Raw genomic sequence first — 57,671 nt, 5'->3', positions numbered from 1 at the left:
AGACCTTATCCCATTCACACATCTTGTGAACTCCTCCGAAATCTCAGGCGCCTTGGCCCGTTCAACTGTCCCAGCAAATGCGCCATAAGCCTTATGTGCTTCTCCTAGACTTCCAAATACAAGACTTAGCAACAATACAACTCTGATCTTTTGACTACCTGCTTTGAGTTTCACTAAGGCCATTTTTATTGATTCCTTTCATGTTTTGTGCGTGGCTTTATTTAAAGGCTTATTTTAATAAGATGATGAAATAGTCTTGTTATAATTAGATACGTGTAGGATAATATTTTTATTGAGAAAGTCGTTAAGACAGAACTGAATATATAAGGTTAATCTGATGTCTGATACAGGATCTTCTACAACAGAATGGATTGGCACAAACGGAGGGGAATGGAATGACCCCGATAACTGGACAAATGGCCTTCCGACCTCCGGCATTACTGCCATCATTAACTCAAATACCCCCCTATCTATCAATCTTGATGGAAACACCTACAGCTCCGGTGATTTGGCTGTTATGGGGGGTAGCTCTGTTACGCTCATTGACGGCACACTGAATATGTCCAAGGAAACCGTCACTGTCGCTCAAGATACAACACTCGCTCTCGATAACGCGACAGTTGACACGAGTTGGGATGTTCACGACCTCAACGGCACTGGGGCAGTAACAGGCGGCACAATCCTCATTTCTAACAATTCCTCACTTATCTGCAACTACACAACCTCCAACATCTCGTTTAGCGGCCCCGGAAACGAAATTTACCAACACTTCAGTGGTTATGTCATTCCCCAGATCACCAACCTTTCCCCTGATGATCGTTTGAGATTTGCATCTGACGATTGGAATGGCTGTTCATGGGGCGAAAATTCTAACGGCACTTTCACCCTGTATGGCGCACATAATAACGTGCTTGTTTCCAGCATCACAATGGCACCAGGAGTAACTCCGGGGGATTTCCGGTGGGATTATATGGATGCTGGCTTAATCTGCTTTCTCCCAGGCTCTATGATCCGCACTATGTCTGGTGATATCGCCGTGGAAGATCTGGCTATTGGCGATCAAGTCACTGTTGTCGGCCAAGACCGCCAAACTTCGACAATCAAGTGGATTGGTAAGTCCCGCGCCACGGCTAAGGTCGGAATGCCGCTAGATATGTCTGACTATCCAGTTCGCATTCTTGCGAACGCTATCGCCGATGGTGTCCCCTACAAGGATATGCTCATCACGCCTGAACATTGCCTGTTTTTTGAAGGTAAGTTCATTCCTGCACGGATGCTGGTGAATGGGGCTACGATCTTCTTTGATACCAGTATCAAAGAATACGATTACTATCATGTCGAAACCGAACGACACTCTGTCATTATTGCTGACGGCATGACGACTGAGTCCTATCTCGATACTGGCAACCGTAAAATGTTCACAAGTATCGGTGATGAAGGTGAACCAACATCTTGGGAAGAAGGGGCATTTGCTCCACCTGGGACATCTCCTGACTTTGTTAGGCCGATCTATCAGGCAATTTTTGCAAGAAAGAATAGCCTGAACATCGTTTCTAATTCATCAGTCACTAACAATCAGGCCAATCTCAATCACTCTGACCTTCGTCTTATCCTTGATAATGGGAAAGTAATTCGTCCGGTTCGCAAGGTAGGGAATAGAGTCCACTTCCTTCTGCCGGAGGATGTGCGAAATGCCAAAATTGCTTCTAACGCTTCCCGCCCATCAGACACTATTGGCCCATTTTATGATGATCGGCGATACATGGGGGTATCCGTAGGATCCATTCATATTGTTTCAGCCAACAAACTTACGCCTGTCACTTCCCACTTACAGCAGGAAAATCTGTCAGGATGGCATTGCCTTGACGGGACACAGTCTCGCTGCACGAATGGGTATGCTCACCTGCCTCTACCACAAAATGACACTATGACAGGTAAAATTCTTTCCTTGGAAATCACTTCATCAGGCACGCAGTCTATCGCGGCCTGATGCAACTCCCTATCCCCTACTAGAATGGGAGAAGCCCTCTAAGCTTCTCCCATGTCGTTGGTGGTGGCTTGGGACGCCTCTTAACAGTTTTTGCTTTAGCTGGAATCTTCTTTGTATCTGATGAATTTTGTTTCCGTGCAGGCTTCTGCATATCCCTTGGAATAGATACGGTTGTATTTCGCTCGGCATAACTTGAGGGTGATCGACCACCATCGCGTGCCATAATCTCAAGCCGATTCTGCTGCTGTTCTATTTCACTACTAAGCAGATGAAACTTATTCTCCCTGATAATGCTGGCCACTGCTTCAGTATTTTCCAGACAGACAATATGCGGTCTGCCGTTGATCAACGTCTGATGAATGGCTCCGACAAGCCCCTGCGAAAGCTGTACCCAAGCCATATTCCCTATCAATTCTGATGCACTCTGCCCCATAAACATAAGACCATCATCAACGCTGGATGCGTGGCCAGTCGATATTGTAAGATGCCCAGATGTGGAGGCCCTAAGAAGCATTTTTACACATGGCGCATTTCGGAATTCAGATGCGTAAACAACGTCAGGACGAGAGCGAAGGGCATCCTTCATTGCGGGCTCCCAGCCGTCATCGTCATCTATTTCTCTCTGGCATACCTCTGCCGATTTGTAATTATCAGCATCAAATTCAAATTCCATCGGATCTTCGGCACTATACATATAGCCACCATGATCCGACAAAAAGTCATCAATCATAGACGTACAGGTGGTTGACTTCCCATGCCCTGTAGCCCCGAACACGAATACTCCCCCCTTACGGTTCATCCACCTACGGAGGAGGATAAGAACTTCAGGACTGATATTTAGTTCATTGAGTTTATGAACATTCCGATCAAGGCTTCGTAGGGCAGTTCTCCAACGCCCTTGCTCATCAAAATAAGTGACTGTTCTAATGCGAAGGTTCGGGGTTGCCTGAAAGGCGAAGTTTTTCTTATTACGCCCACGATAGGCTTGCAAAACCTGCCCTGTCAGGGTTTCCATAGCCGCCATATATTGATCCGGTATAGGAAAAACCCCCGCCACATCAGGCTCGCCAAGCTTTGGTTTTGGCTTGTACCTGATTACCGGTGGCCCGACCTCAAATGGGTTCCCCGGAGGGAATTTCATGTAAATATCTTGAAATCGAAGGTCTTCTAATGGTGACGTAATCGGGGATGACATCTCAGATTACCTCACCAGTCAGTTCACAGAAACTTCGCGAAGCCAAGAATGTTCGCCACGTTTGACAAGGCTCTCTTTCATCAGGGCAATATCTGTTAGCCTTACTGGGAGGCCTATTGCGGCAACGGCAGAAAGATTGGCAGCCTCAGCTCTCCAGTCCGAATGCCGTTCAAGAGTGAGATCCATTGAATAAGTATGGTGGTTGGGCGATTTGCTTAATATAGATGCCGGAATTTGGCCCATTCTTGGAACAAGAGTACGACTTATCCCAATCATTGCCCGAGGATGAGTGCCATCATCGACCATCGAAGATAAAATGACAGGATATTTTTGGAAATGTATATCAGCATAAATAGCCTTAAACGCAGCACTTACCTGCGAAGGCCTCTGCGAAACCGCATCCAACTCATATAAAGAACACCAGTTTGGTGTAATTCGGATTTGAGATCTGGGGCAGAATAGGTCTTGTGTTCTCTGAAGAGAAGCCAATAGACCCTCAAAATCTGGATCTACACCCGGTTTTGGTACAAATGGAATTGCAAATAATTCTGCACATTCGATGTTGCCATAATGCTTCCATTGCCATGACAATTGTGAAGAAAACCTTACGGCACATGTCGCGAAAGGTATGGCTGTAAAATCACGGCGAGCTATATGCGAAACAGCTTCTGCCGCCAATGCATCTGCATCAATAGCTGATGCGATTTCACTACTCATATCAATTACAAACTGATCTACCCCCTGACGAAAATATGCTTCGACAGCCCTCCCCAGGTTCTCGACCAAATTCTGCGACTTCTTCGGCGGTGCAGATATTGCAAAAGAATACATATTTATCGATCACCTGGCGATTGCGATATGCAAGTTAAATTAACTTTGCATCAGACAAGGATAACAAAGCAAATCGCTTGCTCAAGGACTTTAACGAAAGACCAGATAAGGTTAGAATAAAGGAATATCTTTCTAAGCAAGGTTAAATTGGTCTTTCAATGAATCTCTTTGCCGAGGCAAAAAAACTTTACGCCTTTTGCGGCTTCGTTTCAGCAATTGGATTATGCGCAGGGGCTTCTCCTTCGGCCCATGCGGAAGGATTTGATGCATGCAGAGACCATTTCTATGCCGGCCAGTCGCCTGAAATTGATAATCCGGGAATGAACCGGAACACTTTCCCTCTTTGCTATGAAGGTTTTGCTGTCCTTTATTCAGGCATCAGCTTCACAGGACTTTGGTCTGCCGAGCATCTAACATCCGACCATATCGAAGATGCGATGGATATGAAGAGGGTGAATGCCTTCCATCCTGACTCGAATATCCCAGATGCATTCAGATCCGAACTCTCAGACTACTCTCACACAGGTTATGATAGAGGTCATCTCACACCATCAGGAGATGAATGGGATAGCCAGTCACAGCAAGAAACATTTACTCTGGCCAATATGATCCCACAAAACCCGGATAATAATAGAAATCTGTGGGAAGGCATAGAAAGCGTTACAAGACAGCTTGCTGAGGATGATGGTGAGATTTATGTCGTAACAGGACCTATCTTCACAAAGAAACTGAAGGTTGGGCGACTTCTAGTCCCTACAATGATATTCAAGGCTATCTACGATCCATCCAAGCATAAAGCAGCGGCCTATATAGTTGCCAATGGCCCAGGAAACAGGTGGACTCAGGTACCAATTCCATACTTGATCGAATTTACAAGAATAAACCCATTCCCCGGGCTTTCTGATTCAGAAATAAAAGAAGAACTCCCCCTACCTTGGCCACGACCACATGACCAGAATAGAGGTATTCCACCCGGCACCGTTTCTCCAGATGACGGAGGTGTGCCAGGTTCGTTAGGATCACATCATAAAGCTCAGGAAGCAGAAGGATCTGCAATTCAAGGCACTTCAGAAAATCAGGGTGAAAGCGGAAAGGAAGAAATGTATGGAGCAATTTTCGCCCTGGAAGAATTCATCGGCAGTGAGGTTAAAAAAGAAGCGATCTCCCATTACAACGACCTCAAGAAAAAATTCATGGGTTACCTAAAAAGCAATGCCTCACCCAAACTGAATGATCGAAAAGAACAGGAATTTCAGAGCAATGAATAGAACACGGGCCGATCATTCTTTGTCTGGCTAAAAGATGCTAATATTCAGAAAAATGAAGGGAATTTAAGTAAATGATCGATCTGAAAAGCAACGGTATACCGAACACCATCCTTGATGCGATTAATCAGTTCGCCCCCTATAAGGATGATGGGGTATCCATCTCGTTACCGCCTCTTACCATTGAGAATGCTTCAGACAGGGTAAGCATAACCCTCAATGGAGAAAATCTCGATATTACTTGCGACAGAGAAGGGCTAACCCGAGCAAAAAACCTTGCTTCCAACGATTGCCCGGCCCTCTCAGGCTGTCCAACACAGATAAGGGTGTGCCTAAATCATATTCTGCAATCATGCATTCACAGCCTCGAAAACACACCAGACCTGCCGCAAAAAGTATCTATCCGTCCAACGATAGAATTGCCTGGTGATCCGTTTTCCTAATTCTATCGCCTCTTCGACAAAAGAATTTTTCCTCTCAGAAGGAATACAAGTCGATCAGACTTCCCGCGATCCCCGTTCATCTGAACGGGGATGCACCTGGAGGGTTCGAAAAACCCTTTGGCTCTGAGCTGTTCTGTGTGATTCCATTTCTTCGGCGTTGATTGGGGATGGTGGAAGATGAAGCAGCCTGGTTTCTTTGATGTTGAAGAGCGCCTTGCTCGGCTGAGCGGGCTTGGCGATCAGCTGGAGGCCTTTTCCCGGACTGTGGATTTTGAGGTGTTCCGCCCTGATCTGGAGCTGGCTCTAGCCTATTCGGACGGAAGTAAAGGCGGACGTCCGCCGTTTGATCCGGTGCTGATGTTCAAAATTCTGGTCATCCAGACGTTGAACAATTTGTCTGATGAACGGACAGAGTATCTGATCAACGACCGCCTGTCGTTCATGCGCTTTCTGGGATTGGGGCTGTCGGACCGCGTGCCGGATGCCAAAACGGTCTGGCTGTGTCAAAAGCGTTTGACACAGGCGGGTGCCATTGAAAGGCTGTTTGACCGATTTGACGCGACCCTGCGGAACGCCGGTTATCTCCCGATGTCTGGTCAGATCCTGGATGCAACACTGGTGGCTGCTCCAAAGCAGCGCAATACGAACGCTGAGAAAGCGGATCTCCGGGCAGGACGTATTCCAGAAGACTGGCAGGACAAGCCCGCAAAGATGTCGCACAAGGATCGTCATGCACGATGGACACTTAAGTTCACGAAGGCGAAGCGGCAGGACGATGGAACCATACCGTCGAGCGATCTCGCCATCCCGTTCTTTGGTTACAAATCCCACGTCTCCATCGACCGGAAGTTTCGGTTCATTCGAAAATGGAAGACGACGGATGCCGCCGCCAGTGATGGTGCGCGATTGAGAGAGGGGCTGTTAGATAAAACCAATACGGCCTCAAGCGTTTGGGCTGATACAGCTTATCGCTCGAAAGCGAATGAGGACTTCATGGACAAAGAGGGTTTTGTCTCAAAGGTTCACAGAAAAAAGCCGCATCTCAAGCCTATGCCCCGACATATCCAGAAATCGAATGCTGGAAAGTCCGTGATCCGATCGCGCGTCGAGCACGTCTTTGCCGACCAGAAATCACAGACGGGATTGTTCATCCGAACTGTCGGTATCACCCGGGCCACCATGAGGATCGGGTTGGCCAATATCGTCTACAACATGCGCCGCTTCCTCTTCCTCGAAAGATTGAACGCGAGCGCATAGTCATCCAGCGGGAGAGCAGTTCCCGATCTGCTCAAAACGCAGATCAAAAGCTCCCCCAAAACCGTCAATCAAATCGCCAAAAGCCTGAAATCACGAGCCAGGCGCATCAACCAACGGTTCTTCGATCCCTCCAGGTGGAAATAATATCTGACCTGATGGCTCAAGCTTGTAGAAAGCTTGAGCCCCCCTCCCTTCCTGAGCAATAAAATCCCATCGAAAGAGAGTAACGGAGGTGCCTACAGCCTCTCAGAGGCTTCCAGGGAGAGACGGAATTGGCATAGGGCCAGGGTCATGCTCAGGAGACACTGGTGAAGGCGATGAGCCAGGTTCAGGCTTCTGCGGACTATGATCAACTGCATTTTCATAATCTGGCCCGACTTCCCTGACTGAGGCCTCTGCAAGGCATGGAATGCCATCTATAGCTAAAAGACGCTCAACGTCTGATGTCTCGGGAATAGGCCCCTCGGCTATATTAAAACCGAACAAAGGATAATGGTGAGCCATCAACAGGTCCTCTCATCATGCGTAAACATCTAACTTTGTCTTAGTTTTGCAACTTATACTGCTAAGATTAGTAACTACAGTCAGACACCTGAACCATATAAAGATCGGTCGATGCCCAATCCTCAGCCAACTTTATCCGACTTACAACTTGATATAACAAGTATCGGCGAGTGGATGTCTTCTAAACCGGCCCTTTTGAGAGCATTCCTCGCTTCAGGTCAACCAATGGATTCCTCACTGTGCCTTGAACTTACAAAAAAAATTTCAGGGCATTCTGAAGGTCAAAACAATATAAACGATCTTATCCATATGCTTTGTGGTGATGAAAGTGGCGTCCGCGGCCTAGGAAGACCCGGAAGATTTAGAATAATGGCATGGTTAGCTGATAACGAACGAAACATAGTAGGTCGTGATTTAATGCTTCCAGTTCTAGTCGGCGACATCGCAAAAGATGAAATGGTTGTCCCTCCTTCAATTTCAAAGCTTTTTCATGATGACCTTCTAAGATTTGCCTCTGAGGTTATTGCCCCTCAATCAGAACTAACCCTGAATGACCCCACCCTTTCTCAGGCAATTGAAATGGGTCTTGCAAACTTTACGCAGGAAGTTGAGATCGAACCATCTTCTCCTGTTCCTGGCTAGGTCGGATAACTCAAATGAACCTTAGATATTGCTCTAAAATCTAAAAAAGTGCTGCTAGAGGATTTGAACGATGCGTAAGTATCTACTGTTGGCCTCATTTATCTCTGGTCTTGGTCTAACTTTTTTTGGCGTAGTTGAGGAAGGATCTGCATACGCAGAAACAACGTCCACCAGTTACTGGGGGGATGGGAAATCATCCGCCGCTATGGCTACTGCCACAGACTGTCCTCCAGAAGTAGCGAGCCTAATGAATGCACGATCTCGCCAATCAATTGATGCTTATGGGAATTTGGCACAAAATTTATATACACCTTTAGAAGAAGGAGGCTATCAAACCATTTCGTGTCTCAAGCAATTACTAAACACCGTACCATTTATTAACGGTCTCCAATTTACGTCAATTTCTCAATTATTAGAACAATTGGGAAATTCTGTGTGTAATGCCCTTCAAACAAAAGTAAGTGATGCAGAAGGCGAAATAACCTCAAACATGTCCAATGCGATGAGTGGCGCCAGCGGTGGTTATCAACTGATGCCAGGAGTAAATATCAGCGGGGTAAGTGGGAATCTTTCATTCTCAGAAGGCGGGACAAGTGAACAAAATGACGCAATATCTGGGATCATAAGTTCTGATACAAATGGCTCACTATTTTCCAATACTGCGCGCTACCCCATACAAAGCTTCAACAACGCTTTCAGCACAAACTCATACTGATAAATGGCGGCTATAGAAATGCAGATCAAGAAAACGAAAATATCCCTCTTACTTACGGCATTTTTGGCACTTCAAATAAGTTTCACCAGTACCGCGCATTCTGAGACCGGGCAAAACAAAGACCAGCAACTAGCTCAAAAATTATTCTCTACATACCTTGCGAAACATAAAAATGTTCAAGTTGACACTGCCAGGCTCATATTAGCTCCAGCACAAAGCAAAACCACACCGGCCCTTCTTGTACGCTTTGCTTCACCGCAAACGTGTCGAAACAATGCATGTATGACTACGATCTTGATGCCTGACAATGGCAATTGGAAAGTAGTGCTAGAAAAGCATGCAAAAGAAATACGAATTCAAAAAAAAGTCGGTCCTAACGGCCTCTATAATCTCGACATTGATGGAGAAGTTTGGGAATGGACCGGAGGTCCGACTTTTTATCCCAAAGTATCTTCTCTAGGAGAGGATTTTGATGCCACTAAAACCAAAGCACCAAACCGTATTGCAAGAGTTATGGAGGAAATTCTCACGTCTCCTGAATGGTTAAAAATTCACCACTATAGCCATAACGACAATTTTAATTTCAATGGAACCCGCATCTTCCCTAACAATAATGCTTCCGTATGGTTTGTATATGCATATGCCGGAGGAGAGTGCAGTCTTTCTGGCTGTCCATCTGCTGTGATCCTAGATGCACCATCTGGTCAAAAGCCACTATGGGTTGGTCTATCGGATGGATCTGGCTCTGTGAGTAAATCTAGTCTAAAACAAAATGGGTGGTCGGACATTCTTATAATTAGAAGACTTGGTTTCGATACTTTAAGTTATAACGGTCAATATTACAAATTATCGGGCACAAGCTATCCTTCAAAAATCACGCCTGCCCCTTAATAGGTATTCTATTAGATCTGCGAGATCTCAATTTCGTCCTAAGGTTTGCATCCCCATCCGCTATATTTAACCTTGTGAATAATTTCTGCTTACAAGGTTAACACGGGGTGGGGCATGTCCATTATTAGGGGTATTAAAATAAGATGCCGATCAAAGATCGCTCTTATCTTAATTTCATCTACATGCTTACTTCATACGACCCCAAGCAATGTTAGGGCTGACGGGACATCTTCTTCCGCTACAAGCGGCACATACCAAATGTCGTCATACCAGTCTGCGTTGATCCCTTTAGAAGGTGGCTCAAAAGGTTTCGCCGCATCTGGTTCTAACGGTAAGTACCTTGGAGCATTTCAACTTTCTAGTGCCGCATTACAGGATGCCGGATTCGAAAATTCAGATGGATCTTGGACAAGTAAAGCTCAATCATACGGAGTAGATAGTTCCAGCGACTTCCTGAACAATCCACAAGCTCAAATTGCCGCAGATAATTCCTATAATGCTAAAAATCTTTCCTACCTTCAAAGTGATTTAGGCTCTTCTTATAGCTCCTATTTGAACTCTACTGATAAATATTCTGGCGCCACACTCACGACCGGCGCCCTTGCGTATTGCAGTGAATCTTTAGGTCACTCCGACTGTGCTTCTTATTTGGAAACCGGTGAGATACCAGCCGATGATCTTGCAGCTAATCCATCATGGCAAAACGGAGGGTGGCAAAAAAATCTCGAAGAAATGTCGAATACCAATCTAGGTGACAGTGTTGATACATCAGTTTCCACATCTACAACTACAGATGCCAATGGGAACACATCTAGTGCCACATCAGTTTCGACAATGTACTGCGCCCCAGAAGTGAAAACTGCGATGCAATCAGCGTCAGCAAACATGCTCAACAAATGGGCAAAACTCGCTGAGATGCCTGGGACGGGCTATACGCTTGTAAATGGGATGAGCGTTTTACAGGCCGGAGGCGGTCTCTCCAGTTCTGATCCAGGCTACGTCAGTACCGAAGGTGATATGTATAACGCCGGGTACGCATCAGTTTCTTGCCTTAAAAATTTATTAAGCACCCGACCGATGATTAGCTCATTCATTCCCTCCCTTTCGGACATCCTTAATCAAATATCTTCTGCAGTGTGTAACGCGATGCAGTCAGGGTTTTCGCAACTGACCCAACCTTTAGATCAGTCTCTTTATCAAAGCATTGATATGGATGGCGTAGTCCCCGGCCTTTATCCAGGAAGCATCAATTTCGGGCTTTCAACTGGATATACTGAAGGTAGTAGCTCGGATAGCGGCATAGGTTCCGATGACATCGCCAGAGCAGCAAATTCATGGAACTTTTATAACTAAAACATCCTGGATGATGGGCCTTTGATATGAAAATGTTTGGCAGAAAATTCCTCATTCCTTGCGCAACACTAGCTATAACGTTGAGTGTTTTTCCAAATGCTGCAAAGGCAGGGATGCCTGTGACAGTTGATCATGATCCTGTTGCAATAATGAATTCGCTCAAAAATATTGCTCAACAAAAATTAAGCACCCAAACACTTTCGGACTTCATAAACAATCAGACCGATCAAGTCACAACAGACTTGACCAACCTACTTCAGCAGGGGGTTCTGAACGACGACACCAACCTCCAAGCCCAGTCACAGATGATGGATGCACAGGATAAGCGACAAGTGATGTTGCGTGTTGAGGATGAAAAACTTCATGCGACAGAACAGTCAGCTCAAGGCCCCGCAGGATGCAATATTATTACCGAGGTAGTTGGAGACGCCCAGGTCGGAGCAGCGCGTTCACAATGGCGGGCTGAAATTGCCAATGGCGCTCTAGATTATTATTCAGAAATTGATACCACAGGAAAAGACAGATCTCCTGAAAAGGTAATTCAGGCTACTCTTACCTCTCACTGCGAAAAAAGTGCTGGCGCTCTTGATGTCAGCTCTGGGATGTGTGGCAACAAAACACAATCCTCACTTACCACAGACACAGGAACATCCATTAGCCCTCAAACGGGGCATGATCTTAATATTCAGCTTTTGAGCCATCCTCGTTCCGACACTCTGGATCATAACGAGATACAGCAGGTAAATAGCCTCATCCGCACCGCGATCCTCGCTTCTCCCCCTCCCCCTCCCCCCAACAATTCTGGATCTTCTGCAGCCAACCGCGCCGCGTATTTAAAACGTATGTCCATCATTGCCCAGAACTCTCAAGCAATTGATGTACTTTCCCGCTTGGCGGCAGACGAAGCCCCACTTCCGGGAAGTGATCCCACAGGCAGTGATTTCGATGACAGCGACACTTCTCTGCACACATGGGCAGAAAGAACTGCAGCAAGCGTAGCAGGATATCTTCCTAGCAATAACTTTCCACACGGTGTGAGTTACTCCGCAGCGCAAAAATTGCGGAGCAAATCCTGGTATATGAACCCTCAATTCACACTTGCTGAATCATCTGCAAATGAAGCGCAAAATGTGAAAGACCTGACCATGATGACCGCATGGCATGTAATGCAAAGTCAGGAAATATTAGAAACTCTACAACAAATAAGTCTGTCCCTTGCATTCATATTGGCGGACAAACAGGAAGATAGAATGAATTCAATGTAACCGAACATTGATAAAAACAACGCCACGGGGTGGAGAAAATGTCAGACGGCAAGGCATCAATGGGGCTAAAGCGCAGAACGGGATCTATTGAAGAGCAGGATATGGAAGAGGCATATCTTGATGAACTGTCTGATGACGAACCGTCCATCTCTTCTGCAGAACCAAAGACCGATGCACATTCTGCGCCAGAAAGCGATCTGACTGAAACAGCACCACACGCTGAACATCAAAGCCATGAAGGGCCTGAGGAAAGTTCCGAGGTGGATATGCTTCTTCCTGACCCTCCTGAAGACCTTAGTTCGGCAGTAATGGATACTCCACGTGTTCCCAGTGAGAACACCGCCCTAGATAGTGCTATTGTTGCTCCCCCCGTTGGCGATACAGCAAATCAACCCATCCAACCTCTTGAAGATGTTCCCGCAGATGGTGTTCTCACTGAGAACACACAAAAAGAACCGGATCTCATTATTGGGTCTTCTGGAATGTCATGGCCATCTCCCCCAGCCACACAAAAAGTGACCGGAGTATCACGCTCAAAAAAAATGGCATTTGATCATGAGCCAATCGATGTTGGCCCGGATCAAGAGCACGATGACGCTGCGCCTACTACCCAAAAAATTGACAGTCAGGGCTGGCCCACCCCACTCGCATCAACACAGGGGCTTGGAACACAGCCCATGCCGGATGGGTCACAAACCATAGGTGTTCCCACTGAGAACACCTATGCCCAAGAATGGCCTAACCCAGAAAATATCTCTGTTCAATTTTATGTGCCATCACCATCAGGTGGAATGACGTCAGATTTAGTAAGTTACATAAAAAATGCTGATGGTACATACATAATCGATCCATCTGAAATCGATAATGACAACGTCAAAACCTATATATCAAAGGGAATTATTACCCCGCGCCTAGGTGTTCGCACTCCCGACGGTGAATATCATGTTGTCGTGGCTGGCACGAAAACGGCAGATGATTTCATGAAAGTTCAAATGGAATATATCACCGCAGGTGCCAATTCCAACTTCGGCCCCTCCCCTTTCCTTGACCCGGAATACATTTCACCTAAACAGGCGCCCCCTTCTGATAGAGGCAGAACTTCTGATCATACTCAGGACACAGCTTACCCTTTTGCAGGAGCTTCAGCAGCACCTGGCTCTCTAAATAATGGCGGTTTAACTTCGCCACTTCTTACATCACAAGGAGAGGTGAGAAGGAAATCACCAGCACTGAACACGCCAGCAGGAAAGTTTATCGCAGCAATCCAATATGAACTCGATAATCAGAGAACCAAAACAGCTCAGGATATAATGAGAGCTGAGAGAATGCGCTTTATGGAAGTGAGACATTCTCCCCGCCAGGCTTTGACCCAAAAGGCGAATGGAAAACTCAGTCTTCGGGGCCGTCTGAAATTGGCGGCCAAAGCCTTTACTACGCCATCATCTGATCCATTCCCAAATCGCGTAGAAAATGCGTCAAGAATATCATCTCATACTTCCAAAGCCCTATCCGAACTAAGTTACGGAAGAAGATCCGTTGAACCACGTTTGGTAGATTCAATTGAAAGATATGAGAAGACTACAGAAAAACTTTCAAAAGCTATTGGTCTGCTTAATACAGTCATAACTCAAGATGAAAAATTCAATGATTATGCCACTACGGTAGCACGCATTTCTAGCGATATGAGTCGCAGAACAGGGTCGAGCTTCGGCCCGGATGAGGTCATTCTCGCTCTCGATGCAAATGATCTGTCTGCTGATATACCTGATTTTATCGCAGAGAATGCAGATGTTGCTGAAATTGCAACCTGCATCTCTCTCCTTTCGGAGATGCAATCTCAATCTACATATGAAATTGTTCAGGGATTAAAGGATCTTAAAAAATCAGGGATAGATCTAAGGTCGTCTAATCGTCTGTCGAATGCATTCCAGGCTTTTGTGTCAGAAAATAAGAACGTTCCAGATTCAATTATTCCTGGAACAGGTAATAAATTGCGAGACCAAACGGCTCTCTTGCTTAGGGAAGTTGGAGTGGATCGCACAAGTAATGCAACTTCAATAGCACCTCATTTTGAGACGATTCAAATAGATCACCCACAAGTTGTGGAACACGGCAGTAACTCCCCCACCCCATAATGCGTGATGTAGGCTAAGGGCGTATAAATGACTAATGAAGTATGGATTATCGAAGCTCCAGGCAAAAAAAGATACTTAGAGGAAACGCTAAAATTGTTAGGCCGGGACGCTTTTGTTGTCTTCACAAAGGGTCATTTATATCGCTTCCCTTTAAGGGAAAAAGGAAAGAAAAGTTCACCGATAATCGATAAAAATTTTAACGATTTCGGCAGAGAACCACTCGATAGCAATATTCTCCACCGTATTAGAGAAGTCGTAAAACTTTGCCCTAACGTGATGGTTGCAACGGATGCTGACCAAGAAGGCGATGTCATAGCATGGGATGTAGCCTGCCTGATTAGGGATATCGCTCCAAATCCATCACGCATACCCCTTAAAGGCATGGATAGCGATAGTGTGCTAGAAGCATTATCTGCCAAAGGACCCGTAAAACGATCTGCTGCAGTTCCTGGGAGAACGCGGCGTATAATTGATATCTTAATCGGATCTGCTTATTCAAATACCGGGATAAGAGTTGGTCGTATAGGTACAGCTCTTCTTGGAATGGTCGCCTCAGAACAACCAACAACAAATTTTATGCGTTTATCGGCCCCATCAAGAGATGGGCGCTCTCCCTGGATAGCTCAGTGTCCAATCAAGTCTCCAATTACTGAGAGCATCGCCAAGGAAATTGTCGGCTTAAGTTTGCCAGTTTTAGATCCAGTAGAAACGTTAGATCGCACCTTCAAGCCTCAGCATATGGGAGAGATAATGATTGAGGCTGCCGAAACTCTTGGCCTCTCTCCATCCGAAACGGCTAAAGCAATGCAGGCTTCTTACGAGGCTGGAAAACTGTCTTACCCACGATCGTCTTCAAAAGGTATATCAAGAGCTGCTGCTGTTAAGATGAAATCAATACTGGCTAAGGCCGGGAAAAGAGCAAATCCAGATCTTCTAGAGACAAAGACTGAAAAAGACGTCCATGACTCCCCTCACCCTCTTGGCGCAGTGAATCTTTCTCTTGATCCAACGAAAATGAGTGCTGAAGAAGGTGTCAGACTATTAATCGCCCGAGGCATCGCACGGGCTGGAATGAAACATAAATATCAAAGGGCCAAAGGTGAAATAGTCGAAAAATTCCTTTTATCAAAGGGCATACCAATAAAAGCTGCTAAATATGTGGGATCACTAGAATGGACTAGAGACTTAGGAAGCACGATTCCTGGAAAAAAAAGATGGCAGAAATCTGAAGTTTACAAGCGCAGATCAGATGCAGTTTTGCTCGAAACCGCCTTGAAACACAATCTTGGAAAGCCATCAACATGGGGGACGCATGTTGAAGCTTTCCTAAAATTGGGCTTAGTCAATTCCGATTTGGCGCTTACAGAGAGAGGTAAGGAATGGCTTTCTAGAAGTCCTGTAGAACTTCTGGATCCTGAGTTTTCAGCCCGTATAGAAGAAGCGTGTGACTACGTTGATCAAGACATATTCAAAGTTAGAGGGAAAACCCCATGGCAGGCTTCAGCAGAAAGAATAGTTAAAAGCCTCCCTCCTGCGATCACTGACCGGATTATAGGTGCCATATCGGGAATACCGGCTAAACCAGAACCTGATTATCGTGAAATGGTTGATAATCTCCCCTCAACTCTGACACCCGAAGAAATGGAACTGTTAGCAGAAAGAACAGGACCAGACGCGATAATGGCCACATCGAATGTTCAACCCTTCCTACCCGAATTCCCCTACGATGAAGGTACAATACCCGATTATGAAATCAGTCATTAATTTCTGATTTCATGAACTTAGCTTCATGTGATGTTATGTGAGGACTTTCGTTAATAAACATTCAATGCATAACACAACATGCCACTGAAATATTTTATAGATTTATAATCAAAAAAAATGCCCTCGTTAATATCGCCGTAGCAATTCATGCTTTTTACTTTACGCAGGGCGGATTTCTTCCGCAATGCGCATCAGTGCTGAAAACACACGGCATGTTGCGGAATTCTTTCAGCGGCTTGCAGCAAATTGTGGCCGCGGCTGATACATGAAGGGGCTGGCATGAGCACGACAAATCTTGATACTGGTTGGGGAGCAAACATCCCGGATCTGACTTCTGAAGAAGCATCTGCTTTCGAACAGGACGCGCTGACCCAGGCGGCCATCGAAGAAATCCAGATGAACTCAGATTCCAGTTACGTGCCTTCCGACAATGCAATTGATGTTGTCGTCGATAAATATGGTCTTGGCAGCGAACTGCAAACTATCGTATCGAACTCCGGCGGCACATATATTGACCCTGACACGCTGTCAGCCACTCTTGCAGCGACAAGTTCAACAGATTCCTCGTCAACAACCGCGTCAACTGTTGATACTGGGATTACTGGCATTTCCGGGACTGTCTCCACAGACCCTGCGACATACGGCGAAATTATCCTCGATAATAGTGCTGTAACTCCTTCCAATATCCCTGAGCAATATAAAGAACTGGGATACATACCAGTTGGCATTATGGATGCCATGGGTAGCAAAATTTATTTGGATGGCACTTATGCTGGCGAGCAGGATGTAACCGTTGCATCAGGGTCCACAATCTCATTGGATCTAGAAAAAACAACATCCAAAATTACCTCGGATGGTGGTTCTCTTGCAGCACAGGGACCCTCAGACGCAACCATTGTCGGCTCTTACGATAATCTGAACCTCTCTGGGCTTGGCCTGCAATCACAAGTCAATGCATCCGTTTCTGGCAATGTTGTGCTGGATGATGTCTATGGTACAGTAGGCCTTACGACTACCGGTTCAAATGCCCAGATCATCTCAGAAGACACAGATTTGTCTGTGAATGGTAATGGCGGTGTTCTTGATGCTGATGGCAATACCCTAACTGCCAGTGGCACATTCAACAGTTTCCGTATTAACGGTGTGTCCAATGCCAATATCAGCCTTGGCCTGACAGGCAACGGGATGATCACCGATAGCACCGGAACTATTGGTGCTACGCTTGAAGGGTCTGATGCGAACTTCACAATTGACGGTGCAGGTTATGATTATCTGACAGCCGGGCAGGGATCTATTACTCTGAACAATGAAGCTTCTGCCAACATTACTGGTGTGAATAGCAATGGGGGCGACCTTTTCATTAACGCCAACGGTGGGCAGATCAACTATCAGGCCCAGACTGATGTTGATGTCAACGCAACGATCAATCTTGGCAATGGCAATGCCTACCTGACTTATGGTGAAGGTTACACCGCAACAGAAGTCAACATGGCAGACAACACCATGGCTGACATCACAGGTTTCGACCCATCCAATGGCGAACTGCTTGCCACCAATCTTAAATCACTGACGGATGTTTCCGTGTCCTATAAGGACAACAATGCATACGTCTCTGAATCTGGATCATCTGGCAGTATCGTGCTGCATGATGTGGCCCAGGGAGGCGTTGACATCCTGACCAGCCTGAATGGAACAAACTTCACTCAGGAATATGGTGCGAACACTGTCATGATAGCTCTCAATGACAAGGCTGCGGCCTGACAAGCACCAAACCGTGTTCTCACTGAGAACACGGTTATGTCTGCTTAACAGAAAATCGACATTACTGCCGTGTTCTCACTGAGAACACGGCAAATGTTATACTAAAAAAGTTTAATGGATAAATTTAACACGATATTCTTAAACATTGTTATATAGTAAGCATATTTAACATACTGCCATAGTGGTGACTTATATTTCAAAACCATCCTAAAGAGTGGGAGAGGGGTTATCCGTATCTCTTTTGTTTCCCTTTTCGATTGGTGGAAGTGAAGGAACCAACAGTTCACATTCGCCGAAGAAAGGGGAAGGATTTGAAACGACCGGCCTGCCATAAGCCCTACGAGTGCGAGTATAACAAAGTCTGACTGATTTTCTCGCTCGTGTTAGACCAACATGCAAAAGCCTCCTTTCTTCAAAAATAGAAGACGGGTCCCCGGTATTAAAACGTGACCAACGTTTTTGAAATCGTGATGCGGTAGGGGAGGGGAAGTTATTCGCTTCCATACCTGTAATGAAAACATAGTCCCATTCTAACCCTTTGCATCCATGAAGCGTGCCCATGTAAACCATGCCATCAGGATAACTGTTGTCATCTACAGAGGCCGATAACTCCGCCATAGTGAGAAATTCTGCCAAGTCTTCCTGCATGGAAGTAAAATCACAAAAATCAGCAAGCACACTTAATGAATCATCATCGTCGTCTTTTCCCTTCTTGGATGACAACCACGATTTGTAACCAATACCTTCATCTGAGATAATGTATTCGACAATCTCTCGCACAGGGGTTCCAGATAAGCCTGCATTCTCAAGCCATCCCATTTGCAGACACATTTTCCTGGCTCCAGTCTGCGTGCGGGATGAAACCCCTTCAGACTCAATGAGGTGAGCCAAGGCCTCCTGCACACTAGATCCGGTATCGGCCATATATCCACTTATCGCCATTACGGCTGTTGGACCTAAGCCGCGAGCTGGACGTGACGCAATGCGTTTGAAAGCTATATCCAAATAAGGATTGAGTGCCAGTTTGAGATAACTCATTATATCGGTGCTGACACTTCTTCTGATTAAAGAAAATCCACCTCTCCATTTATGAGGGATACTCTTTAGCAAAAACGCTTTTTCGATATTTTTTAGGGTAATCCTGTTCCTACTTAGTATAGCAATTTCCCTAGGTGGAACTCCTGAAGCTATTAACTGTTCAACATCATATGCCACTGAGAGCCCTTCAGAGCGGTCTCCAGCATAGGAACGAACATCAACATCCCCTTGCTGCTCCCTTACCCCAGTAAGGGTCTTGAGGTGGCTTCTAGGGTTCTTATTAGCGATACAGCAGGCTGTTGAGAGAATATTACTCCCAGATCTTCTGTTCCGTCTTAGATAAACCACATCACAACCAGCCACATCTGTTAGGAAGGGGAAAAGGGAAGGGGTGTTTTCCATAAGATTAGGAAGTGCCCCTCTGAATGCGTAGAGAGACTGATCATCATCTCCTACTACGGAAAGAGAGCTGCCAGACCTAACCAACTGGTCAACAAGGTCGAGTTGGGCTCTGTTCGTGTCCTGCCATTCATCAACGAGTAAGTGCTTCACATTAAATGCTGAGACTGAACTAGGGTTTTTTACCATGGCCCTAACAGCGCGAATTGCGAGATCTCCAAAATCAAGACTGTTGAGCCTTAATTTAGTAATTTCGTATTCTCTATATATTTCAAAAGTTAGAGGATGGACTGATACATAATTAGGGCCAATTGATTGAGACTTAAGGCATTGTCCCAGATCATGAATGCCAACTCCATTTTCTTTCAATCGTGTTATCTCATTAAAAAAAAGTCGGAGTTTTGATGATTGGCTCATTTTTAGCCGGTCATCATCCTCTGGGGACATATCGTTAACAACGGATTTAAGAACATCCTTTGACTCGTCTTCAGAAAGGATCGTCCAACCTCTTTTCAAACCAGCTAGAGTTGGATTTTTTCGAAGGTAAGAGGCCGCTAGGGAATGAATAGTCCCGAACCTGATGTTTTCAGCACCAGGTATGCCTATCTCAATAACTTGGCGCTTGAGTGAGTCAGAAGCAGATCGAGTGAATGTGCAAGCAACAATTGAATCCGCGCACTTAGTTCTTGATAAAAGAACAGCCGCACGACTTGATAAGCACCGGGTTTTGCCACAACCCGCTCCAGCAATTACGACCAGTAGGCCAGCACTGGATTCCGCCGCACTTTTTTGTTCGGGATCTAATGTGTCGAGAAAGCCTAAATGAGACATACTTTACCCAAAATAAAAATAGCCTTGCTTAATAGACATCATATTCGGCCGGCATTGATGGCTTAAAGAACCTATCCATCACGAGACTGACAAGGCTTGATATTCCCATTTTCGGGGTGCGGGCAAGGCTAAAATAGTCATCAGAACACAAACTAACCTTATTAAATTATTCAACGATAAAATGTTTCACCAAAGATAGTCTTGTGATCAGGGATAAGAATAATCTGGCCTTCTCAACTCGTTGAATAGTCGAGTTGAGTCTAGTCGTGCCAGACAATAAGAATAATATATTCCTATATTCGGGCATTTTTCCTTGTTTGTTTTCAGTGGGTTATATGGTGTTTAAACTACAAATCGCGCCGAACTTGACTACAAATCGCGCTAATTGATTCCATCAAATTATGGTATATGGACTACAAATCGCGCTTAATTTTACATCATAAAGGCATGAATATGGGAATTTCATGTAGTCGAAAAAAAATTCAAAAAACTGGCCTGTGGATAAATTAAGGTTTAATCATAAATTACAAAGGCTTAAAAAAGGCCTTGTTATTTTATCGACTACAAAACGCGCTAAACTAGACTACAGATCGCGCTGAACAAGGTTTGTCATTCAGCCTTAAACTGGCTTAAAGGAATGGCTTGCTAGATTAAGCCTTGTATTTGAACGAAGTTGAAAAGCCTTTTGAGAGAGATGACGGTGCAGGACCTAACGCAATCGCAATCATTGACAGATCCTTTTATCCATCTCCGCGTGCATACTACCTACAGTCTTTCAGAGGGGGCTTCTTACCCTAAAGATCTATTAGGGCTCGCGAAGAACCTTAATATGCCAGCATTGGCGATTAGCGATCGAAATTCCATGCACGGCGTGTTTGATTTCTCAATGAAAGCAAAGGACTATAAGGTTCAACCTATTATTGGAATACAACTTTCTGTTTCATTGGGAAGTAAGCCTGGATCACTTACTGGCAATATCATTCTATTTGCATGTACCGAACAGGCATTCCACAATATAAACGCCTTACACCTCCGGGCATCACGATCCGAATTTGCCTCGGAAGGTCTGCCGATAGAATGCCTGAGGGGATATACAAAAGATGTCATCTGCCTGACAGGTGGAGGCGAAGATGGCCTATTACCCCTTTCAATGAATAAATCTTCCCAGCTTGGAATCTCCTGTCTTCGGACATTGCTAGAGATTTTTGGGAGCGGTCTTTATGTGGAAATATGCAGAAATGCGCCACCATCTGTTGAGTCTGAAATCGTTGAAAAAGGTCTCATTGATCTAGCTGAAGGGCAGGCAGGGGAGGTAGTGTGCCTTGATGGGATTAGAAGAGATAAAATCCCTCTCGTAGCTACTATAGATACTTGGCATGCAACGCCCGAAGGGAGAGACGCTTGGTTGATGCTCCGAGCCATATCTTCGGGTGGCAGGGTGAAAATGCTCAATGACGGAACTCTGGACAGTAAAGCACCCCAGTGTCATCTAAGATCTCAAGAGGAAGCAAAGAAGATCTTCGAGGATCTTCCAGAAGCAGTTAACAATACGTGGTCAATCGCTAGGCGATGTGCGTTCATGGTTATGAAGCACAAGCCCACCTTGCCGGCATTCCCCGTCCCTGAAGGTCAGTCAGAAGAAGAGTTCCTGCGAGTTATGTCCCTTGAAGGACTACGCAAACGTCTGACCGAAATAGAATTACCTGAAGAAGAACATCCTAAATACCTGAAAAGACTCGATTACGAATTAGGAATAATCAATCGGATGGGTTTTCCTGGTTATTTCTTGATTGTTGCTGATTTTATACAGTGGGCTAGGAGGCAGGATATCCCGGTCGGTCCTGGACGCGGATCAGGCGCCGGTTCAATCGTAGCTTGGGCGTTAACGATTACAGATATCAACCCAATGGAATTCGGCCTTTTATTTGAGAGATTTCTTAATCCTGATCGTGTTTCAATGCCAGATTTCGATATTGATTTCTGCAAGGATCGACGTGAAGAAGTGAGATCATATATAGCGACACGCTATGGTGAAGATCACGTTGGGATGATTACTGCCTTTGGCAAGATTAAGGGCAGAACTGCGCTACAGGACGCCCAACGGGTTCTTTATCATGAAACATACGGGCAAGCTGCTTATGGCTTCATGACCGCCATAAAAGACGTGTTGCCTCAACATGCGGATCCGAACAAAAAAACTGAAAGCATGCCCATTCTTGAGGCATACAACACGAATGACGCATTTAGAGCAAAAGTTAATGAGGAACCGATAGGCCCCATTCTTTGTCGTATGGCCGGCAAAATTGAGGGACTTATAAGAGATAGAAGCTCTCATGCAGCCGGAGCAGTTATCGGGAATACTAAAATCACGGATATTACTCCGGTAATTTATGACCCCAAAGCCGGACAAAACGGCTTTCTAGTGTGTGATTTTGATATGAAAGGGGTCGAAAGTGTCGGCCTCGTTAAATTCGATCTTCTCGGTCTTGTGACGCTGAGTATTATCCACAAAGCCTTACTCTTTATCAAACAAATGCATGGAACCATTATCAATCCCTCCTTAATCTCAAGAGATGACAAGGGGGTATTCGAGATGCTTTCTGAGGGGCACGCTACCGCTGTGTTCCAGTTTGAAGGCGGAGGGATGCGAGATGCCCTGATGAAGGTAAAGCCTGAGCGTTTAGAGGATCTGATCGCTATCGTTGCTCTCTATAGGCCTGGGCCAATGGCTTACATCTCAACCTACGTTGCCAGAAAAGAAGGGGAGCCATATGAAACTCCCGGAGGAGATAGATGCAAACCCATCCTAGATGAAACATATGGCATTATGGTTTATCAGGAGCAGGTAATGGGGGTCGCCCAAGAAGTAGCGGGTTACTCTCTTGGTAGTGCAGATCTCCTGCGCAGGGCGATGGGAAAAAAAATTGCCGAGGAGATGAAGAAGCAGGAACACACTTTTATCTATGGTGATCCTGAATCTAACCCTCCAATCCCAGGTGCCATTGCACGTGGGATGACAGAAAAAGACGCGATAAAGCTATTCAATGATATCAAACCCTTTGCCGATTATGGTTTTAATAAATCACATGCTGCTGCCTATGCTTGGGTTGGCTACATCACGGCATGGTTAAAATTCCATTATCCCGCCGAGTTTCTTGCGGCCCAAATAAGCTATTACGACAAGCCAGAAAAGCGATCTCTGGTAAAAGAAGAACTTGATCGCCTTGGCATCAGAATGCTTCCTCCAGATATCAATTTCTCATGTACCGATTTTAGACCTGAACGAGATGAAAAGAGTAATGGCGGAATTGGTGTTAGATTTGGACTAAGTGCCGTCAAAGGGGTGACGGACGAAGATGGTGCATTCGAAGCCGAGCGCACGAAAAATGGCAAATTCAAAGACTTATCGGACTTCATGACGAGAGTTGGGAAAATCACGACAAGTGACCAACGATCCGCTCTTGTGGCATGTGGTGCCTTTGACAGTTTATGGCCAGTACGCTCCCAGGCTGAAGAAATCCTCAACTGGATTGCGGGCGACAAAGGTAAGAAGAAAAAAGAAGAGTTGTCATCTGACGACATCTTCTCAGCAACTGGGGTAAACGCAGGGATCGTGATCCCTGAAAAATTCAAGGAAATTGCAGAGTGGGGTAACAGGGCTGATCGAGAATATAGCGCAGTCGGCTTTTATTTCGGACGTCACCCTTTGGATAGATACCTCAAACGCATGATAAAAGGCGGTGTTAGGCGCCGCAGATCAATCGTTGATTGGCTTAAAGCGAATAATAAGGAAAGGATCAACTCTCGACGTTTGGCTGTTATGGTAGAAGACGTTAAACGCCTCAGAAGCCGGAAAAACACAGAATATATTCTTTTGATCGCGAGTGAAAAGAACGACAGTTATACGGCTAGTTTTTTCCCATCAAACTACAATCAAAACGGTGGGTGGTCTTTGGACCATATATTTAGGGTGCTTCAGGGGGCCAAGATTTCTCGCATCCCGGTGATAATGGAAGCATCAATAAGCTGGGATGGTACGAGATCTAGTCAGTTTATAAACGCTGTATGGACAGCAAATGAGTTCCTAGAAGGGGTGCATGGCGATCTGACTGTTGACATAAAGTCGACAGAGATCCCTCCAGATGCTGCTTTGATGATGAGCGGAGGAGATGACGCTGACATTTTGAAAAAAGTTGTAGAGAAAACAGTAAAGCGCGTTGAAGCACTCTTCCTCCCGAAAACTCACGAGAAAGGCTCTGCAGTGTGTATCAGAATAGACGGCGACAGTTCAGAACTGATAGAACTGCCCGGCCGCTACCTGATGTCAAATCCTTTAGAGGGGGCCCTTATGTCGATGCCTGGAGTGATCGGCATACATGATTCATTAGACGAATGATGATGATGAGGATCAGGGTTCATGTCTCTAGAGCCTAAAGGAGCAAAAGCTTCTTCAACTAGACGATATCCAACGCCCCATATGGTTTTGAAAGGGGCTTTAATACCCTTCTCAACCAATTTGGCGCGCACCCGGCACATCATTACATCGATTGACTTGCTCTGAGGAAGATTTTTCCCCGCATATACATGAGACATTATCGCATCTTTATTTAAGATGCCTCCTTTTCTATGGGCGAAAAGGGACATAATTTTATATTCGACCTGTGTTAGAGTTATCGCTTCATCATCAATAAGGACTTCCCGGGTATCCTCATTTAACTTCATTCGCCCGATAGTGATCATTTGGCTTGTAATCCCAACGCCTGAGACACGCCTTACAATGGCGCGTAATCTTGCCAGTAGCTCTACAGCTTCGATGTTGATTGAAACGCAATCGTCCGCTCCGGCGGCCAAAACATCAGCCACAGAGTCTGCATTAATATTTCTCGCAATTATCAATACTGGGGAAGAAACCTTGTTGTTTCTTAATACCCTCAAGAGCCTTGGGTTAGGGGCCGTTTGTTGAATAACGGCTATGTCGATGGGAGATTCACGAATGGCACCCACAGCTCCTTCTCTTCCACAAATCCGCAGATAGATTTCACCAAGAGATATCGCTTCAGACAGAGCAGAACAGGGGCGACCATCTAAATTTTTTTCACTGTCACCAATGCAAATAAGCCGCATTTATTCTCCTTCCTGTAAAGACAGGATCCGATACCTATTACGACTTCAATAAGCCTTATCTAACCTCATGAATTAAGGATAATGGTTAAAAGCCTATTTTCCAGATCAAAATAACCAAAGAAAAATCCTTGTGCCTTGCAAGGTTAAAATTAAGCCTCGCAGTAATAAGGCCTTAAATCCGGGTTTATATCGGCCAAATACCGCCATTTTGTCCTTGGATCAGAGGTTTTCATTCCCTACCCCTGAAGAAAGGGGTCTTCGGGCGATGCCCAAAATGGCCTGCGCCCCTCAACATGAGGAACATGAGGAATGTTGCGAAAAAATCATGGATCGGCGTTGGTGACAAATGGTGCCAACCTGACTCTTCCCGATGGCAATAAAAGATCAAAGTCATCTTTTATTTTTACGGCTTTTATTAACAATATCGCGAAACGCGCTGCTTTTGTGGCCAGTTTCCTTGTCTTCTCACTATTTATGCTTCCTCAAAGCGCCTGGGCTGTCGATCAGGAAAGCTTTGGCGGAATGGCTAACAACATAGTTCAGCAGGGTGGGCCTGGCGCAAAAGTTGTTCTTGTGCTTGCTCTTATCGTTGGACTTGCAACTATTTGGGCCGGCGGCAAAAAAATAATTGTGGCCTCTGATTCACAGGGGCGAGAGCCATTTGGGCCAGGCATCACAAGATGTTGTATTGGCGGACTACTCTGCGTTCTATCTACATTTGCACTTTATGCCTCGCATACGTTTACAGATGGCAACACAACCTCAGTTAGTGTTGGCACGGTAAACGGACTTGAAGGCGGAGATTAGTATCTAGTCTCACAAAGTCTGAATTAAAGCCCGCTTTGGCGGGCTTTTTTTATTCATCAGGGATTTAATCACAAGACCATTTAAGAACTTGATAAAGAGTATATTGAAGATTTTTGTAGGAAATGATAAAAAATATCTTATTCATCCAAAAGTGGATCGTAAAAAGGCCTTGCATGACATGAGAACTGTGCAGGGGATGGCTTTTAGCCATAACATATGAAGAGAGTAAAATGTCTATTGAGCATCATGTGCCCAAAAAATGGGAGTTATATTGGAAACTTGAAGGGCGAATGGGGGCTTGTATTTCAGCCGCACGCGATTTGTCTAAAACACTGAAGTCTTCATTAAAGAAGGCTCAGGAAAAGATGCGCGATGGAGGCGATATCAAGACAATTAGCAAGGCTTTCTGGGACGAAATGGATTTGGTTATGGAATTTCATTCCAGAGCAGGTGCTTCCGATCACCCTACGAGAGAGCAGGTTTCAAACGCATTTGATAAAGCGGTAATGCAGTAGCTTAACGCTTAATCTTTCATGATTAAAAAGCCATGCCCAAAAAAGCATGGCTTTTTTTCTGTCATATGGATGGAAAAGGGGTGGCAGGGTTGGTGAAAGATTTTTCCCTATCCAAATCTGAATCAACCATTTCCAATTCTTTTTGATTCGTCGGCCGCCGTACTCGCCGTGCTTTGTGCTCATGACAAAGTCTAATCACTTCGTTCCGCAGAGATGAATCAGCATAAAAAGTAAGTTTACCTTCCTGGTATAGAGAATGCAGTAGCTCAGGTAGGTGTTCGATCTTAATTTCCCTCACATCATCGGATGAGAAACCATCTTCGGATATAATTTTGTTGGGATGCCGTTCTCGATACTCTTTAGTATTCCCAGGTTCGATTACCAGACGCTGATAAGCGGCACTGGCGAAAAGTGGAAGATTTTTCTTCTTCTGAGGGAGACTGACTTCTACAAAGCCAGCCTTCTTTGAGGCCACGATAGAAATATTGTCATTTTTTGGTGACAATGATTCAGCAATAATCAAACGTGCATTTTTGCGTATCAATTCCAATCCTACTTCTGGCAAAGGGATGCGCACAGGAACGGTTGTGAGGTGTTTTTCAATTGACTTGGGAACCAGTACAGAAAGATTGATTCTGCTGTTCTGATCAATCCATGTTCCTGCCTCACCAAGTTCAAGATAATGAGCATCCAGAATTGCTGCTGTGACATTTCCATCTAGAATTGTTCGAAAAACCGGGACTTCCCCCTCCGGCGCTTGGTTACATTGATTTAGGAGAGAATTTCTGGCCTCATTTTCATCCATGAAACGAGCGCCGCTGTACCTCATGATCGCATCAAGAGACACGACAAAAGGTTCCGAAGCGCCAGGCATGAGAACCGTGATATGGTAATCACGGAAAACGTTAACCCTGGATACCTCTGGGTGTTCGATGTCCAGAATAATATGTGGCTGCATAACACCCATATCATCTGGGAGAATAACTCCACACCCTGGTAATGCTTTCTCAATGAACCATGCAGTAATATTCAGTCTCTTCTGGATAACCTGCACATAGTTACTTCTAGGGGCCATAAGAGCCGCATGAACGCTTTTATGGGCCTCACCATCAAGAGCATTCTCCAGGATTTTCTGCCTGCGCTTCTCAAGCAATTGAAGATATGGCTGAGGGTTATAATCTTTCCTAATCCGCTGTCGTGCCTCACGAACGATCTTACCCACTTCTGTCGAACGCATTGGCTTCTTTAATACCATCTTGGAGATAATGGTTGCCGTTGTGTCAGGACCGCGGAGGGGATGATCTGAACCATCTCCAGGTTGCAAAATAAAACTTTTTACCGGCTTCCAATTCCCTTTAAGAGACTGAACCAAGTTTGGATTTATGGAATACTTCAAACGGTCTTCATAAGCCGCGAAAAAGGCTTTTATGATATTGTTCGCTTTTGAAACGCTGACGAGAGGCAATCTGCGGAATAATTTATTAACGAAATAGAGTTCTTTTTCCGATACAGAAACGGTGACGTTTAGGTTAATCCCCATCTGATTGGCGATATTCCTATTCAGGAATAGAAATTCACGGGCGACATCTTCGCCGATCTGATCAATTGGGTCTGGCATCCCTGTAGTAACACCAGACGTTTCAGCGCCCGTCAGATTGGCATCGAGTTTTGCTTCCTTCCTATCACCATTAGTCAGTACAAAAGTGTTGTAAGGGAGCCCTGTGTGCAGGACGCTGAAGCGAGGCTTAGTGCGCTGTCCACGTCGGTTACAACGCCCCTCCATCTGTCTCTTTTCTTTTACATCACCGATCAGGGAAACCCAGATCATGTGTGAACGACCAGATTTCTTGAACTTGTCATGAACAGAAAGTCCAGTGCTGGCTGCTTTTGTGAACGTCGCCATATCGACGCCACCATTATTGAAGCGTGCAACAACCTGATTTCTGTTGATCTGATTTTTTACATATTTTCCATCTCTGATCTGCAGTGAACGCCCAGAAACTTCACCAACTACATAATTCCTACCATCAGGTGTTTTATGTCTTTCAACAATCTCTCTGATCTCATCAATCGGATAGAGAGGAATGTCTTTAATTCCGCCAATAAGATGCTTAATGCGTTTTAGTTGCTCGCTTAGATAGTCGTGTTCTTGACTTATATCTATTCGTTCTTCAACACGTTCACTTTCCCCCTCCGGCGTATATTTATGCAAGGCAGACGACAACCCATCTGCGAGCCTAAACAAAGCAACTTTTAGGGTAGGGGGGTCGGGATCGAGTACCTGATCATCCTCTCCAATTATTTCACCTGCCCGGAGTTGGTTCATTATGCTTTCCATCGTTGCTTCAATAACAGCGATGGGCTTCTCACCATTCTTCAATGAATCCAGCGCCACCTGGGCACACAGTTTGACATTAAGGGCCGTGAGTATCTGATTTTGTATCGCAGAAAGGCGACTGCCAAATGGAGCCGTAAACCATGTTTCTTTGGCGGCCTTCCTCATCGACGGAGGGAGGGTTTTACAGTAATCCGCATTCTCCATATTTTTTATCTTGAGCAAGGCATCTACGTCTCTCGCCATAACGGCCATGGCCGAAAGAACTGGAGCTACGCTGTCAGAGATTTGTTCATTAAAGGCGATAATTTCTGCCGATGGCTTAATGATCTCAGTATTGATCCCATCCATGTCCAATTCGTGTCGGACAATACCTCCTGCTGAGGTAGCCTCACGTACAGATATTTGAGAGAGCGCGATCTGTGTTGGTCGCGGGAGAGAAGATAATTTTGGGATATCCTTCAGCCACGGCATGACGTTTCTGTATGCAGTCAGATTGGCTATATCCGCGGCGAAAGTAGCAGAGCTTTCTGTTGTAGATGCAGCTTTGGCACGTACGCGATCAATGTTTTCTCGTGTATTGCTTTCGCCGGCCCCTTTATGAGCCTCATCAAGAGCAAAGTGAGCGCCTGCTGCGACTGTCTCAAGGAAGTCTGACCTAGGGGTGCCCGGTCGATTAACCTGAGAATGGGTAATCATGACCATTCGGCACCCATCAGGGAGCTTTTTGTCATTAATAGATTGGAGGACTTGCTTGCGTGAGTACGGTTCTACAAGAACTGGAGTATCAGGATCTTCAACATCGACAATTGTAGAGCCTTCATTCACCAGAAGTGGCCGACCAAACAGATCTTCGCTCTCAATTCCTCGAATGTCGCGCCAGAAGTCAGAAAAAAGATTTTCCTGCAATGTCATGAAAACGACATTGCGGCCTGAAAGCAGTGCGGCACGACAGGTAGTCGCAAGAACTCGCCCCTTACCAAACCCTGTCATAGAGGCGATAATAACCCCTCCGCCTGACGCGGAAGAGAGGAGACCTTTAGCTTTATCTTCTGCAGCAGAATCTGCTGCATGGATAGCAAGAGCCGCGGTATCGATCTGTTCTGCGGAGAGAACCTTGTAGAGATGTTCTTTCGTCCACTGCAAACGACTGGCCATCCAGTCATCAATATCGCCAACACGAGATTGTAGGTTATAGATAGCCTCATATAGTTCGGATGCGACAGATCTCGGGATCATTGCATCCGTGCTTTCGCCTTTAGATAAAGGTCGATAATGGACTTGCGTTTTGCCGTTAAGATCTGCCTCGACCAAATCCTCTTTCCAATAGGGAGGAGGAAGGGAAGTGACTTTCGTTTCTATCAAGCGCGAAGCCATAACCCGAACAGAACTCCTGACTGTTTGTGCCGTATCTAACCGAAAATCCCTGTCAAAGATTGATCTATCAGAAACCGGTAATGGTTGCGCACCTTTTCTCACAGGTAAGGGTTGCCAGGCTCTGGCAAAAGCGCCCATGCGAGATGATGTGGCAGACTGATCCATGAGGCGATAACTTCTCTTGGGGATTATAACAGTTTTGGTTATGGCAAGGCTTATGTTTTAATAGGTATGTCGATATAAGATGCATGGGACTAGACAATAGTAGTAGATTAAAGGCTATCTGAGTTGGGATTTATTTGATGACTGGCTTGAACATGTATCAGGAAGCTGTTTGATCTTTGCTGGATATGAACAGAAGATAGCGATGCAATAAATAGTGTTTTGGATGTAAAGGCTAATTAAGCGATGATTAATGAAGATGTGAATTTTGTATTGGATATTGACGGCGTTATTCTAGATTATGTGTCTGGTTTCATGTCATGGATGCGTGAAAGACAAGGCCTTCAGACGATTGTGGCGCCTGACAAAATAGAACGATACGATCTCTCTCCTTACTTTCACAGAGATGGAAAGCAGATTACTTTCTCAGAATTTCGAGAACGTGTAAGTCAATTCAGTCTAACTGAAGAATTTAAGCACCTCCCTGCATTTGAAGGAGCCGAAGAATTTCTTCAGGAATTATCAAATTCTGGCTTTAAGATACATGCCGTAACGTCATGTGGTAATGAGGTGGCAGCCAAATCGCGTAAATATTGTTTGGAAAGATATGTTGGATGGCAATCAAACTGGCCTTTACATGTCTTGCCTCTAGGGGCATCAAAGCAAGCTATCTTATCTAAATTCCCCAAAGGGAGAACCTTTTTCCTTGATGACCTGCACAGCAATATTCAGGACGCAAGGAAGGTCGGACTTACCGCGATTTGGCATAAAAGCGCTCCAGAAACAGTATATAGAGATATCGGCGAAGGGGATGTACTGGATGAAACGCATACAGGGTCATGGACTGAGCTGAAGCAAAAACTCGAAGATCACTTGATCAGACTTCCTGCTTCACCGGATCAGTCTTTCACCGTGGGAAATCATTCTGCATTGATTGGATGAGTTGTGATTGAAAGTTCGTATATCTGGGAGGTTGGCTCTTTCGGAATAATTTGGGACAAGAATGCATTCACCTGCACTGAGCAGGGCTCGACTTGTGCTGAAACGATAGCAGCCTTTGCCATGAGTAATGAGTGATTGGCATTGGCCATGGTCTATATCGATAGGGTTAACCTTCGCCGGACAGGTGAGCGATTAACTAAACGCGAAGATCGGGTTGCACAGATGAGAACGCTTGAGCATGAGGCTCGCAGAATTTTCGCACTTGGCAGGCAGAAGGCTCACGCCGCCTGGTTAGATAGAGTAGGTGAGTAAATCTATATTCTCCTTAGTGTGTAAATACAGGATTTCCCTTACCCGAGACGCCGTAAAGCCCCGTCCTTCAGGGCGGGGATATAAGGCGCTGTGGTTTGTGGTATTGAGCCCTTCGAATACATATTAGATTTGCATCCATTTCTCCATGTGGGGGAATGGCTTCTTGCCGAGAAATTTCGCAGCAGTCCTCTGACAAGTCATGCCAGAAGCAGCAAGACTGTTAATGCCAATATACGCATTAAGTGAAAGCATATGATGGATTTCTCTTGATTGCTTCAATCCGCCAAAAGATTCATGGTCGCAAAATAGAATTTCAGTAGGCACGCCGCATTCTAGTGCCGCAGCATAACTCCAGGCAGTGGCCGCTGGATCATCAATCTGAAAGATTGCCCGACAGGTTGGATCTTCAAGACCACAACTTAATTGATCGTGAAAATGTTCATCCAAATATTGCTTTATGGCCTCCAAAATTTCAGGAGCCTCGATATCACCATCAATTAAGTGCCGAAATTGAGACGGCATTGTCGCAATATGGCCAGCCTCGTGGAGAACTTCTCCTAGCGAGATGTCGGAATTTTCGGAAACAAAAATAGTCGTGTTCGAAATATAGGTGCGAGAAAAAAATCCCTTTTTGGGTAGAGGTTGCAATAGGACAGTGATCCCAATGGATGCGAGGAAATCACGAATACGAATGAAATAGTCGTTGCATGGATGCTGAGGTAGGGGCTGAATTGTCATGATGTCATTATACTTATCATAAATTAAAAAACTTACTGATTATATCAAGAATAAATTATCAATGAAAAGTCCTTCATCATTACAATTAACAAGATTTTCGGTAAGAATGAATGGACTGACTTTCAACAAAAAAGGCGAGCAGAAAGCTCGCCTTTCTCTTTTGCCGAAAAAAGCCGGAGCACAATTAAAAGGCAGGTTCCTGATCCCATCCTTGATCCCAACCCTGGTCCGTCTGGGGTTGGGACTGAGGCTGTGACTGGGGCTGCCCATAATGCTGCTGGTGAGGCTGTCCCCATCCGCCATTCCCTTGTGGTTGTGGCGCTGGCGCTCCTGTGTTGGGCTGTTGAGGGTAGCCATTGTTCTGTTGTTGAGGCATGGGAGCGCCCATTTGTGGCCCCCGACGCCCAAACCCTCCTCCAGGGCCTTGTTGGGGCGGTTGGCCATGCTGAGGCTGTGCCTGCGGTTGCCCCCATCCGCCATTCTGGGGATTGTGAGGTGGTGCAGCAGGAGGTTGGGAGGGCCATCCCCCTGCAGCCTGCTGGGGAGCAGCATGCTGAGGGAAACCTCCCTGAGGCTGCTGTGGGTAGCCACCCCGTGGCTGTTGCGGATATCCGCCCTGTGGGGCCTGAGGAGCGGAGGGAGCTGGTTGTGCAGCCTTAACCGCCTCCCAGCGTTTATTCATAAATGCTCGGCCGGCTTGAAAGGATTCTTTGCAGATATTCTCGATAGCTTGACAGTGGCCCGGCTGTGTAAACGGCGTCTGAATATCATGGATAGTCACAACATTCGGAGTTGCATAGTTACGCCCATTGTTCAGAACCGGGCGTTCATATGTCACCATGCCAATGCCGCGCTGATTTGGGTCAGCGCTCATATACGTCACCAGACCGATGGAATTAGCAAATCCGGTTTCTAGTTTGGTCAAGATCATACCATCATCAGTCGGATAAGCTTCGGCGCCTTCTCGGACAGTATCTGGGGCTGCTTTCGTATAAACACCATACGGCTGGGAAGCATCAAAGGGGTTTCGCCGATCTACCTGATTTGAGAATACAAGCGATTTCGCCAGTGAAGAATGCACAACAGGAATAGCAGTAACCTGCCATTCAGGATTACCAATGATGGAGTACATATCTTGGTCAGCGGCAATCTTCTCAATCACCCGCTGAGGGGGCATCATGCGATATTCCGGTGTTGCACCCTCAGGAGCAACATTCTGGGGGTATGCACGTACAAGCTGGCCATACCGAGTATCAGGATCAGCAGCCATAGCTGCTGCTTCGGCCGGATCCTCAGGCAATACACGGTTGGCAATTATCGCGACACCAGGATTTCCTGGCCGGAAAGGGTCTTCCGTAATCACACTCCCTACAAAGTTCATCAAATCCTGCGGAGATTGAATAAGTACAGCAGAATCTGGGAGAAGGCTGATAACCGTCTGTCTTTTTGAAGGTTCAGAAGATCGAGGCTTTCTCCCTTCAGGCAATACAGCAGTCATAGTTGAAGGCATCGGGACCTTCAAACCTGTGCGCAATTCTTCCGAAGACGCCAGGCCACTCGCAAAGCCAGCCGTAATGTTTGGCAGTCCGCCGTCAGCAGCAGGTGTAAAGTCACATTTCTCGACAGCAAATATCCCACCTTTATCAATGGCCGGGCCGCCGCCGCGAGGGCGACTGAGGCCACGAATATCGCGGCGATCCTTGTTTGGTGAAGGTGGCATGGTCAGCCGAATTTTAGTCAGAGGCACACCCTGATCAAACTCTGCTTTCAAACCCCATTCAGGAACATCATGAAGCAGCAAAGCAGTCATGGAGTGATTGGCAGGATCACGATCCTGAAGATTATGGTATTCATCTACCATCATCATCAGATTGTAGCCTGAACGAGGGTGGCCTCCTCCTTCTTTGCTTCCGCCTCTGCGACGAATGCCTCCACCTCCCAATCCACGGGCATTTGAACGGCTCGGTCCACTCATTTCACTGACCTCTTCGATTCATGATGCCCATCAAGGACGTGGGCAAATGTAAAAATCTTCTTCTGAGAAAAAAATAACCATAACTATGCAAGGGACTAGAATTGATTGAGTATTGGAATTCAAAAAACAACTCCAAACTAAAGCCTACTAAAGCCTACTAAAGCTCTGAAATGAAAAAGGGCGCCAGTGGCGCCCAGGTTTGTTTAAATACCTGATAGAAAAGCTTCGATCTGATCAGCCCCTTCATGAGTGTAGACTGTTTTCTTGTCTTTTCCGACATATCCCATCCATGGTGTGCGCTTTACACCTTCAGCCCTAACGAAAGCCATATTCGCAGCTAGATAAGAATCAGCTTTAGAAGCGGCCTCTCCTGAAGGATTATGGGATGATGGATGATAACCATCATCCCTGCTGCCTTCTCCAGACATCCAAGCTTCACCAGGGTCATTACGACTCAAGATATCACGGGCAATAGTAGAAGACCCCGGAAGTGCGCCGATCAAAATAACATTAACAGAGATTTTTCCGGTCATGACGAGTTGGGAGATCTTGCCCCAGGCGCGGTGACAGTATTGGCATTGCGGGTCAGCAACAAACCACAACACAGGTTTGCCATTGTATCCTATGGAAAGATATTTGGTCTTTTCCATTTCAGACTGGAAATCTGAAGCCTTGCGAGTTGTCATAAACGGCTTGGCTAATGACGGATCATTAACAGAAACAGCCGATACAGGTGTAATGTTGTTGTCTATGGCCTGTTTGGCGTCTGAGGGGAGGTTTTTGGTCTCGCCTTTTTCTTTCGCCGCCACAAGTCTGGCCCTCAGTGATGCCAACTGTATAGCCGTTACGTTTTCCGGCTGACCATTTGTCAGGCCGTTGCCAACAGATAGCATCACTCCCACGACTGCGCTTTTGCCGTCAGGTGTAATGTACATAATAACATCACGGCCTGACTTATCCTCTACCGTATAACCTTCCAATCCAGAAATTGTCGGAGGTAATGAGGTCAGAAACATACCTCTATCTAGAAGGTATTTAATAAATTGCGGCGTTTTGGAGGGATCCTCTGACACTAGCCTGGAAGCTAGTCCTGGAGAGACAAGATCCTTGCCGGCGGGCACATTGGAAGTATTAACCTGTGCTTCCGAACCTGCAGATGGGACAGTGTCCGCAAAGGCATCAAATGAAAAAGTAGCAGCCAGGGCGAGACCGGCCAAAAGGCCTATACGTTTGGACTTCAATCTATCATTCCTTGCCATTTGTGGATGGAAACGAAATCCCATCTCAAAGCTAATTTTTACCTTCTAGATTTAGTTTAGACAAAATTTAGCCTTGCATGAAGGTTTACAGGCGAAATCATCAGGATTGGCCTTGCCACCATATCGAATTAAGAGTTGTAAGGAAAAGTATCATACGATGCGTTGCCAATAAGGTTTTTATCTGACTTATTTTATCATCTTCTGTAGGCACAGGAATAAAAGTGGCAAAGGCGAAAGAGCGAGCCTGCCATGAAATATCAAAATCATCCATGAGACGTTTGATTTCCGGCACGTCAGTTGGAAGATTGGGCAATTCTAATGCGCCTTGCATCATAGGCCAGACATCCCCTGCGTCCTCTATGGCAAATCGATCAATAGACTGATCCTGCTCTTCATCTGAAGAATAAGGATCAATGAGGTACACGATCTGAGACAGGCCATTATCCAGATCTCGTGGCGATGACACTGCCAGACCAGCGGGGATTGGCCCTGCATTAAATCCTCCTTCCGCCATTAGACGGAGCAGAAATTGCGTAGAGAAGGCTCTCGATACCATTTTAGTAATCCCTTTTTGTTCTTTGCATCAAAGTAATGCCAGTATCATCCTGTGTTCCTAAAGAATGAGAAATGGAGAATTTCGATAATGGCAAAGGTTCTTACACCTTCTGACTTGGCTGGAGTTTGTCAGAAAATGATTGATAGCCCGGACGCAACACAGGAACAAAAGAAGAATGCCAGGATGTTTTTGACCGACCTTGAAAACACGATGCGATTTGGGTCAGAAATGCTGGCCCATTCATTGGGTGTTGATTGCAAATCACCTAATATGCAGGTTGATTCAGACTCTCTTGGTTGCGGGTATATTTGTGCAACAATATCTGTTGCGCCCCAAAGTGAAAATGAACTGATCCCCTCCGAATTGAAGGATGTGGACCCAGAAGGGGATTGGGAGCCGTTTGCTTCCCCTTTAGATGCACCTTCTCCTTAACGCATCGTTAGCCTTTGATTGTTTTTATTAGAGCAAAATATTCTTCAAATCCAATGGCAGCACCTTTGTGTGTGTCGCCAAATTGCGGGAAGTCATGCATCTCTGGAAAAACAAGTGTGCAGACTTCCTACGCAGAGCGGTAACGGGATTAGATCGGCAATGCTTAAGCGATCTAACACTGTTTATCAGAAGTCTGCGGATGACCCTGATACCAATAAGTCTGCCCCTCGGCGTTCTCTATCTTCGAAACCAATCCATGTCTCTCCAAACTTTGAAGAAGCATCTCCACGATTGAGGCCGACAAACGCTTTTTCCCGGTCCTTGGCGTCCTAAACCCGAGATCTGTCGAAATTTCAAATCTAGTGCATCCTTCACTTTCGGGTTTGGACTTAAGGACACGTTTCAATGCCGCCAAAACAGACAATTGTCTTTCAGTAAGAGCACGCACAGGTTTGGATTTGTGCCCTCTAACCATAAGTTGGGGGCTTTTAACATCTTGCATAATCGACCTCTGCTCTGACGTTTAGGTTGGGCTATGTTGGGGTAATTAGTGCATTTCAGCGCTTTTTAGGAGACGAATTCTGGAATTTGACATAGTCGCATTCACGAATTGAACAGCATTGGAAGCGACGATCCGTTGATGTTTTTTCACCTGCTTTTGGCTTTCGTTCACGGGTGACGACTTTCCCTTTATGACATTTTGGGCAAGCGTCTCCGGTACCAGGAAGGGGAGGTGGATCTGGCCACTTTGTGAAATCACATTCCTTTTCTGAGCACCCTAGAAATTTCTTTCCTTTATTTGGACCAGGTTTCGAAATTTCTCTGGTGATCAAATGCCCCTTATGACATTTAGGGCATTGCTGTCCGTCTCCAGCAATTGGCTTTGGTTTTTCTTTTTCCTGAAACTTCACATAGTCGCACTCCCCATCCTTGCTGGCCAGAGAGCACGTCAAATAACGTTCAGGGGTTCTTTTGCCTTTCGGTATGAACTCGCGGGTTACAAGTTTTCCCTTATGGCAATTAGGGCATTCTTCACCATTGCCTGGTAGTGGTTGAATAACGTGGAGGCCGCGAAGATTGAGTTTGATATTGGGAGCATCCTTTATACGCTCCCGGATAGTCCCCATTAGTCTGTCCAGAAAAATTTGAGGCTTAACCTGACCCTGACCAATGGCACCTAGACCAGCTTCCCATAAGGCGGTCATGCCAAGGCTGTATTCTTCTTCAGGGTAGGACGCTATGAGGGATCTGCCGAATTCAGTGGATACAATCTTGCTCTTGCCTATGCGCGTAAGCATAGGATTTTTGTCTGTTTGTTTCATATTTTTATCTGAACCAGACATACCGAGCAACTTAAGGATGATAGCAGCCCTGGTTGCTTCAGTTCCTATAACGTATCCACCATCCTTAAGTTTCTTGCGGAGGATAGGGTCAGGCTCATGCAGATAAGGCGTCATGCATGCCTTAATGAGAGTTCCATCCGTAAATTCGAGTGGTTTCTTTGTCTCACCTGAGGTTTGCTCCGCTCCAATACTCTCTACCGGATCCCCATTTTTCATGGGCGGGAATATATCTTCAGGCTCCTTATTGTCCTCGTCGTCATCATCGGCGCTGCCCGTGACTTTCCGCCATCCTGGAGATACGGGAACTGATCCACGACCTACAAATGTCTCTCCCTCACATAGGACAGTAAGCACCGTTTGATCGGCTTCAGCCGGAGGGTAGAATTGGCAGATAAACCTTTGAACAATGACATCATAGACCTGCTTCACGTCAGGAGGCAGCTTATTGTATATCTCCTCTGTAAGAGCACCTAGAGGGATAAGGCCATGATGGTCAGTGACCTTTGAATCATTCCATGCAGGAGATCTGATTTTAAGGTCAACACCAGATGCCAGGCTTTTGAAAGCGGTGCAAGAACTGACGGCTTTCATTGCTGCCGGCACAATATCTTCCGCTAGTGCATTGTTGAGATACTGGCTGGATGTTCTAGGGTAGCTGGCGATTTTGTATTCATCATAAAGCTTGATCGCCACTGCCAAGGTCTCATCTGCAGACATATGGAAACGAGACGAGCACAGAATTTGAAGAGTTGCGAGGCTGAAGGGGAGGGGCTGTGAGGTTTTCTTTCTGGTCTTCTGGAAGCTCGTTATAGTGCCTGACTTGCCAGAGGTTTTTGCTATTAGCTCTTTGATAACGTTCTGATCAAGAACTCGGCCTTCAGCGTCAAGATATGCAGCTCCCTTTGGCGGTTGCCACTTGGCTTTGAACTCGCCATCTTCATGTTTGAAATGCCCAACTGATCCAAAGAATTTAACAGGCTTGAAGTTTGCCCGCTCAACATCTCGGCGCACGACCATGCCCAATATGGGGGTCATCACCCGACCATCACGAATATTTACGTCATAACCCTGTTGTCGGGCTAAAGCTGTGTATAGGCGTGAGAGATTTAGGCCGTAAAGCCAGTCAGCTATCTGTCGCGAACGCGCTTCAAGGAAAACGTTGTAGTATTCCTTATTGGGCTTCATCATCTTCAGAGCCGCAATAAGATCATTTTTCGATAAAGAGGAGCACCAAAGTCGGAGTGTGTTCGGCCCCCATGCATCAAATCCACGCTCGTTAAGAAGTTCATCAACGAGCAGTTGCCCCTCGCGGCCTGCGTCCCCAGAATTGATGACAGTAGTTGCTTGAGATACGAGTTTACTCACCCTGCGAACGGTAGCCTCATAATTGAGAGGCGGCCTACCATCTTTTGGGGGAGGAGGTTTATTTATGTTAATCTTCCAATCAGAAAAACCGACATCAATAGGCAAGAATTCAATATCGCGATTTTTCCATTTGGGGTTATACTCTTCTGGAGGAGCTGAATCATAGCAATGGCCATATAACCAGGCCACACGGTCTTCACCGACCACCCAGCACCCTTCTGAGGTATTCTTTTCAGGACGAGCTCCAGTCATGGCCGCAATAGCTTTTGCGATATCTTCGGCCATTGTGGGCTTTTCTGCTATTACAAGCCTGTTGAACGAAGGCATTCCCGGCAGATCCTGGAGTAGTTACACGGCATAAAACTCAAACAAGGATAGCGAAAAAAAAATCAAACCTTAGAACAAAGGTCAAAATGGCTTCAGTCTAAGCAGGTAAGAGAATATCTCTTTAAAACATTGTCTTGCCGAGAACCTGTCTGGTTAGTAGGATTCAATACGTTTGGGGAGGGGATATGGCTCAGTGGCGAGAAACATTCAGAAGCCCACGGATATGGAAATTAGACGCCCGCGTTGCGCTTTTTGCATTACCTCCGTTGTTGCCCATTTTTCGCAAGCTAACCCTGACAATTATGGTATTCGCACTAATTACAATCTGGGTGGTCGAGATACGATATAAAATGAATTTTGCCTCTGCTATGAGGTACATAAGATCAAGAATTGCTGGGCGCGTCCGTAAACAAACTTCTCGCAATCTATCTTGGATTGATATGGATATCGCAGAGCTTGATAAAAATATCCGAGAAAAAGTCGAAGAAAAAGAAATAAAAGGGAATTTCTTTGCCCGGATTTTAAGTTCATTGGGCTTCAAAATTCAATAAAGATATGTCTAGAAAGCTTATCTTTATCCCTCCTGTGTCTGGTTGGACTGAGCCTTACTCTGGAACAGTGCCACAGCAAAGGTCTTTACCTGTTTTTGAGCCAGTTATTGTAAGTCATGTTAAGCAGAAACAGGCCATAATCACCCCACAAAATCCGTCTAATGAAAGTCGAACACAAGAAGAAAGTAGTGTGAGGATATCTAACCTTGCATCACAGCATGTTATTACCCAGCAGAATCAGCCACCCATTGAGCTGACAGATAGTAATATTCGGGATGATGTGACACACTCAGGAAAAGTATCGATTTTCCTTGAGGACGCCGCTGACCTGCAAATACCTTACTAATCTGCTCAGTTTAACAAGCAGGGGAAAGTCTCCGATGTCTCGGAATATCCGCAGGAGTGATCCTTATCTTAGTGATCGGAATCAAACGAGGCAGGCAGCCAGAGGGTTTGGCGCCCCAACTTTTTTAATCCTTTGTGGGGTAATTTGTTTCGCAGGCTATAAAATCGCTGATAAATTTGCAGCGCCTGATTCCCCTATCCGCATAATACTAACAAATCATATCGATGACATGATGGATGGTGCAAAGGATTGGCTTCGTGAAAGAACAGGGATGGGGAAAGAGGATCGTTTAGAGAAACAGAATGCGGATCTTTCCCGGATGGTTCCTGAAAAGCCCTCGTACGTTCTGCGGCCGCCTGATGCGATTGATTTTAATGATGGCTAAACATCCCCACTTAACAATCTCCCTGCCCTGAAGGACAGGGCTTTGCTTCGGCAAATTGGGGATGGGTCATAAGCCAAGAGATAGCTGGAATTCAACCCCCTCATCGTGGCTTGTGATGGGCTCATTAAGCTCCTTAGATGTAAAGAATACCGGTGTTTCCTCATTGATCGGCTCCCTATCAGGGCTTCCTAAAGTCATTTCCTGCAAACTGGTGTGAGGCTTAGATTTGGTCTCACCAGAGAGGTTAAAAAATTTGATTTTCGGTAAAGGGGTTTGGGTTGGATCGGGTTCATTGATCTTGTGTGCCGCGAGAACAAGATCCCTAACACCAGCCATTTCTCTGTTAACGAGAATATCAGGCGGTACAGAAATATTATTTTCCGTTATCCATTCTGACATAGCTAGTCTTGTTTCTTCTGGAATGCGGGGAGTGACACCTTCCTTGACCTGAGAAATCCATCTTCTGAACCGCTTAGAGTCAGGAAGGCCGGCGGCTATACGGACCTCAGCGAAGTCCATTTCTCTTTCTGTGCAGGCTTCCATAAATGCGACAAAAAGAGCGGTCTGCTTATCTCCCGGCCTGGAGGATCCATATTCATCTGCAGGAGATGAAATGTAATCATCCATTCGAAGGGCGACCATTTCTGGAATATCAAAGTTAACCCCGTAATCAGCCAGCGATATCCATAAGGCAAAACGTCTCATGCCTTCTGGGTCTTTAGGGTTAATATCTGCCGTAAGAGCCATAGCCTCAATGGTCTTGCCTTCATGTCTAGCACGATCAAGAAAGCTTTTTGTTATCATTAGACCATCATGCCATCCGGTTCTAGACATCAGATTACCTCATAAAAACAAGCTAGTTTATTAAAGTCATAAGTAACTTGTGATGCATGCAAGTGACACGACATATTTTTCCTTGTCAGTTCCTTACTTCATGCTTTCCCTTGCAAAGATATAATTTAGTATTGGCCTTGATTAACCTTTAAGGCCTTTCCTGAATAAGGAATTCAAAGGCTTTTAATTGCGTCGTGAGTTGGAACATTAAAAGAGGGCTGTGAAGTGAGTTTGCAAGAAAGCGAAGTGGAAACGTGTGCCATAATCAATGCGGAAGGCGTTACCGGGAGAGTTAGCGAACACTGTGAGAAAATCGATCACAATAAACCTAAAGACATGGTTTGTGTGCCGGGGCATTTCCCAGTTGTCGTAGATAGAAGCCGAGATAAACTTCTTACACCATTCGGCAAGGCTACACTTGAAACCCGTTATTTGCTGCCTGACGAAAGCTATCAGGACCTTTTCGGGAGAGTTGCATCATACTATGGTGCCGATATTCACCATGCCCAGAGGATATATGATTACATAAGCAAGCATTGGTTTATGCCTGCCACCCCCATACTATCAAATGGTGGTACAAATCGCGGATTGCCTATTTCCTGCTTCCTGAATGAAGCAAATGACTCTCTGAAAGGGATCGTTGATCTCTGGAATGAAAATGTATGGCTGGCCAGTAAAGGCGGTGGGATCGGTTCATATTGGGGGAATTTACGCTCCATAGGAGAGAACGTCGGAGGGAATGGCAAAACATCCGGTGTCATACCTTTTATTCGCGTGATGGACAGTCTTACCCTCGCGATTTCTCAGGGATCTTTGCGCCGTGGTTCTGCAGCAGTCTATCTGCCCGTCTGGCATCCAGAGATTGAAGAATTTATCGAACTCCGGCGACCAACAGGCGGAGACCCCAACCGTAAGGCACTCAATTTACATCATGGCGTGCTTGTATCCGATGATTTTATGCGGGCTGTTGAAGCAAATAAACAATGGGCGCTTCTCTCTCCAAAGGATGGGTCTGTTATCCGCAAAGTTTCAGCTCGCTCAATTTGGATACGCATCCTCACAGCCCGGATGGAGCAGGGGGAACCCTATATCGTTTATTCAGATCACGTGAATAATGCGCGTCCTGAACATGCCAAACTAGCCGGATTAGAAGTTAAGACATCCAACCTATGCGCTGAAATCACTCTCCCTACAGGAATTGATCATCACGGAAAGGCACGTACTGCAGTGTGCTGCCTATCGTCATTGAACCTCGAAATTTGGGAGCAATGGAAAGATAATCCTCAGTTCATTGAGGACGTGATGCTCTTCCTTGATAATGTGCTTCAGGATTTTATCGATAAGGCTCCAGAGGACATGGCGAAGGCAAAATATGCAGCCATGAGAGAACGATCTGTAGGTCTCGGAGTGATGGGGTTCCACTCATTCCTGCAGGAAAAAGGCATCCCTTTTGAGAGCGTTATGGCTAAAGTCTGGAACCGCAAGATATTCAAACATATTCGTGCTCAGGCTGATTTGGCATCAGAAAAAATCGCCGACCTCCGCGGCCCATGCCCTGATGCTGAGGAGTATGGTGTACACACTCGGTTCTCACACAAGATGGCAGTGGCCCCCACAGCATCAATTTCAATCATTGCCGGCAATGCCAGCCCTGGAATTGAGCCAATCACTGCGAATGTATTCCTCCAGAAAACGCTATCTGGGTCATTCACAGTAAGGAACCGTCACCTTCAGAAGCTACTTGCTTCAAAAGGGAAGGATACTCCAGAAGTTTGGTCACATATAACAATCAATAAAGGCAGTGTTCAGGATCTGGACTTCCTGTCACAAGATGAGAAGGACGTATACAAGACCGCCTTTGAACTAGATCAACGCTGGGTTGTAGAGCATGCAGCAGATAGGCAACCCTTTATTTGCCAGGCCCAGTCCGTAAACCTGTTTTTGCCCGCCAACATTCATAAGAGAGATCTTCACCAGATCCATTTCATGGCGTGGAAAAAGGGGATGAAGTCTCTCTATTATTGCCGGTCTCTTTCTATTCAGAGAGCTGACACAGTCAGTAAGATTGCTTCAAAAGATGACCTCGAAGTGGATGCTTCAAAAGTACATGGTTCTTCAGCCCCGACTACTGACTATGAAGAGTGCTTGTCCTGTCAGTAATAGGTTTGAGGCTTGAGAAGCTAGAATGGTGCTATTCCCGGACTAAAATGATACTCTAAGAAAGAGGGGTGATGAGAATTACCCACTCTTCCTCTTAGAGTAAGCGTTTTTTAGCGTGCACTTTTGAAGCACTATGAATGTTGTGCCCCTGCTTCTAAGCATTTAACTTCAACCAATGTACCAACATCTGATCACAGACGGGTGATTCTAAAAGATATTCAGCATCTCTGAGCATGGAATGATTCAAAAGTGCACGCTCATATCCCTAGATCAAGATACCAGATATAGGGGTGTGAACTTTTGAATCAGTTATGAAGATTCCTTCAAAGTGTGAACTTTTGAATCAGTTTTAAGTCTACTCGTTCATTCTTTTTATCGATTCTAGGCTTAGGGTGCTTCAAAAGTGCACGGTTTTTGCCCCGATCGCCACCTTAAGCAAAGCTTAAAAGATTCCTACTAGAAGGCGTGGAATTGGGGTGTGAACTTTTGAAGCACTGCTTTTTCCTTGCCGATATTCATGCTTCTCATGGTGAAGGAACGGACTTATGGAATAAAAAACCCGCCATAGGGTCTAGGGCGGGTTAATAGAATAGGAGGAAGGTAGAGGGTTACTTCACGGCATAGATTTTCCGTCTGACTGGAGGGGGGGAGGGGTGAAGGGTTAGTCCGATCCTCCCATCAGTCTCAGACACGATGGCTTCAGGATAGGCGGCCAACGCCAGTTTCAGATTAGGGATAAAGCGCAATCTAAAGTTGTTCATCTGGCTATAAGCTGTACCAAACTGCGCTTTCAAACCTTTCCATGTAATTGGTGTCGGCTTATCCAGAGAATGCAGACGGTAGGCCAGCCAGCTATAGATATCCAGAGCCATACTATTGTTGCTTAGAGCTCTGATCGCCGCCTCACGAAATGGCACCGGATGCTTCTTGAGCCCTTCAAAAAACTCAGATGACAATTTTGCTGTAAGCATAAAGACGTCATCAACGGTATCGATATTGGGGTCAGGCTCCAGAAACATGGAACTTTCCATGATCTTTTGACTTGTTATCCCACGAGTACGGCCATTCACTATTTCGAATGATAGTTGGCATCTCGACAGCCTATCGGCTTGCTCTCGCACAGCTTCAAGATTTTTCCCGCCGATAGGAATGCTCATCCTTTTCATCCATGACCTTAAGCTTTTTCCAAGCTCAATATCACGACAATTCGTTCTTATAGCTTCTGACTGCATATAGAGGAGGATCAGTCTTGCCCGACTGCCATAAGGCACCCCAACATGAATAGGATTCCCCGTTGGGCCTCTCCTCATTCCTGGCTGAATGATCAAGCAGACATGGTCACTATCTATCTGCCAGCCTTTTGAGTCGTCTGCCAATCTTCGATGTGGTAGTGCCGCCTGGCACCACCCTGAGTAGAGGAAACCGATGCGATGGTCTTCATCAGACATGAAGCTAGATGCTGCTTCGATTTCAGGCCTGGGGAAGTCGAGGTTAAAGGCAGCCTGTCGGCCCTGCTCGTCAATCACGTCGTGTATCAAACCCATCGATCAGTCACTCCGAAAATCATCCTCTGCCATTCTGTATTCGCATTTAGCAGCATTTTTCGGGTTCGTCCGTATGCACTTTTGAATCAGCAAGCTACTAGGGAAGATATTTGGAATTAATATATTAGTTTGTGCTTCAAAAGTTCACGGGAAAACTCCAATTTTTGGCGGAAAACGTAGTTTTTTAAATCTCTGACTTTTTCAAAAGATCACGGTATCTGATTCAAAAGATCACGTAAGTCTTGTGGATAGGAATCGAACTTGGTTCTGGTCTCTAAAGTTATCCACAGATTCTGATGAAAAGAATCCATGGAGTCCGCTTTAGACGGTACTTGGGGGCAAAGTGTGAACTTTTGAATCAGTCTCGTGTCTGTCATCTCAGGTTGCAGTTCAGAGACCGAAAATCAGAAGTGTGAACTTTTGAAGCACTCCTTCTGCAAATCAGAGGATTTTTCTCTTTTAATGGATCGATCTTTTCGCAAGGATTGAAAGGCTAACAGGCGACAATCTGCCTTATAAACCGTGATCTTTTGAAAGGTCGGAGGCAGGCCGCGTCAAGTGTTGAGCATTAGATGGCTGTAAATGCTCAATCTCTGAGTCATGAGGTGATAATTGCAGTCGATTTAGAGACGTTAGGAAGCTTTTATGGTTTGCTCGTTGTGTCACGGAAGAGGAAATCTGGTGAACTTTCAGTCACTAAAGACTTCTATTGAGTTCTTCACCTGCCCAAGCTGTAGAGGGTTCGGCCTGCGGTATGACGTTACAAACAATCGGCACCTCCAGAAAATCCAACAGAATTGGCTAAAGGCTGAGTCAGCCAGAGAAGGTTCAGGTTGTGAGATTTAGGTGAACGCAATGGGCAACAGCAACCAGAAAGCCAGAGATATTCGAGTAGGGGATTTAGTGGCTTTTGCTAAATCAGATCCCAATAAGATCACGGCTTGCCAGCCTTATATAGTGGAAGGAGCGTATGGCGATTGCTCATCCTCACTTGGAGGCTTCTATATAACGGCGGATGATGGACAAAGGTTCCTGTGTTCCTTTGATGGAGCGCTCTCCAGTTGGGTTTTGTTGGAAGGGTATCTTGTCTGCCTCAAATCAGAACGTGGGTTCATTAGAACTCTGTGGCCTTTAAGGAGGAATAAGAGTGGGTGGCATTTTGTTGAGGAAGTCGATGGCCCAAGAAGGGTATCGCACCGGCCTTTTCCGCTATATTGGGACAGCAATAGGCTAATATGGCTGCATAATCCTGGTGAAGTAATAGGCATTCCACCTGAAGGTTTTCCCTGCTCGTGGATATACAAAGGATGCTGTCTTAGTGCCGAAGAAATTAACACGATGCACAAATATCCTAGAGACTGAGGATACCTTTAAGGGTTGTTCAGTGGAATGCCGAGTGAATTCCGAGCGTGTAATCCCACGCCAACTTTATGCACCGATCCTGAGAATTCCCTATTTTTACCGGAAAGGATCAACGACTGATCAGAAAAGCACGCGATAATGCAGACGCAGGGCTTGTGGGCAGGGAATTATAATCTAATGGAAACGGTTTAATTCAATCGTTACCTTTTTAAGGCCTTTTAATTCAAAAGATCACACTTCATGCGATCTACCAACCAGACACGAACCGAGGCCTTCATATGTCATCAGACAATACAAATGCTCAGGCTAAATATTCTAGAGTTAAGGATGGGCTGAAAGATGTAGGTTATCATGTGACCTACTCTGTAATGGCCGCGATAAGAGCTACTATCTATATATTTGGAAAGGCTATTTTAAATATTATAGTATTGGTCTTTGGATTGCTGATAGCAGCGATGTTTTGCGATTATATATATCTTGGCAGTTCGCATGAAAATGTGTTTTTGGGGATATTTATGTCTATTAAGCCATTTATTTCTCCTACCATTTTCTTTGTTTTTATTCTCGTGCTTCTGGATAAGCTTATTTTCGAAAAATATGACGCTCCAATACCAGTTATAAGCGCGGTGGCAGATAAGAACTCTAAATCTGATAAGCCTACGTGTTATGGGAAGACGGCGCCCGGTCAGGTTGCCGCAGAGAACGACTGTGAACATTGCGGTGATCAGGTTAGTTGTTCTGCAGTTTCATCAGAAAATCGGTGAAATTCACGCATAATGCAGGCCGTGGCACATTATGTCGGTCACATCACCTCAGATCATCAAATCGTTCTTGATGGCTTTCCCTCCGGTTCACTGTGCCGGAGGGAAGGACTAAATTCCGATCATTTTGATCTCCATATCGGCATGTTTGGAAACGGATATTAAATTTTATTTTTAGTAATCGCTGATTTGTCAAAATCAATATATCCAAATCATTTCAAACCGATATAGTCCAAAACAGGAATTTGATAAGGGTTTAGGGGATTATGGAAATATTATTGAGGAAGCAAACAAGAGATAGAATATTATTTGTATTTATATTCTACATATTATTCACTTTACCAATATTATTGGCGAACGTATATTATAATGATGACCATGGCCGATCATTATACGGTTCGACATGGAGCAAGAACGGCCGAATATTTTCGACTGTTTTAATGAACCTGTTGGACTTGCGGGTTAGAAACATTCTTGACCTATCTCCCTTAGGGCAAATTATAGGCTTGCTAGTGCTTGCCTGCGCCGCAGTCCTGCTGACCCAAAGACTTACACGATCTCAACGTCCAGGTTGGTTTGCTTTGTCGATGTGTGGCTTTCCTTTAGCTATACAGCCATTTTTTTTGCAAAACCTATCTTATAAATTTGACGCACTTCCGATGCTTATGGCTCAGGCCTTGGCTGTATTCGCTGCCGTGCTGCCATTATCTTGGTCTTGCAGGAAAAGATTTGTAATCTGTTTTGCATTACTTGTCGGGGTTATGGGGTTCTATCAGACAGGCGTTAACACCTATTTGGCATTGGCGATTTTAGTTTTTCTTAGTGACTACGAATATGGAGAAACTGCAAAGGCATGGGGTGATATCGGGATAAAGATTTCATCATTTCTGGTGGCGGCAGTCTTATACAAAGACCTCATTATCCCAGCTACAATTCATGGCCAGTTTGAACGACATCTAGCCGTTACACTGGATCTGAAAACCTTGCCGTTTCATGAGTTGGGCGAAAATATATACAATATTTTAGCCTTAACTTCTGTAATGCTGACACAAGGCGCCAAGCCCTTATTATTGGGATTGTTTGGGGTGGCAGTTTTCTGTTCTCTCCTAAACGCGGTTAAATATTTTCGCCAAAAGACCATCTCTGATTTTTCCGTCGGTATTTTGTATTGCGCACTTCCAATTGTGCTTTTGACACTTCTCTCCGGGATGCTCCTAATTCTAAAGAACGTAGAATATGTGCCGCGGATTTTGACGTCATTTTCTGCGTGTATTATTTTTGTTAACCTAGCATTTATGCGAGGCTTCCTAAGGAAGCTTGGATGGGTTCCGCTTATACCATTAGTATACTATTTTGTTATTTCGTTTAGTTACGGCAATATGCTTGCAGAAAACTCACGATTTGAGTTGTTCCATGTGCAGCGTGTTAGTTCCGCTTTGATGGATATGGGTTATCAAGGTGGTGACAACCTCTTTTTATACGGAGAGGAGCCACTATCTCCAATTGTGAAGAATGCTATCCAAGCTATGCCAATTTTGGGCAAATTAAAGCCTGATCCAGCCATCCATGATGACGAATATTTTGGTTATACCATATTGCGTAGTCGGGGTATCGAAGTGCCTGATCATACATCACAGGCTTGGCTACAAGCTAAGGAATGCTTAAACCCATCCTATAAGGTGTATGAAACGGCCGATTTCATGATTTTCAGAAAAGACCACTTTTTTTGCGTTCAAGAGAAGAATAAATCTTCTGAATTGAAAGAGTGAAAGACATCTAGTCTTTCACTTAGCGCCTCTTCTTTAAAAATACCCCCCCCCTCCGACAGGAAGGGGGCCTCTGAAAACAGCAGTAGACAAGATCTAATGCTGTGTTGCGCGAGAATTGTTCTTCGCCAGCAGGCGACCGACTTCAGTGGGATGAGAGGATCCTTGGCTACTTAATAGTGCATTAAGTTCTTCCAATGCTGCTTCTTTGGCGGCTTCTGCTTTGCGTCCCTTTAACACCCAGGTACTATCCAAGTTTGCTTTGTTGGGTTCTTCTCTTCTGACACTGAGCCAGTTAAAAGAGCCCTCGGCAATGAAATCAGATGACATAAGTGTTTTGGAGTGCAACAGCTTTATATCGTGAAGCTTTGCGCCTGCGTCTTGGAGTGATTTCCTGAGTTCTGGAGAGGTTCCGTTGCGGTAATCTATGGCGGTTGGTGCACGAGTGACAATATTCACCAATCCACCTCTGGCAACTGCGTTTCGAATACCGTTCTGGATGGCGGGTGAATTTACTGCGGAGGCAGACAGGAACGGTGAAACTATGACGATCTCCTCACCCGGCTTGAGAGATTTTAGAGCCTCATCCAAGAGGGCATGATGTTCATCAGGTGTTGAAATCCTGTGACCACTTAGGACAACAGAGTCTTCTGCTGACCAGTTACCTCTGACACCGCCAAGTTCCTGTCCTTTGGAGAATAGCGCTTTTCCAAGAATACCAAGAGTTGAAGAAGGATTGCGTTCGAAAATCTCCATCGTGCCTATCACAACGAATGAATGAACAGCGCGGGAAATTGCGACATTCAAGAGGCTTTTCTTACTTTCAAGGAAATTCGTATTCGATGTTTTGTCACAGGTAGGGGAGAAGATGACTATGTCACTCTCTGCTCCCTGCATGGCATTTACAGTTCCCACTTTGATTTTGGAGATATTGGACAGGCGGGATTGTTTTCCCAGCATCATCAGAGCGCGCTTGATGCTATCTCTCTGAGGTCCAAAAGGCGTAATGACGGTAACAATTTTCTGGATGGGTTTCTTATAGAATTTCTCCCATTCTACAGCGCTTTCACAGATCCAGTTCGCAATAGCATTGGCTTCGCGCAGATTACGCTGACTGCCTCCAACACGTTCTGCTTTGCCGTTGACATTGGCCCAGGAGAGAGGGGGGAGGGGTGGATCTTCCTTAGGTTCGGCAGTCATTGGCTTGAGCTGCCCTTTATAGACAAGCTCATTGCAGATTTCGATGATATCCTTCCGACAGCGGCGATGTTCTCTAAGGAAAATGCCAGGAACAAGGCTGTTTGGTGATGTGAAGGTTGTTGCTTGCTGCACAACTCTCATGACAGAGCCCATCAAATTCCCATTGCCCGGAGGCGCTGTTACAACTCTAGGGTCAATAGGACCGTCATCATCCCAGAAATAAGGTTGCACGCCAGCCTTGCGGGCATTTCCTGTGTCCGTTGCATGGCTGGTCGTGACTACAGGTTCAATCTGGTAAACATCACCCACAACAACCGACTGCTGCGAGAAGGCCATTCCTGGAACAAGCTGATATGGGGATATCTGACCAGCTTCATCGACAATCAGAAGATCAAAGAAGTCTAGAAGGTATCGATCAACGAATTTATCTCCTTCTCGCTTCCGAAATTTTGGAAGTTTTGGAAGGCTGGACGCGGTGATGATGAAGAGAGGGGTCAGCATGGCCCAGCGACGATACATAGCCTTGATGGCTTTCTCTCCTACGCGGAACGGATAGGCTTTGTTATCGTTTCTACCTATAGCGTCCTGCAGGGCTTCTACCTCCAGTATCCACCGACCTTCCCAATATCGCAGGGCAAGTTGGAAGAGAGCGTAGCGGAGTGTGCGATCAAGAAAATCTTCCACCGCTAGAAGAGATCCATTCCAATTTGGATTTTCCCATGGGCCAGGAACATCAAGCCCGAAAGAAGAAGCCCATTTTGTATTGCTGATTTTCTCCGCAATGGACACCGGTATCATAGTGCGTAGATTGGTGATATTTTGAAGCGCCGAGAGAAGCTTGTTACGTCTGTTTTCTGCTAGATTGTAGGTTGCAAAAGTATATTCGTTGAACGCTTCTTTAGCCTGTGAAAGCGCATCTGACGCATGGGATAACCTTTCGATTATACCCTTCATCTCAACTTCATTTTTTTTGGTGAAGGTTTCTAACACTGTTTTGGCCTCAGCCAACTGAGCATCAGTATGTTCGGTTAGTTTGTTGATAGTTTCCAACCATTGCTCACGAACTCTGCTCTGGCTTTGCATCAGAGGCCGAAAGTGTTCAGCGTATGCTCCACTGGCTACAAGTTTCTCAACAGAAGGCCATTTTTTACCCGAGAAAAAATTTGAAAATCGACCTCCCTCCGGTAAGGCTGCTATCAAATCTATAGCATGCTTACCCGCTTCATTCGCTTCTGCTTCTGCTTTGGCAATCTCAGCGTCAAGCTTGGCTTTTGAATTGGCAATATTCTGCTTCGCCTGATCTGCAGCATCTCGACAAGTGATAAAGTGATTTTCCGCAGTCTTTAACTCAGCACGAAGTTCATCCTCCTTCGGCTTTCGTTCGGATATTTTCTGATCGCATTCTTCAATGCAGGTTTTGATCTCTTCTGTAGTAATGCACCCGTTTGCAGCAAACAAATCATGGATGAACTTATTCTGGAGAACAATTAACTGTCCGAGATCGCAGAATGAGGACATAACCTCACGGATTTCATCAATACCATTCTCGATGGAGGTGAGGATATCTACACCCTCAGGACCTTCTTCTCCACATTCTGCTTGTGTCAAAGTGTTAAACGGACGATCTGGTCTAAAGGTCTGATAGAACCCTTTTAACCATGTCTCTCTAGCTTGTTGTGCATCTTCGAGGCTTCTTTCCCTTTCAGGGAAGCCACCCCAATCTTTTGTTTCCAGACTGCGTCCCATTGAGGCGATAAGGTAGCCTGCTTCAATGGCGGATTTCTCCTTTTCCATCGATGGGAAATACAAGCCTAGGGAATCAGCATTTACAATCCATCTTTTGGCCCATGGTCTCACATCCCCTGAATTCATTGCCTTTTTCATAGCGTCAATGATGTTGGTGACAGCCTGATTATTAGTGGATGTGCCAACGATCACTGGAGGTTCATGGTTTTTTATCGCGGAATTTACAAGCATAGTGGCGACTATGCCCTGAAGCAAAGTTGTCTTGCCTGTTCCTGGCGGCCCATTAACTGCGAGGATTTCGGATTTTTTTAACTCACTGAAAGCCGACATTGCCTCACCCTGAGTGGGAGACATGCCATAAGCGGAGGTCATAGTTCCTCTGGGCATGCTTGCTGCATTCCAGCGCAATGCCTCGGTGACGTCTTTAGGGGTAGTGGAACCGGACAGATAGCGGTCTAAAAGAGGAGTGATGAGACCTTCATCATCAATGATAGTATCGTAAAATTTACGCTGGTGCTGAGTTGCCATCATTCCGATGCTTGATTCAGCCGCTTGCAATGGCACCTTTGGCCAAGGAGTATATTTTTCTGGAAGACCGTGTGCTGTGACAGCATTCCATAAACCGTCACTCCATTCCAATAACGCAGCAAGACTCCCTGTCTTGGGAGGGTTTTCCTCTATCCATGCATCCATAACTGAAACATCACCAATGAGGATGCGTGCATCGGAGGGTTCCAGAAGTTCGCGGTTAATCCAAGGCGGACTGTCTATACAGGGCTTTATTGTTCCGTCTGGCTCTATGCTAAAAAGAGCAGCCATACAAAAAAGGACAGGAGACTTTGTGTTCTGGGCCGCATGGTTGCGTTCACCCAAAAGAACACGAAGACCGGCCATGACAGTAATGGGATCTTCAGGACTCAAGTCTTTGGATTTGGGGTGTTTGAGGCGGAGAATGTCGTTCTGTTGCTTTGGTATAACCCCACGAGAGAGAATATTCCGATCAATGGCGACTAATTCGTCATTCTTGAAGGAAATGCTCATCTGAGCGTCATCCAGAAGAGCTGCACGCCAGTATGAAAGGACAGCATGGTTACTAGGTTTAGGCATTCAGGCACCTGTCTATAATTTAGAAATTCAAATTTAATGAGCGTGGTACAGGGTGAAGTGAAAGTCGTAAAGTCTGGAAAGCGTCTTTCTTGTGTAATATGTTACATCTTCTTCGATGCTTTGATGTGCGGCATTAAATTAAAATCAGGTGTTCTTTGCTTAGATCCGAAAGCAATTTTACCAAATGCGCCGTAAATCCCCGTCTCCAAGGCAGGGTTTTACGGCGCGTTGCAGAAGATGGTTTTGGATAAAAAAAATGATCGAGTTAAAGTGATCCGGGCATTGAATGGTCCTGGGATGCGTCTTTTTTCTTCTCTCTCTCTCTTTGGGCATGATCCTCAAAGAGAGATGCTTCTTTTTTAAAAGCTGCGGACTTCCGGGGTTTCATATGACGAGAAGCAATTTCTCCAACGATCAATTTCCAACGATCATGCCCCTCCGCCAGATCAAGAAGTGCTTCGCCGATATTGCAGGCACGCTCTCTATGGGCTTCGGCCAGTTGTTTCTTGAGTTCAGCAGTTCTTTTCTCTTGTGCTTCCAATTCGGCCTGCAGTTTATCAACCTCTGACAGCTTATGATCAGTCATCTTGTTCTCCTACAGAATTAGCAATCAGCGCTCAGAAGCACTTCCAGAGGTCATTATGATCTTTGGGGGAGTGCAATTTGATAATAGGATAACGAATTAAAATCGGTGTTTCGACATCTTATTCCTCGCGAATTGGTTTCCCGGAGGTGATGACAGTGAACTTAAGAGTTAGCTTAGCAGGCGAAGGTCTATTTTTGATTTTCTCTCTAATCTCTAGGATGGCTCGCAGGACCATCTGATGCAGAGTTAGTTGAAGAGATTTCTACCAAAAATAGACATAGTCGCAATTCCACCAAGCCATTTAATAGAGGTTAGGCCTGCGCCAAATATCATGTGCATAAAAGCTGTCCCTGGGCCAGTACGAGCATTGCCATCGGCAACATCTTTCAGGATAAAAAGACCTTTCCAGAATGCAGCGACACCGAACATGGCCAGGATTGCAAAGGTATATCCAATAAGTTCAGAATAGTTCTGTACAATGCTAATATTTGATGATCCAGTATATGATAACATATCAGAATCACCATTAAATCCTGTACTGGTTAGCGGGTTGTCTGAGCTTCCAAGGCTTGCAAGGCCGAAAGCCATAAGTGCTGACATATTCATCATAAGGAAAGCGACAAGCCCTCTGAAGGCCAGGTTTCTCGACAGGGGGCGCCCACTTCCAACTTCATGAGCAGCACTTAGGATAATTGTATAAAGATACCAGCCACCGACTAGAAACATCAGTACGAAAGAAACCTGAATAAATACGGGTACAATATTTGTTCTGACGTTTTTTGCTGCACAAGTTAAAGCTGTAGTTGAGCTAATACAGTCTGACGGATTGCCAAAGGTGTCATATGTTGATCCATGGTAACCTGTGACATATCCAAAGAACGAAGCAATCCCATAATTCATAGTATCAGGTATTGCTACGAGAAGAGCTCCAGCAATAAGCATGCCAGTCGGAGGGGCGTAGCTAATGACATGATGCGACCTCCCATCTGCCACCATGATAAGAAGCTTAAGGCCTTTGTATATGCACCCAAGACCAGACAAGAGGGATGCGACCATTAACAGCTTCCAGAATGGGCCGTTAATATTCCCCCCGAAGTGGCCTATCGCACCGCCAAGTGTGGATTCAGCCATAGCAAACTCAGGAAAGACTAATACGAGAGCACAGGATAGAATTACAAGAGGCAGCAACTTCAAGAGTCTTATATCTGAAGATTCAACTGGTGCTTCTAAAAAAGCCATGCTGTTAATCCTTGTGTGCGGGGACAATTGGTCTCAAAGGCCAATCGCTCAAAATTAGTCACAAGCCTTGTTGTGTTTCGTCTTTGGCGCCAGATGGCGGATGCGCGATCTCAGTATGAGAAGCAGAGGATAAGGAGACTGAATGTTCCCTTAGAATGCTCTCGATATCAGGAGAGTATCCGAAAGGCCTTTTCTCCTTAGGATTGACATCAGGAATGTCTTTTCCATTGGAAGAATAGCTTTGAGGAGAGGTGATCGTTTTAGGATTGAGTTCTTGCTGATGCGGTGAACTCTCACCATTACTCAGAATGTGTATGTCAGTGATTGATCCCATTGATGGTTTTTGATCAATGGCGCTGGGCTGGGAGATTAAAGGGGAATTGATTTCACCTTTTCCTTCATAATCCGGTTCTGGTGAAGGAATGGGGGGAGCTGAAGGAGATGGAGTTTCAGATGCCCCATTTGCTATGGACGGAACATGGAGTTGTGGGGGAGGGTTTTCAGGAAGGATATCGGTAGGGTTAGATCCGGTATTGCCTGTGTTTGGAGCCACAGACGAACCTTCTCCATTCTCTTCCACTGGTGCTGTTTTGTCATGTCCAGATTCCAAGTCATCAGATGGGGTATTATCTATGCTTGGATCTAATTTTTCTTCAGGTTCTGTGATTTCTGCCTCATCAGGCTTTTCAACTGACCCGGTTTGGGATGAGCAAGTATCTTGAGTATTGAGATCTTCGGCCGGAGGGCCTTTTTTTTCTTCCGGCTTCTCTTTCGGGGGGGGAAGAAGAAATATGGTCGATTTTTCTTCGGACGAAGTAGGCTTATTTCTTTCTTCTTTTTGCCCTCTCAAATCATCGAAAACGTCCGCAGGAGATCTCCGACGTCGATGGTTTCGTCGCTCACCTTTCCGAGCTTGCCTAGATAATTTTGATCGTTTTCTCATTTCGGATATGGCTTGCGATGTTTCCGCAATAATATCATCGCTAAGGATATTTACAGCACCAGATGACAATGCCTCCATGCCTATTATCAAGGCACGGCGAATAACAGCCTGTATTCCAATAGCGGAACCTAGCTTCTCTATGCACTCAATTATAGTCGCATCTTCTGGACAGTCCTGATCCATGTAGATCGTGAACCGTCGAGGAGAAGGGGCACTGTCTTTATGATCGGCATTCTCTATTGTCATGCTTAAAAAGTAACGAGGCGAGATGCCTATCTCAATAAAGAAAGCTATTGATTTTTAGGGTAATACAATTGCTTGATTTTAATCGTTTAGGCCTTTCAATACAAGGTCGTGCCATTTCCCGTCACCGGCGCAGAAGGTTAAATTGTTGGACACTGTAACTCCCAACGTGCCTATTCCAAGGCTTGCCCCTGGACTTGTGCACTCCACTCCTGTTAGTCCATCAGGTAAAGGATTAAATTGGGTTGCATCCAACACTCCATTACTCGTTTTTTTACCTGAAAGAAACAAGAGAGCCCCAGCAAGGTAAGAGTTCCCGAATACAGAAAGATCTGCCCCAGGTGCTCCATTAGCGTAATGCCCCCAATTTCCTTGAGCGTTACGTCCAATCATCACGCCTTCCTGAAACCAGCCTGCACCTCCCTCACCATCTGCTCCTGTATTGACTGCCAAATCCCCATCATTGACCCAGACATCACCGTTTTCTAGCGCGAGATTTGCGCGTGGTGTGATTCCAGCATTAGTGCCAATATTAACTGTATTGTTGAGTTGACTGGTGCCTGAAGCGTAGAGATTTCCGTTTGTACCATTTATTGATGCGGCAATATTGCCGTTTAAACCTACTCCTACAGTCCCTTCAGAATAAACATCTCTGGTATGTATGCCTTTTTCCCACCATGAAGCAGGGTAACCTGAGTCTGGATCTAAGCCATTGGTCCCAATGTGACCAGAGAACTGAGCCGAAGCAAGTTGGGAGCGTCCCGAAGGATGGAGATAGTAGTTTGTGTCATCAGTATCGAAAACATATCTAGTAGTGGCATTGCCGTCCAAATAGGACATTGCATCCACCGCTAATGGTGCGCCCATTATATGTAGTTGTGAGTTTAAGATACTATTCCGTACAGCAGTATCACCCAACACAACGAGACCAGGTGCTGTTTTGGACCATGTAATCGGGCCTCCATTTATCAAGTCCAGTCCGGTTTCTGCGGTAATTTCCCCCACCAGTCGAGATCCGCCATCAACCTGAAAATTATTACCAGGCCCAGT

40 protein-coding genes and 1 pseudogene (1 of these 41 running past the window's edge) are annotated in these 57,671 nt (G+C 45.5%); 23 read left to right on the top strand and 18 right to left on the bottom strand.

Annotated elements, in window-relative coordinates; translation table 11 throughout:
* Window positions 1–183, bottom strand: partial view of a lysozyme inhibitor LprI family protein gene (locus CSR02_RS01315; protein ID WP_099540302.1) — the beginning only. Its footprint begins 390 nt before the window's first position; the window shows 183 of its 573 coding nt (coding positions 1–183); its start codon is at window positions 181–183; its stop codon lies off the left edge, out of view.
* 154 nt (window positions 184–337) lie between these two features.
* Between CSR02_RS01315 and CSR02_RS01310 the strand changes: the two genes are divergently transcribed.
* Window positions 338–1,990 carry a Hint domain-containing protein gene (locus CSR02_RS01310; protein WP_099540300.1) on the top strand — a complete coding sequence of 551 codons (1,653 nt, stop codon included), beginning with the start codon at window positions 338–340 and terminating at the stop codon, window positions 1,988–1,990.
* A 19-nt stretch (window positions 1,991–2,009) separates the two neighbouring features.
* Here CSR02_RS01310 and CSR02_RS01305 read toward each other — a convergent pair whose 3' ends face one another.
* Together CSR02_RS01305 and CSR02_RS01300 are read right to left on the bottom strand one after the other, a co-directional pair.
* Window positions 2,010–3,185, bottom strand: a complete 1,176-nt coding sequence (locus CSR02_RS01305; RefSeq protein WP_099540298.1) for an ATPase, T2SS/T4P/T4SS family — start codon at window positions 3,183–3,185, stop codon at window positions 2,010–2,012.
* A gap of 18 nt (window positions 3,186–3,203) precedes the next feature.
* Window positions 3,204–4,016 (bottom strand): hypothetical protein, encoded by an 813-nt coding sequence (locus CSR02_RS01300; protein WP_099540295.1) that lies wholly within the window; start codon window positions 4,014–4,016, stop codon window positions 3,204–3,206.
* 158 nt (window positions 4,017–4,174) lie between these two features.
* Here CSR02_RS01300 and CSR02_RS01295 point away from each other — a divergent pair, with 158 nt between their 5' ends.
* From CSR02_RS01295 to CSR02_RS01245, 11 genes are all read left to right on the top strand, one after another.
* Window positions 4,175–5,284, top strand: a complete 1,110-nt coding sequence (locus tag CSR02_RS01295; protein WP_099540293.1) for a DNA/RNA non-specific endonuclease — start codon at window positions 4,175–4,177, stop codon at window positions 5,282–5,284.
* 71 nt (window positions 5,285–5,355) lie between these two features.
* Complete coding sequence (locus CSR02_RS01290; protein WP_099540291.1) at window positions 5,356–5,724, top strand: hypothetical protein; 369 nt, start codon at window positions 5,356–5,358, stop codon at window positions 5,722–5,724.
* A gap of 177 nt (window positions 5,725–5,901) precedes the next feature.
* Window positions 5,902–6,981: an IS5 family transposase gene (locus tag CSR02_RS01285; RefSeq protein ID WP_099540289.1), complete on the top strand. Its 1,080-nt coding sequence runs from the start codon at window positions 5,902–5,904 to the stop codon at window positions 6,979–6,981.
* 615 nt (window positions 6,982–7,596) lie between these two features.
* A complete protein-coding gene (locus tag CSR02_RS01275) occupies window positions 7,597–8,127 on the top strand; it encodes a hypothetical protein (RefSeq protein WP_099540286.1) in 531 nt (176 codons plus the stop codon).
* 70 nt (window positions 8,128–8,197) lie between these two features.
* A complete protein-coding gene (locus CSR02_RS16210; RefSeq protein WP_143225510.1) occupies window positions 8,198–8,842 on the top strand; it encodes a hypothetical protein in 645 nt (214 codons plus the stop codon).
* 3 nt (window positions 8,843–8,845) lie between these two features.
* On the top strand, window positions 8,846–9,733 hold the full coding sequence (locus CSR02_RS01270; RefSeq protein WP_099540284.1) for a hypothetical protein: 888 nt from the start codon (window positions 8,846–8,848) through the stop codon (window positions 9,731–9,733).
* Window positions 9,734–9,991: 258 nt separating this feature from the next.
* Window positions 9,992–11,086, top strand: coding sequence for a hypothetical protein (locus tag CSR02_RS01265; protein ID WP_099540282.1), 1,095 nt, complete (start codon window positions 9,992–9,994; stop codon window positions 11,084–11,086).
* A 26-nt stretch (window positions 11,087–11,112) separates the two neighbouring features.
* On the top strand, window positions 11,113–12,351 hold the full coding sequence (locus tag CSR02_RS01260; RefSeq protein ID WP_143225509.1) for a hypothetical protein: 1,239 nt from the start codon (window positions 11,113–11,115) through the stop codon (window positions 12,349–12,351).
* A 38-nt stretch (window positions 12,352–12,389) separates the two neighbouring features.
* Window positions 12,390–14,486, top strand: a complete 2,097-nt coding sequence (locus CSR02_RS01255; protein WP_143225508.1) for a hypothetical protein — start codon at window positions 12,390–12,392, stop codon at window positions 14,484–14,486.
* A gap of 27 nt (window positions 14,487–14,513) precedes the next feature.
* Window positions 14,514–16,250, top strand: a complete 1,737-nt coding sequence (locus CSR02_RS01250) for a DNA topoisomerase (protein ID WP_099540276.1) — start codon at window positions 14,514–14,516, stop codon at window positions 16,248–16,250.
* Window positions 16,251–16,529: 279 nt separating this feature from the next.
* A complete protein-coding gene (locus CSR02_RS01245) occupies window positions 16,530–18,011 on the top strand; it encodes a hypothetical protein (RefSeq protein WP_099540274.1) in 1,482 nt (493 codons plus the stop codon).
* Between the two features lie 207 nt (window positions 18,012–18,218).
* Here CSR02_RS01245 and CSR02_RS01240 read toward each other — a convergent pair whose 3' ends face one another.
* Window positions 18,219–20,279 (bottom strand): ATP-dependent helicase, encoded by a 2,061-nt coding sequence (locus CSR02_RS01240; RefSeq protein ID WP_099540272.1) that lies wholly within the window; start codon window positions 20,277–20,279, stop codon window positions 18,219–18,221.
* Between the two features lie 727 nt (window positions 20,280–21,006).
* On the opposite strand from CSR02_RS01240, the gene CSR02_RS01235 reads away from it, so the two are divergent.
* Window positions 21,007–24,675, top strand: a complete 3,669-nt coding sequence (locus CSR02_RS01235) for a DNA polymerase III subunit alpha (protein ID WP_167384068.1) — start codon at window positions 21,007–21,009, stop codon at window positions 24,673–24,675.
* Here the strand turns inward: CSR02_RS01235 and CSR02_RS01230 are convergent.
* Window positions 24,594–25,403 carry a response regulator transcription factor gene (locus tag CSR02_RS01230; RefSeq protein ID WP_099540267.1) on the bottom strand — a complete coding sequence of 270 codons (810 nt, stop codon included), beginning with the start codon at window positions 25,401–25,403 and terminating at the stop codon, window positions 24,594–24,596. The genes CSR02_RS01235 and CSR02_RS01230 overlap by 82 nt on opposite strands.
* A gap of 309 nt (window positions 25,404–25,712) precedes the next feature.
* On the opposite strand from CSR02_RS01230, the gene CSR02_RS01225 reads away from it, so the two are divergent.
* The gene (locus CSR02_RS01225) at window positions 25,713–26,210 is read left to right on the top strand and encodes a hypothetical protein (RefSeq protein WP_099540265.1); all 498 of its coding nucleotides are present in this window, start codon (window positions 25,713–25,715) and stop codon (window positions 26,208–26,210) included.
* A 230-nt stretch (window positions 26,211–26,440) separates the two neighbouring features.
* Complete coding sequence (locus tag CSR02_RS01220) at window positions 26,441–26,725, top strand: hypothetical protein (RefSeq protein ID WP_099540263.1); 285 nt, start codon at window positions 26,441–26,443, stop codon at window positions 26,723–26,725.
* A gap of 61 nt (window positions 26,726–26,786) precedes the next feature.
* On the opposite strand, the gene CSR02_RS01215 is transcribed toward CSR02_RS01220, so the two are convergent.
* Window positions 26,787–30,602 (bottom strand): hypothetical protein, encoded by a 3,816-nt coding sequence (locus CSR02_RS01215; protein ID WP_143225507.1) that lies wholly within the window; start codon window positions 30,600–30,602, stop codon window positions 26,787–26,789.
* Window positions 30,603–30,845: 243 nt separating this feature from the next.
* Here CSR02_RS01215 and CSR02_RS01210 point away from each other — a divergent pair, with 243 nt between their 5' ends.
* Entirely contained in the window at window positions 30,846–31,541 is a 696-nt protein-coding gene (locus CSR02_RS01210; RefSeq protein ID WP_099540260.1) for an HAD family hydrolase, read from the top strand.
* 435 nt (window positions 31,542–31,976) lie between these two features.
* Here the strand turns inward: CSR02_RS01210 and CSR02_RS01205 are convergent, their stop codons facing one another.
* The 4 genes from CSR02_RS01205 to CSR02_RS01190 form a co-directional block, all read right to left on the bottom strand.
* Window positions 31,977–32,591, bottom strand: a complete 615-nt coding sequence (locus CSR02_RS01205) for a hypothetical protein (RefSeq protein WP_099540258.1) — start codon at window positions 32,589–32,591, stop codon at window positions 31,977–31,979.
* A gap of 184 nt (window positions 32,592–32,775) precedes the next feature.
* Entirely contained in the window at window positions 32,776–34,566 is a 1,791-nt protein-coding gene (locus CSR02_RS01200) for a hypothetical protein (RefSeq protein WP_143225506.1), read from the bottom strand.
* Window positions 34,567–34,769: 203 nt separating this feature from the next.
* Window positions 34,770–35,807 carry a thioredoxin fold domain-containing protein gene (locus CSR02_RS01195; protein WP_167384067.1) on the bottom strand — a complete coding sequence of 346 codons (1,038 nt, stop codon included), beginning with the start codon at window positions 35,805–35,807 and terminating at the stop codon, window positions 34,770–34,772.
* A gap of 118 nt (window positions 35,808–35,925) precedes the next feature.
* Window positions 35,926–36,249, bottom strand: a complete 324-nt coding sequence (locus tag CSR02_RS01190) for a hypothetical protein (protein ID WP_167384066.1) — start codon at window positions 36,247–36,249, stop codon at window positions 35,926–35,928.
* A gap of 219 nt (window positions 36,250–36,468) precedes the next feature.
* Here CSR02_RS01190 and CSR02_RS01185 point away from each other — a divergent pair, with 219 nt between their 5' ends.
* Window positions 36,469–36,813 carry a hypothetical protein gene (locus tag CSR02_RS01185; protein WP_099540252.1) on the top strand — a complete coding sequence of 115 codons (345 nt, stop codon included), beginning with the start codon at window positions 36,469–36,471 and terminating at the stop codon, window positions 36,811–36,813.
* Window positions 36,814–37,370: 557 nt separating this feature from the next.
* Here the strand turns inward: CSR02_RS01185 and CSR02_RS01175 are convergent.
* On the bottom strand, window positions 37,371–39,806 hold the full coding sequence (locus CSR02_RS01175) for a DNA topoisomerase (RefSeq protein WP_167384065.1): 2,436 nt from the start codon (window positions 39,804–39,806) through the stop codon (window positions 37,371–37,373).
* A gap of 227 nt (window positions 39,807–40,033) precedes the next feature.
* On the opposite strand from CSR02_RS01175, the gene icmT reads away from it, so the two are divergent.
* The 3 genes from icmT to CSR02_RS01165 are packed head-to-tail and all read left to right on the top strand — an operon-like array spanning window position 40,034 to window position 41,130.
* Window positions 40,034–40,399, top strand: coding sequence for an IcmT/TraK family protein (icmT, locus tag CSR02_RS01170; RefSeq protein ID WP_099540246.1), 366 nt, complete (start codon window positions 40,034–40,036; stop codon window positions 40,397–40,399).
* Window positions 40,400–40,403: 4 nt separating this feature from the next.
* On the top strand, window positions 40,404–40,745 hold the full coding sequence (locus CSR02_RS16725) for a hypothetical protein (RefSeq protein WP_183172677.1): 342 nt from the start codon (window positions 40,404–40,406) through the stop codon (window positions 40,743–40,745).
* A gap of 34 nt (window positions 40,746–40,779) precedes the next feature.
* Complete coding sequence (locus CSR02_RS01165; protein ID WP_099540244.1) at window positions 40,780–41,130, top strand: hypothetical protein; 351 nt, start codon at window positions 40,780–40,782, stop codon at window positions 41,128–41,130.
* Between the two features lie 66 nt (window positions 41,131–41,196).
* Here the strand turns inward: CSR02_RS01165 and CSR02_RS01160 are convergent, their stop codons facing one another.
* Entirely contained in the window at window positions 41,197–41,934 is a 738-nt protein-coding gene (locus tag CSR02_RS01160; RefSeq protein ID WP_099540241.1) for a hypothetical protein, read from the bottom strand.
* Window positions 41,935–42,276: 342 nt separating this feature from the next.
* On the opposite strand from CSR02_RS01160, the gene CSR02_RS01155 reads away from it, so the two are divergent.
* Entirely contained in the window at window positions 42,277–44,124 is a 1,848-nt protein-coding gene (locus CSR02_RS01155) for a ribonucleoside-diphosphate reductase subunit alpha (protein ID WP_244176710.1), read from the top strand.
* 608 nt (window positions 44,125–44,732) lie between these two features.
* Here the strand turns inward: CSR02_RS01155 and CSR02_RS01150 are convergent.
* Window positions 44,733–45,572 carry a replication protein RepA gene (locus CSR02_RS01150; protein ID WP_244176709.1) on the bottom strand — a complete coding sequence of 280 codons (840 nt, stop codon included), beginning with the start codon at window positions 45,570–45,572 and terminating at the stop codon, window positions 44,733–44,735.
* Between the two features lie 1,736 nt (window positions 45,573–47,308).
* On the opposite strand from CSR02_RS01150, the gene CSR02_RS01145 reads away from it, so the two are divergent.
* Both CSR02_RS01145 and CSR02_RS01140 read left to right on the top strand, forming a co-directional pair.
* Window positions 47,309–47,794 (top strand): hypothetical protein, encoded by a 486-nt coding sequence (locus CSR02_RS01145; RefSeq protein ID WP_099540238.1) that lies wholly within the window; start codon window positions 47,309–47,311, stop codon window positions 47,792–47,794.
* Between the two features lie 263 nt (window positions 47,795–48,057).
* Window positions 48,058–49,560 (top strand): glucosyltransferase domain-containing protein, encoded by a 1,503-nt coding sequence (locus tag CSR02_RS01140; protein ID WP_099540236.1) that lies wholly within the window; start codon window positions 48,058–48,060, stop codon window positions 49,558–49,560.
* A 93-nt stretch (window positions 49,561–49,653) separates the two neighbouring features.
* On the opposite strand, the gene CSR02_RS01135 is transcribed toward CSR02_RS01140, so the two are convergent.
* The 5 genes and pseudogenes from CSR02_RS01135 to CSR02_RS01115 form a co-directional block, all read right to left on the bottom strand.
* A complete protein-coding gene (locus tag CSR02_RS01135; RefSeq protein WP_244176708.1) occupies window positions 49,654–53,544 on the bottom strand; it encodes an AAA domain-containing protein in 3,891 nt (1,296 codons plus the stop codon).
* A 331-nt stretch (window positions 53,545–53,875) separates the two neighbouring features.
* Window positions 53,876–54,196 carry a hypothetical protein gene (locus tag CSR02_RS01130; protein ID WP_099540232.1) on the bottom strand — a complete coding sequence of 107 codons (321 nt, stop codon included), beginning with the start codon at window positions 54,194–54,196 and terminating at the stop codon, window positions 53,876–53,878.
* A 246-nt stretch (window positions 54,197–54,442) separates the two neighbouring features.
* Window positions 54,443–55,435: a hypothetical protein gene (locus CSR02_RS01125; RefSeq protein WP_099540230.1), complete on the bottom strand. Its 993-nt coding sequence runs from the start codon at window positions 55,433–55,435 to the stop codon at window positions 54,443–54,445.
* Window positions 55,436–55,493: 58 nt separating this feature from the next.
* Window positions 55,494–56,561, bottom strand: a complete 1,068-nt coding sequence (locus CSR02_RS01120; RefSeq protein ID WP_099540228.1) for a hypothetical protein — start codon at window positions 56,559–56,561, stop codon at window positions 55,494–55,496.
* A 141-nt stretch (window positions 56,562–56,702) separates the two neighbouring features.
* A pseudogene (locus CSR02_RS01115) lies at window positions 56,703–57,671 on the bottom strand (hypothetical protein); the annotation flags it as partial.

It is taken from the genome of Acetobacter pomorum (genome assembly GCF_002738225.1).
Lineage (GTDB): Bacteria > Pseudomonadota > Alphaproteobacteria > Acetobacterales > Acetobacteraceae > Acetobacter > Acetobacter pomorum.
Note: the sequence above shows the minus strand (reverse complement) of the source record. Positions and strands in the feature narration are given on the sequence as shown.

Coding starts and splice junctions, on each gene's coding strand:
- CSR02_RS01310 (WP_099540300.1), top strand. CDS start 338: ATGTCTGATACAGGATCTTCTACAACAGAATGGATTGGCACAAACGGA.
- CSR02_RS01305 (WP_099540298.1), bottom strand. CDS start 3,185: ATGTCATCCCCGATTACGTCACCATTAGAAGACCTTCGATTTCAAGAT.
- CSR02_RS01300 (WP_099540295.1), bottom strand. CDS start 4,016: ATGTATTCTTTTGCAATATCTGCACCGCCGAAGAAGTCGCAGAATTTG.
- CSR02_RS01295 (WP_099540293.1), top strand. CDS start 4,175: ATGAATCTCTTTGCCGAGGCAAAAAAACTTTACGCCTTTTGCGGCTTC.
- CSR02_RS01290 (WP_099540291.1), top strand. CDS start 5,356: ATGATCGATCTGAAAAGCAACGGTATACCGAACACCATCCTTGATGCG.
- CSR02_RS01285 (WP_099540289.1), top strand. CDS start 5,902: ATGAAGCAGCCTGGTTTCTTTGATGTTGAAGAGCGCCTTGCTCGGCTG.
- CSR02_RS01275 (WP_099540286.1), top strand. CDS start 7,597: ATGCCCAATCCTCAGCCAACTTTATCCGACTTACAACTTGATATAACA.
- CSR02_RS16210 (WP_143225510.1), top strand. CDS start 8,198: ATGCGTAAGTATCTACTGTTGGCCTCATTTATCTCTGGTCTTGGTCTA.
- CSR02_RS01270 (WP_099540284.1), top strand. CDS start 8,846: ATGGCGGCTATAGAAATGCAGATCAAGAAAACGAAAATATCCCTCTTA.
- CSR02_RS01265 (WP_099540282.1), top strand. CDS start 9,992: ATGTCGTCATACCAGTCTGCGTTGATCCCTTTAGAAGGTGGCTCAAAA.
- CSR02_RS01260 (WP_143225509.1), top strand. CDS start 11,113: ATGAAAATGTTTGGCAGAAAATTCCTCATTCCTTGCGCAACACTAGCT.
- CSR02_RS01255 (WP_143225508.1), top strand. CDS start 12,390: ATGTCAGACGGCAAGGCATCAATGGGGCTAAAGCGCAGAACGGGATCT.
- CSR02_RS01250 (WP_099540276.1), top strand. CDS start 14,514: ATGACTAATGAAGTATGGATTATCGAAGCTCCAGGCAAAAAAAGATAC.
- CSR02_RS01245 (WP_099540274.1), top strand. CDS start 16,530: ATGAGCACGACAAATCTTGATACTGGTTGGGGAGCAAACATCCCGGAT.
- CSR02_RS01240 (WP_099540272.1), bottom strand. CDS start 20,279: ATGTCTCATTTAGGCTTTCTCGACACATTAGATCCCGAACAAAAAAGT.
- CSR02_RS01230 (WP_099540267.1), bottom strand. CDS start 25,403: ATGCGGCTTATTTGCATTGGTGACAGTGAAAAAAATTTAGATGGTCGC.
- CSR02_RS01225 (WP_099540265.1), top strand. CDS start 25,713: ATGTTGCGAAAAAATCATGGATCGGCGTTGGTGACAAATGGTGCCAAC.
- CSR02_RS01220 (WP_099540263.1), top strand. CDS start 26,441: ATGTCTATTGAGCATCATGTGCCCAAAAAATGGGAGTTATATTGGAAA.
- CSR02_RS01215 (WP_143225507.1), bottom strand. CDS start 30,602: ATGGATCAGTCTGCCACATCATCTCGCATGGGCGCTTTTGCCAGAGCC.
- CSR02_RS01210 (WP_099540260.1), top strand. CDS start 30,846: ATGATTAATGAAGATGTGAATTTTGTATTGGATATTGACGGCGTTATT.
- CSR02_RS01205 (WP_099540258.1), bottom strand. CDS start 32,591: ATGACAATTCAGCCCCTACCTCAGCATCCATGCAACGACTATTTCATT.
- CSR02_RS01200 (WP_143225506.1), bottom strand. CDS start 34,566: ATGAGTGGACCGAGCCGTTCAAATGCCCGTGGATTGGGAGGTGGAGGC.
- CSR02_RS01185 (WP_099540252.1), top strand. CDS start 36,469: ATGGCAAAGGTTCTTACACCTTCTGACTTGGCTGGAGTTTGTCAGAAA.
- CSR02_RS01175 (WP_167384065.1), bottom strand. CDS start 39,806: ATGGCCGAAGATATCGCAAAAGCTATTGCGGCCATGACTGGAGCTCGT.
- icmT (WP_099540246.1), top strand. CDS start 40,034: ATGGCTCAGTGGCGAGAAACATTCAGAAGCCCACGGATATGGAAATTA.
- CSR02_RS16725 (WP_183172677.1), top strand. CDS start 40,404: ATGTCTAGAAAGCTTATCTTTATCCCTCCTGTGTCTGGTTGGACTGAG.
- CSR02_RS01165 (WP_099540244.1), top strand. CDS start 40,780: ATGTCTCGGAATATCCGCAGGAGTGATCCTTATCTTAGTGATCGGAAT.
- CSR02_RS01160 (WP_099540241.1), bottom strand. CDS start 41,934: ATGATAACAAAAAGCTTTCTTGATCGTGCTAGACATGAAGGCAAGACC.
- CSR02_RS01150 (WP_244176709.1), bottom strand. CDS start 45,572: ATGTCTGATGAAGACCATCGCATCGGTTTCCTCTACTCAGGGTGGTGC.
- CSR02_RS01145 (WP_099540238.1), top strand. CDS start 47,309: ATGTCATCAGACAATACAAATGCTCAGGCTAAATATTCTAGAGTTAAG.
- CSR02_RS01140 (WP_099540236.1), top strand. CDS start 48,058: ATGGAAATATTATTGAGGAAGCAAACAAGAGATAGAATATTATTTGTA.
- CSR02_RS01135 (WP_244176708.1), bottom strand. CDS start 53,544: ATGAGCATTTCCTTCAAGAATGACGAATTAGTCGCCATTGATCGGAAT.
- CSR02_RS01130 (WP_099540232.1), bottom strand. CDS start 54,196: ATGACTGATCATAAGCTGTCAGAGGTTGATAAACTGCAGGCCGAATTG.
- CSR02_RS01125 (WP_099540230.1), bottom strand. CDS start 55,435: ATGGCTTTTTTAGAAGCACCAGTTGAATCTTCAGATATAAGACTCTTG.
- CSR02_RS01120 (WP_099540228.1), bottom strand. CDS start 56,561: ATGGATCAGGACTGTCCAGAAGATGCGACTATAATTGAGTGCATAGAG.